Source organism: Halomonas sp. IOP_14 (assembly GCF_021021315.1).
In the GTDB taxonomy this organism is placed as follows: Bacteria; Pseudomonadota; Gammaproteobacteria; order Pseudomonadales; family Halomonadaceae; genus Vreelandella; species Vreelandella titanicae.
In genome coordinates, this window is the sequence record NZ_JAINWD010000006.1 from 230,259 (window position 1) to 272,179 (window position 41,921).

General features: G+C 57.2%; 41 protein-coding genes and 1 tRNA gene. 18 read left to right on the forward strand and 24 right to left on the reverse strand.

All coding sequences use genetic code 11. The annotated features are described in order from the left end of the window. Nucleotides 1-100 precede the first annotated feature (100 nt). Nucleotides 101-529: a MerR family transcriptional regulator gene (locus tag K7H09_RS06845; RefSeq protein WP_009288270.1), complete on the forward strand. Its 429-nt coding sequence runs from the start codon at nt 101-103 to the stop codon at nt 527-529. After that, nucleotides 526-3,111 carry a heavy metal translocating P-type ATPase gene (locus K7H09_RS06850; protein ID WP_161463734.1) on the forward strand — a complete coding sequence of 862 codons (2,586 nt, stop codon included), beginning with the start codon at nt 526-528 and terminating at the stop codon, nt 3,109-3,111. The genes K7H09_RS06845 and K7H09_RS06850 overlap by 4 nt, the downstream gene beginning before the upstream one ends. Before the next feature lie 74 nt (nt 3,112-3,185). Here K7H09_RS06850 and K7H09_RS06855 read toward each other — a convergent pair whose 3' ends face one another. The 11 genes from K7H09_RS06855 to ffh all read right to left on the reverse strand — a co-directional run bounded on the left by K7H09_RS06855 (nt 3,186) and on the right by ffh (nt 14,239). Further along, complete coding sequence (locus tag K7H09_RS06855; protein ID WP_027957742.1) at nt 3,186-3,815, reverse strand: YitT family protein; 630 nt, start codon at nt 3,813-3,815, stop codon at nt 3,186-3,188. Nucleotides 3,816-3,860: 45 nt separating this feature from the next. Beyond that, the gene (locus K7H09_RS06860) at nt 3,861-5,672 is read right to left on the reverse strand and encodes a single-stranded-DNA-specific exonuclease RecJ (protein WP_027957741.1); all 1,812 of its coding nucleotides are present in this window, start codon (nt 5,670-5,672) and stop codon (nt 3,861-3,863) included. 7 nt (nt 5,673-5,679) lie between these two features. Then, nucleotides 5,680-7,068, reverse strand: a complete 1,389-nt coding sequence (thrC, locus tag K7H09_RS06865) for a threonine synthase (protein WP_039860377.1) — start codon at nt 7,066-7,068, stop codon at nt 5,680-5,682. Between the two features lie 6 nt (nt 7,069-7,074). Further along, complete coding sequence (locus tag K7H09_RS06870; RefSeq protein ID WP_009288268.1) at nt 7,075-8,391, reverse strand: homoserine dehydrogenase; 1,317 nt, start codon at nt 8,389-8,391, stop codon at nt 7,075-7,077. Between the two features lie 110 nt (nt 8,392-8,501). After that, nucleotides 8,502-9,305 carry a DsbC family protein gene (locus K7H09_RS06875; protein ID WP_161463735.1) on the reverse strand — a complete coding sequence of 268 codons (804 nt, stop codon included), beginning with the start codon at nt 9,303-9,305 and terminating at the stop codon, nt 8,502-8,504. Next, on the reverse strand, nt 9,280-10,161 hold the full coding sequence (xerD, locus tag K7H09_RS06880) for a site-specific tyrosine recombinase XerD (protein WP_009288267.1): 882 nt from the start codon (nt 10,159-10,161) through the stop codon (nt 9,280-9,282). Before xerD ends, K7H09_RS06875 begins: the two co-directional genes overlap by 26 nt. A gap of 130 nt (nt 10,162-10,291) precedes the next feature. Then, the gene (rplS, locus tag K7H09_RS06885; RefSeq protein WP_027957738.1) at nt 10,292-10,648 is read right to left on the reverse strand and encodes a 50S ribosomal protein L19; all 357 of its coding nucleotides are present in this window, start codon (nt 10,646-10,648) and stop codon (nt 10,292-10,294) included. Between the two features lie 140 nt (nt 10,649-10,788). After that, nucleotides 10,789-11,556 (reverse strand): tRNA (guanosine(37)-N1)-methyltransferase TrmD, encoded by a 768-nt coding sequence (gene trmD, locus K7H09_RS06890; RefSeq protein ID WP_027957737.1) that lies wholly within the window; start codon nt 11,554-11,556, stop codon nt 10,789-10,791. A gap of 101 nt (nt 11,557-11,657) precedes the next feature. Then, on the reverse strand, nt 11,658-12,203 hold the full coding sequence (gene rimM / locus K7H09_RS06895; RefSeq protein ID WP_230804193.1) for a ribosome maturation factor RimM: 546 nt from the start codon (nt 12,201-12,203) through the stop codon (nt 11,658-11,660). A 75-nt stretch (nt 12,204-12,278) separates the two neighbouring features. After that, nucleotides 12,279-12,527 (reverse strand): 30S ribosomal protein S16, encoded by a 249-nt coding sequence (gene rpsP / locus K7H09_RS06900; RefSeq protein ID WP_007111767.1) that lies wholly within the window; start codon nt 12,525-12,527, stop codon nt 12,279-12,281. A gap of 311 nt (nt 12,528-12,838) precedes the next feature. After that, nucleotides 12,839-14,239, reverse strand: a complete 1,401-nt coding sequence (gene ffh, locus K7H09_RS06905) for a signal recognition particle protein (RefSeq protein ID WP_230804194.1) — start codon at nt 14,237-14,239, stop codon at nt 12,839-12,841. A gap of 369 nt (nt 14,240-14,608) precedes the next feature. Here ffh and K7H09_RS06910 point away from each other — a divergent pair, with 369 nt between their 5' ends. Both K7H09_RS06910 and K7H09_RS06915 read left to right on the forward strand, forming a co-directional pair. Then, nucleotides 14,609-15,406: a cytochrome C assembly family protein gene (locus tag K7H09_RS06910; protein WP_230804204.1), complete on the forward strand. Its 798-nt coding sequence runs from the start codon at nt 14,609-14,611 to the stop codon at nt 15,404-15,406. 89 nt (nt 15,407-15,495) lie between these two features. After that, entirely contained in the window at nt 15,496-16,770 is a 1,275-nt protein-coding gene (locus K7H09_RS06915; protein ID WP_230804206.1) for an HlyC/CorC family transporter, read from the forward strand. An 8-nt stretch (nt 16,771-16,778) separates the two neighbouring features. Here the strand turns inward: K7H09_RS06915 and K7H09_RS06920 are convergent, their stop codons facing one another. Together K7H09_RS06920 and K7H09_RS06925 are read right to left on the reverse strand one after the other, a co-directional pair. After that, on the reverse strand, nt 16,779-17,444 hold the full coding sequence (locus K7H09_RS06920; protein ID WP_230804208.1) for a 1-acyl-sn-glycerol-3-phosphate acyltransferase: 666 nt from the start codon (nt 17,442-17,444) through the stop codon (nt 16,779-16,781). Beyond that, a complete protein-coding gene (locus K7H09_RS06925) occupies nt 17,441-18,055 on the reverse strand; it encodes a TetR/AcrR family transcriptional regulator (protein WP_230804210.1) in 615 nt (204 codons plus the stop codon). Before K7H09_RS06925 ends, K7H09_RS06920 begins: the two co-directional genes overlap by 4 nt. A 192-nt stretch (nt 18,056-18,247) precedes the next feature. Between K7H09_RS06925 and K7H09_RS06930 the strand changes: the two genes are divergently transcribed. Further along, nucleotides 18,248-18,934 carry an SOS response-associated peptidase gene (locus K7H09_RS06930; RefSeq protein ID WP_230804212.1) on the forward strand — a complete coding sequence of 229 codons (687 nt, stop codon included), beginning with the start codon at nt 18,248-18,250 and terminating at the stop codon, nt 18,932-18,934. Beyond that, nucleotides 18,934-21,792: an insulinase family protein gene (locus tag K7H09_RS06935; RefSeq protein ID WP_230804214.1), complete on the forward strand. Its 2,859-nt coding sequence runs from the start codon at nt 18,934-18,936 to the stop codon at nt 21,790-21,792. The genes K7H09_RS06930 and K7H09_RS06935 overlap by 1 nt, the downstream gene beginning before the upstream one ends. A 28-nt stretch (nt 21,793-21,820) precedes the next feature. Here the strand turns inward: K7H09_RS06935 and sbcB are convergent, their stop codons facing one another. The 4 genes from sbcB to minC all read right to left on the reverse strand — a co-directional run bounded on the left by sbcB (nt 21,821) and on the right by minC (nt 25,379). Continuing rightward, complete coding sequence (sbcB, locus tag K7H09_RS06940; RefSeq protein ID WP_230804216.1) at nt 21,821-23,314, reverse strand: exodeoxyribonuclease I; 1,494 nt, start codon at nt 23,312-23,314, stop codon at nt 21,821-21,823. A 94-nt stretch (nt 23,315-23,408) separates the two neighbouring features. Then, nucleotides 23,409-23,660: a cell division topological specificity factor MinE gene (minE, locus tag K7H09_RS06945; RefSeq protein WP_230804218.1), complete on the reverse strand. Its 252-nt coding sequence runs from the start codon at nt 23,658-23,660 to the stop codon at nt 23,409-23,411. Then, nucleotides 23,657-24,475: a septum site-determining protein MinD gene (gene minD, locus K7H09_RS06950; protein WP_230804220.1), complete on the reverse strand. Its 819-nt coding sequence runs from the start codon at nt 24,473-24,475 to the stop codon at nt 23,657-23,659. Before minD ends, minE begins: the two co-directional genes overlap by 4 nt. A 157-nt stretch (nt 24,476-24,632) precedes the next feature. After that, nucleotides 24,633-25,379: a septum site-determining protein MinC gene (gene minC, locus K7H09_RS06955; RefSeq protein ID WP_230804222.1), complete on the reverse strand. Its 747-nt coding sequence runs from the start codon at nt 25,377-25,379 to the stop codon at nt 24,633-24,635. Between the two features lie 246 nt (nt 25,380-25,625). On the opposite strand from minC, the gene K7H09_RS06960 reads away from it, so the two are divergent. Next, a complete protein-coding gene (locus tag K7H09_RS06960; RefSeq protein ID WP_230804224.1) occupies nt 25,626-28,442 on the forward strand; it encodes a DUF349 domain-containing protein in 2,817 nt (938 codons plus the stop codon). Nucleotides 28,443-28,503: 61 nt separating this feature from the next. Here the strand turns inward: K7H09_RS06960 and phbB are convergent, their stop codons facing one another. Further along, nucleotides 28,504-29,250 (reverse strand): acetoacetyl-CoA reductase, encoded by a 747-nt coding sequence (phbB, locus tag K7H09_RS06965; RefSeq protein ID WP_230804226.1) that lies wholly within the window; start codon nt 29,248-29,250, stop codon nt 28,504-28,506. Nucleotides 29,251-29,521: 271 nt separating this feature from the next. On the opposite strand from phbB, the gene K7H09_RS06970 reads away from it, so the two are divergent. After that, nucleotides 29,522-29,598 (forward strand) — tRNA-Met (locus K7H09_RS06970). Nucleotides 29,599-29,815: 217 nt separating this feature from the next. Here the strand turns inward: K7H09_RS06970 and K7H09_RS06975 are convergent. After that, entirely contained in the window at nt 29,816-30,754 is a 939-nt protein-coding gene (locus K7H09_RS06975; protein ID WP_009288551.1) for a LysR family transcriptional regulator, read from the reverse strand. Between the two features lie 140 nt (nt 30,755-30,894). On the opposite strand from K7H09_RS06975, the gene K7H09_RS06980 reads away from it, so the two are divergent. Together K7H09_RS06980 and K7H09_RS06985 are read left to right on the forward strand one after the other, a co-directional pair. Beyond that, complete coding sequence (locus K7H09_RS06980; RefSeq protein ID WP_022520364.1) at nt 30,895-31,953, forward strand: SDR family oxidoreductase; 1,059 nt, start codon at nt 30,895-30,897, stop codon at nt 31,951-31,953. A gap of 207 nt (nt 31,954-32,160) precedes the next feature. After that, nucleotides 32,161-33,105, forward strand: coding sequence for a co-chaperone YbbN (locus K7H09_RS06985; RefSeq protein ID WP_022520365.1), 945 nt, complete (start codon nt 32,161-32,163; stop codon nt 33,103-33,105). 16 nt (nt 33,106-33,121) lie between these two features. Here K7H09_RS06985 and K7H09_RS06990 read toward each other — a convergent pair whose 3' ends face one another. After that, nucleotides 33,122-34,288: a MalY/PatB family protein gene (locus tag K7H09_RS06990; RefSeq protein ID WP_022520366.1), complete on the reverse strand. Its 1,167-nt coding sequence runs from the start codon at nt 34,286-34,288 to the stop codon at nt 33,122-33,124. A 37-nt stretch (nt 34,289-34,325) separates the two neighbouring features. Here K7H09_RS06990 and K7H09_RS06995 point away from each other — a divergent pair, with 37 nt between their 5' ends. The 6 genes from K7H09_RS06995 (at nt 34,326) to K7H09_RS07020 (ending at nt 37,621) form a co-directional block, all read left to right on the forward strand. Beyond that, nucleotides 34,326-34,757, forward strand: coding sequence for a hypothetical protein (locus K7H09_RS06995; protein ID WP_022520367.1), 432 nt, complete (start codon nt 34,326-34,328; stop codon nt 34,755-34,757). Between the two features lie 52 nt (nt 34,758-34,809). Beyond that, entirely contained in the window at nt 34,810-35,616 is an 807-nt protein-coding gene (locus tag K7H09_RS07000; protein ID WP_009288548.1) for a hypothetical protein, read from the forward strand. Between the two features lie 85 nt (nt 35,617-35,701). Next, a complete protein-coding gene (locus K7H09_RS07005; protein ID WP_022520368.1) occupies nt 35,702-36,109 on the forward strand; it encodes an acyl-CoA thioesterase in 408 nt (135 codons plus the stop codon). Nucleotides 36,110-36,150: 41 nt separating this feature from the next. Further along, nucleotides 36,151-36,453 carry a hypothetical protein gene (locus K7H09_RS07010; RefSeq protein ID WP_007111787.1) on the forward strand — a complete coding sequence of 101 codons (303 nt, stop codon included), beginning with the start codon at nt 36,151-36,153 and terminating at the stop codon, nt 36,451-36,453. 12 nt (nt 36,454-36,465) lie between these two features. Then, on the forward strand, nt 36,466-36,987 hold the full coding sequence (locus K7H09_RS07015; protein ID WP_009288547.1) for a DUF501 domain-containing protein: 522 nt from the start codon (nt 36,466-36,468) through the stop codon (nt 36,985-36,987). A 91-nt stretch (nt 36,988-37,078) separates the two neighbouring features. Further along, on the forward strand, nt 37,079-37,621 hold the full coding sequence (locus tag K7H09_RS07020; RefSeq protein ID WP_009288546.1) for a TIGR00730 family Rossman fold protein: 543 nt from the start codon (nt 37,079-37,081) through the stop codon (nt 37,619-37,621). Between the two features lie 20 nt (nt 37,622-37,641). Here the strand turns inward: K7H09_RS07020 and K7H09_RS07025 are convergent, their stop codons facing one another. Both K7H09_RS07025 and K7H09_RS07030 read right to left on the reverse strand, forming a co-directional pair. Next, nucleotides 37,642-38,154 (reverse strand): hypothetical protein, encoded by a 513-nt coding sequence (locus K7H09_RS07025; protein ID WP_230804228.1) that lies wholly within the window; start codon nt 38,152-38,154, stop codon nt 37,642-37,644. 34 nt (nt 38,155-38,188) lie between these two features. Continuing rightward, nucleotides 38,189-38,683 (reverse strand): tetratricopeptide repeat protein, encoded by a 495-nt coding sequence (locus K7H09_RS07030; protein WP_009288545.1) that lies wholly within the window; start codon nt 38,681-38,683, stop codon nt 38,189-38,191. Between the two features lie 249 nt (nt 38,684-38,932). Between K7H09_RS07030 and K7H09_RS07035 the strand changes: the two genes are divergently transcribed. Both K7H09_RS07035 and yaaA read left to right on the forward strand, forming a co-directional pair. Continuing rightward, nucleotides 38,933-39,964, forward strand: coding sequence for an NADP(H)-dependent aldo-keto reductase (locus K7H09_RS07035; protein WP_230804230.1), 1,032 nt, complete (start codon nt 38,933-38,935; stop codon nt 39,962-39,964). A 131-nt stretch (nt 39,965-40,095) separates the two neighbouring features. Further along, nucleotides 40,096-40,875, forward strand: coding sequence for a peroxide stress protein YaaA (gene yaaA, locus K7H09_RS07040; RefSeq protein ID WP_230804232.1), 780 nt, complete (start codon nt 40,096-40,098; stop codon nt 40,873-40,875). Nucleotides 40,876-40,885: 10 nt separating this feature from the next. Here the strand turns inward: yaaA and K7H09_RS07045 are convergent, their stop codons facing one another. Then, complete coding sequence (locus K7H09_RS07045; protein WP_230804234.1) at nt 40,886-41,461, reverse strand: isochorismatase family protein; 576 nt, start codon at nt 41,459-41,461, stop codon at nt 40,886-40,888. A gap of 114 nt (nt 41,462-41,575) precedes the next feature. Then, nucleotides 41,576-41,764 carry a hypothetical protein gene (locus tag K7H09_RS07050; RefSeq protein WP_022520373.1) on the reverse strand — a complete coding sequence of 63 codons (189 nt, stop codon included), beginning with the start codon at nt 41,762-41,764 and terminating at the stop codon, nt 41,576-41,578. Between the last annotated feature and the right edge of the window lie 157 nt (nt 41,765-41,921).

Sequence of the window (41,921 nt, forward strand, 5' to 3'; positions counted from 1 at the left end):
TTAGTCATTTCAGCTTACTGAGCCAAGAGGCCTTGACCTATGGGTTACCCATAGGTTCTACACTAAATAACCACTATTTAACCGGTCGGGAGAACAGGCCATGAAAGTTAACGAGCTTGCCAAACGGGGCGGCGTTACCGCTGAGACCGTGCGCCACTACGCTCGTGAGCAGCTACTTGCCCCCCAGCGCCATCCAGATAACGGCTATCAGCTATTTTCAGATACCGACCTAGAACGTCTGCGGTTTATTCAGCGGGCGCGCAAATTAGGTTTTAGCGTGGCTGAGATTCGCGACATTCTGACCCACGCCGACCAAGGCGACTCTCCCTGCCCCTTGGTACGCGACTTACTCGCCAGCCGCTTGCCGCAAATTCGAGCACGTATTGCCGAGTTGGAAGCGCTAGCCGAACGAATGGAACAGGCCATGGAGAGCTGGCAGCAAATGCCCGACGGCTCCCCCGACGGCCACAGCGTGTGTCGCCTGATTGAGAGCTTTCCTGACGCCCCGTCTATTAAGGAGACCCCATGAGCGACGCCTCTACCGAAGCCGCCTCAAGCGTAAGCCCTGCCAATGGAGCCACCACGCGAACCATCCCCGGCATGAATTGCCAGGGCTGCGTCAAGCGTATGCGCGAGGCGATTCAAAGTGGTGACCCTGAAGCAGACGTCACCGGCATTCCTAGCGAAAAACGCCTCGAGGTTGTTTCGACTCTAACCGACGCCGAGCTTGATCAACGCTTGACCGCGGCGGGCTACCCGCCAGGCGAAGCAGCTCTGGAGGAAGCAGCCCCAGACGATGTTGATAATCAGCCAGAAACCGCGGCACCCGCTGATGCCGAAGCTGAAAAAACCGCAAGTGCTCACTCCCAGTCTCAAGGGCAAGGCAAGAAACAGCGCTTGGCGATTAGTGGGATGACCTGCGCCAGCTGCGTCAACAGCGTGCAGAAAGCACTAGAGCGAACTGAGGGAGTCGACACCGCCAGCGTCAATTTTGGCACCCACTCCGCCCAGGTGTTTGGCAGTGCCGAGACCCAAGCGTTAATCGCCGCCGTTGAGTCAGCCGGCTATGGCGCCGAACCGATTGTGGATATGCGGGAAGCAGAACGCACTCGTGCAGAGCAGGATGCCAAGACTTACCAAAAACGGCTGCGCGGCAGCGCGATCTCGCTGGCACTGGCGATTCCGCTGATGCTCAGCATGCTTTTTTTCCATCCCCACCCGATGGGCATGGGGCGTCTCTACTGGCTGGTGATCGGCTTGTTAACCTTGGGTATTTTGGCCTTCCCAGGACGCCACTTTTTCGTCAACGCCTGGAAGCAGTTTAAGCATCGCCAAGCCAATATGGATACCCTGGTGGCCATGGGCACCGGCACCGCCTGGCTCTACTCCATGGCCGTGGTGCTGTTTGCGCCATGGCTGCCAGAAGTCGCTCAGGGGATCTATTTTGAAGCCTCAGCCATGGTGATCGGGCTGATTCTACTCGGCAATGCCATGGAGCTACGTGCCCGGGGCCGCACCAGCAATGCGCTAAAGCGCCTGCTTGACCTACAGAGCCGAACAGCGCGGGTGATTCGCGACGGTCACGAGCAGGAGATTGATATTGATGCGGTGCGCGCTGGCGACCACGTACGAGTACGCCCCGGCGAGCGTTTACCGGTGGATGGAGACGTCGTTGAAGGCCAAAGCCATATCGATGAGTCGATGCTTACCGGCGAGCCACTCCCCATCACCAAAAGCGCGGGGGATGAAGTCAGCGCTGGCACGGTGAATGGCAAAGGTGGCTTGATCTATCGCGCCACGCGGGTGGGCACCGACACGCGCCTGGGGCAGATTACCGAACAGGTAGCGAGCGCCCAAAACTCGCGCCCACCGATTGGCGAGCTAGCCGACCAAGTCTCCAGCGTTTTTGTACCTGCGGTAATGATCATTGCCGTATTGACGACCCTGGTGTGGTTCAACCTAGGGCCCGCTCCCCAGGTGATCCATATGTTGGTGACGGCGACTACCGTACTGATTATTGCCTGCCCCTGCGCGCTGGGTCTGGCGACGCCAATCTCGACCATGATCGGCGTCGGTAAAGCGGCAGAGCATGGGGTGCTGGTACGCAGCGGCGAGGCGCTGCAAACCGCTAGCAAGCTGACCACGCTAGTCGTCGATAAAACCGGCACGCTCACCCAGGGCAAGCCCAGCGTCACCGATGCGCAGATGTTTGGCGTAGAGCAATCCACCGCGCTGGCGTTGGTGCACGCGCTGGAACGCAGCTCCGAGCACCCATTGGCGGCGGCGTTAATGACCTACGCGGATGAACACGAGGCTAACCCTGCCGAGATTAATGGTTTCGACAGCGTGACTGGTGGCGGGGTAAAAGCCCAAACCGCCGACGGCAAAGCGCTGCTGCTGGGCAATGCGCGTCTGTTAAGTGAAGCCGGTGTGGATCTCAAGGCAGGTGAAGAGCAAGCCCGCGCTCTGGAGGAGCAGGCCCGCACGCTGGTGTACTTGGCGGTAGATGGCAAATTGGCCGCCCTGTTTGGCATCAGCGACCCGCTTCGCCACGACACCGTGGCCGCAATCAAGCGCCTGCAAAAAGACGGCTTAACCATCGTTATGTTAACCGGCGATAACGAGCACACCGCCAGGGCCATTGCCCAGGAAGTAGGCATTGATGAGTTTCGGGCAGGGCTGTTACCCGAGGACAAGCACGCCGAGATAGAGCGTCGTCAGAAGGCGGGAGAAATCGTTGGCATGGTGGGCGATGGCATCAATGATGCCCCGGCGCTGGCCCGAGCGAACGTGGGCTTTGCCATTGGCCAAGGCACCGATGTGGCGATTGAGAGCGCGGGCATCACGCTCATGCGCGGCTCGCTGCACGGGGTAGCGTCAGCAATTGAGATCAGCCGCGCCACGCTGCGCAATATCAAACAGAACCTGGTGGGTGCCTTTGGCTACAACCTGCTGTGTATTCCCATCGCGGCGGGGGTGCTCTACCCACTCACCGGCATGCTGCTCTCACCGATGATAGCGGGCGCTGCCATGTCACTCTCTTCCATCACCGTGGTGAGTAACGCCAATCGCTTGCGGCTATGGAAAGCCAGTCAGGAGGACGCCTCATGAGCTTATTGATCAACTTGGCAGGCCTGGGGCTTATCGCACTGATAGTGTGGTGGTTCTGGCTTGGCTAAACGTTTTTAGCTCACCCCAATATAGCGCCCTGGCTTATGGTTCAGGGCGATAATCAGGTTTAGCGTCAATGCTCCCAGCACTGAATAACCCACACGATCCAGCGGTAGCTGCGTTAACGCAATCAACAGAATAACGCCATCGATGGCGAGTTGAACGTAGCCTGCGCGCAGGCCGTGTTTATCCTGTAAGTAGAGCGCAAGGATATTGATACCGCCCAGGCTGGTACGGTGGCGAAACAGCATCAGCATACCAATGCCCATCAGCGCGCCGCCCATCAAGGCGGCGTAGATCGAGGGCACGTTGGCAAATTGCACCCAGCCTTGGGTTAACTCAGAAAACAGCGATACTAAGCCGATGGCGGCAAAGGTGCGTAGGGTAAAACTCCACCCCATCCGCTTCACCGCCAAGTAGTAAAACGGCAGGTTAATGGCAAAAAAGTACACTCCAAAACCCCAGCCGGTAATGCTGCTGGTGATGTAGCTCAACAGCAGCGCCAAGCCTGCCGTACTACCGGTCAATAGCACCGCATGGGTGTAAAAGGTTACCCCCAGCGCAACAAAGAACGTGCCCAGCAGCATCGCCATCATATCTTCATAGGGGCGATGCTGATCCTTGGGTAAATCTTCCACGCGCATGGGGCGTCCTTACTTAAGTTGCCAGTAGATGATGCGATGTACAGCTTAAATTGGGCTGGCGTGCTCGACCATCAACTGCAGCGTCTCGCGGCCGCGCCAGCGGTTACGGTTAAGCTTATAAGCACAGTGCAGTGTATCCCCCACGTTAAACCCAGGCAGTTCCCCTGGCGTTAAGGCACGAAACCAGATGGCTTTGCAGGTCACCGGGCCAGAGGAGAGTTCCAGCATCAGGTGCGCGCCGTCAGCACCCACCGGGCGCAGCGCCTCGACAATAAAGCGGCCTTCAAACAGCGGCGGATCAAACTCCCGCCCGTAGGGCCCAAGGGTTTCTATCTCTTGCAAGGTGGTCAGCGAAAGCTGTGCCGTGGAGAGCTCGCCATCCGTCCATAGGCGCGGATAGAGCGTTCGTCCCTCCAGCTGTTCGCCTACGGCCCTCAAGAAAGCCGCTTTAAAGACGTCAAGCTGATCCCGTGGCACGCCCACCCCTGCCGCACCACTATGACCGCCAAAGCGTGGCAGCGCCTGGGGAGCAAGCTCAAAGGTACGCTGTAGGGCATCGCGCAGGTGCAGTCCATCAATCGAGCGGCCGGAGCCGGTTAGCATGCCAGGTGCCGAGGCTTGTGTTAGCACCAGCGCCGGGCGCCCGTAGGCCTGCACCAATCGCGAGGCGACGATACCCTGTACGCCGGGGTGCCCGTCTTCAAGCAGCACCACCACGGCGGGCTCATCGGCGTCCAGAGCTGCTGTGGCAAGAGTGCGCGCCTCGGCGGCCATATCGGCCTCAATCGCTTTGCGGGACTGGTTATCCTGATCCAGCACGTCGAGCTGGCGATTGGCGACCCCATCGTTCTCGGCCAGCATAAAGTGCAGCGCCGCGTAGGGGTCGTCCAGCCGCGAGCGGGCATTGATACGCGGCCCCATCTGAAACGCTAACGTCTCGGCGTTAAACGGCACACTGTCAGCGCCTAAGCGCGTGGCCATAGCGCGCCAGCACGCCGCATCCATACGATTGATCAGTTTTAACCCTTGATTGACCACCGCGCGGTTGGCGGGGCTACCGCCTAGGGAGACACAGTCAGCCACGGTGCCCAAAGCTACGTAGGAGAGCCAGGGCGACAGCTTGGGCGTCGACTCTGATAGCGCCCCCCACTCAATCAGCACGCCGCGGGCGAGTGACATCAACAGCCACGCCACCATACAGCCAGCGATGGTTTTGTCGGGATACTCACAGTCATCACGGGTAGGGTTAACACAGGCGAATGCCGAGCTTGGCGGCCCCTCACTGGGCAGGGCGTGGTGGTCGCTGACTACCACGTCGATACCTGCCGCTTTTAATCGCGCGATACGCGGCTCATCAGAGCTACCACAATCGGCGGTAATCACCAGGGTGGGAAACGGCTTTTGAGCCAAGGTGCGCTCTACCAGCGGTAGGCTAATCCCATAGCCGTCGTGAATACGGTGGCCAATCAGGCTATGTAGCTTGCCCTCTGGCACCCCAAACAGCTCCACCAGCGTGCGCCTAATCACCACGTGGGAGGTAATGCCATCCACGTCGTAGTCGGTGAGAATGCCGATGGCCTCACCCTCTGCCACCGCCTGAGCGATACGTTCGGCGGCGCGGCGACCGTCGGCCAGTTTCTCCGGGTGGGCCAAATAACGCAGGCTAGGTGCTATTAACGGTAGCAACTCACCGCTGTAGCCCGGCAAGCGCGAGGCCAGCAAACGCGCCTGCAGTTCGCTTAGGCCTTCCGCCTGAGCGCGGGCATAAAGCGCCTCATCCACTGGACGAGGCTCTAAGCGCGGCCCGGCCTTGCTAGACGACAGCGTGCGATGGGGTAAATCAGTCACTGAGGCCATTAATACGTCAACGCCGGTTTTCCGCAACGTACTGCTGCACGGCGGCAAGTTCCGCAGGGAGCACTGTGTAGCGCTCTTCGCGCTCAATCAGGTCTTCCATATGCGGCGGCAGTGGCACGCCCAGGAAGCCCGCCTTCACAACGGCCTCGGCGAATTTAGCCGGGTGCGCAGTGGCGAGGGTAATCATTGGCGTTGACTGATCTGCCCGGGCACGCTCGGCAGCACGATAGCCGGTGGCGGTGTGCGGGTCGAGCATTTCACCAGTGCGTTTATGGGCGTCGCGGATCACTTCCAGAATCGTCGCATCGTCCACGCTGTAGCTGGAGAACTTCTCGCGCAGCTTGGCCAGCGGCGCATCGGCCAGCGCCGTGGGTTCCTGCTGGAAGCGCTCAAGCAGCGCCGCCACGGCCAAGCCATCGCGGTCGTAGGCGTCAAACAACAGGCGCTCAAAGTTAGATGACACAACGATATCCATGGAGGGCGCTAAAGTAGCCGCTAGCTCTTTTTTGGAGAAGTCGTTGGCGGCCAGCGTGCGGTGCAGAATGTCGTTGGCGTTGGTGGCGATGATGAACTGCTTCACCGGCAGGCCCATTTTGTAGGCCATATAACCGGCAAACACGTTGCCGAAGTTAGCCGACGGCACGCAGAAGCTCACTTCACGGTGCGGCGCACCCAGCGCAACGCCGGAGGCGATGTAGTAAACGATCTGCGCCATAATGCGCGCCCAGTTGATCGAGTTCACCGCGACCAAGCGAGTACCGTTGAGGAACGACTGATCGGCAAAGCTGGCCTTGACCATCGCCTGGGCGTCATCGAAATTGCCTTCGATGGCAATATTGAAGACGTTATTGGCCAGCACCGAGGTCATTTGTCGGCGCTGTACTTCCGAGACCCGGTTGTGCGGGTGCAGGATAAAGATATCCAGGTTGTCGCAGTGGCGACAGCCTTCAATCGCCGCCGAGCCGGTATCGCCAGAGGTCGCACCCATGATCACCGCACGCTCGCCACGCTTTTTCAGGAAGTGGTCGAGCAGGCGGCCGAGCAGCTGTAGCGCTACGTCTTTAAATGCCAGGGTCGGGCCGTGGAACTGCTCAAGCAGGAAGTGATTGGCATCCAGCTGTTTGAGCGGCAGCACGGCGTCGTGATTAAAGGTCGCGTAGGCCTCGGTCACGATGTTGCGGAAGGTCTCGTCGTCGATCTCACCGTTCACAAACGGCTTCATCACCCTAAAGGCGATTTCCGCATAGGAGAGCCCGGCCATGTCGGCCAGCTCTCCCCGGGAGAACTCAGGCATTGTTTCCGGCACATAGAGGCCGCCGTCGCTGGCCATACCGGTGAGCACCACTTCTTCAAAGGAGAGCGCGGGCGCCTGCCCGCGCGTGCTGATATAGCGCATCTAGGCTTACTCCCCTTCACTCAAGCTTTCCACGCGAATACGCGTGACGGGGCCCGCAATATCGGCCATGGATTCGATTTCGCGAATCGCTGCGTTCATCTGCTTCTCTTTAGTACGGTGTGTGAGCAGAATGATCGGCACCAGCTCGCCTTCGGTCGCCTCTTTCTGAATCAGTGCCTCGATCGAGATGCCCTGCTCAGATAGAATCGTGGCCACCCGCGCCAACACGCCGGGGCGATCCACCGCCAGCAGGCGCAGGTAGTAGGCCGTGATGATATCTTCCATCGGCATGATGGGCAGTTGGCTGACATCTTCGTCGATGCCGCTAAACGCCAGGTACGGCACCCGGTAGCGGTGCTCGGTGGAGATATCCCGCGCCACGTCGAGTAAATCGGCCACCACCGCTGATGCAGTCGGCTCGGCGCCGGCGCCAGCGCCGTAGTAGAGCGTCGGCCCTACCGCGTCGCCCATTACTGCAATAGCATTTTTTACGCCATGAACATTGGCCAGCAGGCGCTCTTTAGGAATCAGCGTGGGGTGAACCCGCAGTTCCAGGCCTTGATCGGTACGCTTGGAGATACCCAGGTGCTTGATCACGTAGCCAAGGTTGTCGGCTTGCTCGACGTCTTCCGCAGTAATCCGTGAAATGCCTTCGGTGAAGGCTTTCTCGAACTGCAGCGGCACGCCGTAGGCAATCGAGGCCAAAATCGTCAGTTTGTGTGCCGCATCGATACCTTCCACGTCAAAGGTGGGGTCAGATTCGGCGTAGCCTAGCGCTTGAGCTTCCGCGAGCACGTCCTCAAAGGCGCGGCCTTCATCGCGCATATGGGTAAGAATATAGTTGCCGGTGCCGTTGATAATCCCCGCTACCCATTCAATGCGGTTGGCACCCAAGCCTTCGCGCAGCGATTTGATCACCGGGATGCCGCCTGCGACTGCAGCTTCGAATGCTACGATGACGCCCTTTTCGTGAGCGGCTTTGAAGATTTCGTTGCCGTGCACCGCAATCAGCGCCTTGTTGGCGGTGACCACGTGCTTGCCGTTTTCAATGGCGGTGAGCACCAGCTCGCGGGCGATATCGTAACCGCCAACGAGCTCCACCAGGACATCCACATTGGGGTTGGTCGCGACTTCAAACACATCGGAGGTGGCATTGATGCCGGTAATATCGCAGTCAGGATGAATACTGCGGTGAGCAACCTGCTCAATCACAATAGGGCGGCCAGCACGACGCGCAATATCATCAGCGTTGCGAGTCAATACGTTAAAGGTGCCGCCACCGACAGTACCTAGACCACAAATACCTACTCTTACCGGTTTCAAAATACTTCCCCTTTCGTGTTGTGCACCTGGTGGTGCTGGCCTTAATTACGGTTTTGAATTCGATCTTAAAGACCGTGCCTCAGCGCTTTGTATTATCTTTCAATGTGACGTCATTCGTCATCTAAGCCTAACATGGCAAAGAGCCGCTCGGGGGGCACAAAGCCCGGCACCAGTTGCCCATTGGGCAAAATAATTGCTGGCGTGCCTTGTACGCCCAGTGCCTTACCCAGATCATACTGCCCCGCCACAGGATTGTCGCAGTCTGCTGCACTGGAAATAGTCTCGCCTTCTTTGGCTTGAGTCATCGCTTCGCTGCGATTATCCGAGCACCACACCTGCTGCAGCATGGTGGCAGCCTGGCTGCCCATGCCCGCACGGGGAAAGGCCATATAGTGAACGGCGATACCACGCTCATTCAACTCCGGAATGGTGTCGTGTAACCGCGCGCAATAGGGGCAAGTAGGATCGGTAAATACCGTCACTGTTGCTTTCGGTTCATCGGCACCGCGGAAGATCACTAGCTCACTCTCAGGCACTGCCGCCAGCGCATCTGCACGCTCTTGGTTCTGCTCTTGCTCGGTCAAGTTGACCAACCCGTCGGGTGCGTTTTCATATAGGTCGCCGACCAGGAAGTGGCTGCCGTCTGCATTGGAGTAGAAAGATTCGCCGTTCTCCAACCGCACGTGATAAACGCCATCCATAGGCGTTTCGGTGACCGCTTCCACGGGCATCGACTGGCCATTGACGCTAAGTGTTTCAGCCAAACGATCTGCCACGTCGTCAGCCTGTGCAGCGGAAGGTAGCAGGCTGGCAGTTAGCAAACACGCCAGCATCGAGGAAGGTGTCAGTAAAGGTAGTGTTACAAAACGGCGTTGACGCATCATCAATTCAACCTCGTGGGTGATGTTCAGCATGTAGGCTTTCCAAGCGCGCCTGGGCTACATGGGTATAAATTTGGGTCGTCGACAGATCGCTATGACCCAGCAGCAGCTGTACGACCCGCAAATTGGCCCCATGATTCAATAAATGGGTGGCAAATGCATGGCGAAGCGTATGGGGCGACAGTGGCCGGGTAATCCCTGCCGTTATGGCATGCACCTTAATCCGGTGCCAAAACGTTTGCCGGGTCATCGCTTTGTCACCCCGCCCAGGAAACAGCGCGGGGCGTGTTGGGTCGCTCATCAGCGCCAACCGTGCAGTCTGCATATAGTGCGCCAGCCAATCTGCGGCCTCTTCGCCCATGGGAACCAAGCGGTCTTTATCGCCTTTACCACGCACCCTAACCACGTTTTGGCGCAGATTGACCGCATCACCAGTGAGCCCTACCAGCTCTGATACCCGTAAGCCACAGGCGTACAGCAGCTCCAGCATGGCACGGTCACGAACCCCCAAAGGAGTCTCCGTATCCGGCGCCAAGAGTAGGCGCTCAACCTCGTCCTCTTCCAAGGTATTAGGCAAGCCGGGTATGACCCGCGGTAGTTTGATATCAGTCAGTGGGTCACTTTCCACTTGGTTGTTTAAACGCCCCCAACGGTAGAAGCTGCGCAGCGTCGACAGCAGCCGGGCATTACTGCGCAGTTGATACCCCTCCTCCCGGCGACTGGCCAGCCACTCACTGAGGCGCTCCGGCGGCGGCGCCAGAAGGGCTTCACCGTGGCTCTCCAGGTGGCTCTGCCAGGCGGTTAAATCACGCCGATAGGCGGCTAACGTATGATCGCTGGCGCCCTGCTCAAGCCAGAGAGCATCTAAAAATGCATCGATAACGCTCATACGTTAGTCACCTCAAGCCGCTTTTGTTGAGCGGATAAACAAAACCCCGCCCCGCAAAGCGGTGACGGGGTCTTGGTATCCGGGCGCGACGCCTGTTCGAGAACAGCGTGCGCCCGAGGAACAGTGGCGTTTAAGCCAGCTTTTCCTTGATACGTGCAGAACGACCACTGCGCTCGCGCAGGTAGTAAAGCTTGGCTTGACGCACGTCACCGCGACGCTTGACTTCGATAGAGTCAACCAGCGGGCTGTAGGTCTGGAAGGTACGCTCAACGCCAACGCCGTGAGAAATTTTACGCACGGTGAAAGCGGAGTTCAGGCCACGGTTACGCTTACCGATGACTACACCTTCAAACGCCTGCAGACGCTCCCGAGTACCTTCTTTTACTTTTACCTGAACGACAATGGTGTCGCCGGGGGCAAAGGGAGGAATTTCTTTGCCCATTTGCTCAGATTCGATCGCCTGGATCACTTTGCTTTTACTGCTCATCATCATACTCCTGAATAACGTGTTGGCTTGACCGCTCAATCATGGGTGGCGGAAGCCGTGATCCCGGCGCTCGAAACGAGCTACGCGGGAGTCGTTATGGGTGACACAGGTGCGCATACGCCCTGCACCGCCGCTCTGGCCTACTCAGTTTTAGCTGACAGAGCGTGTTCTTCGATAAACTCGTTCAACAGCTTACGCTGTTCGGCATCTAACGGCCGCCCTTCCAACAGGTCTGGACGACGCTGCCATGTACGCCCGAGTGACTGCTTTAACCGCCAGCGCTTGATGGCTGCATGATTACCGCTTAACAGCACATCCGGCACTTGGCGCCCGTCGATGACTTCTGGACGGGTATAGTGCGGGCAGTCTAAAAGACCGTCATTAAACGAGTCTTCGATAGCGGAATCCTGATGACCCAGTACACCGGGAATCAGCCTTGCCGCTGCATCAATCAGCACCATCGCTGGCAGCTCACCGCCGCTCAACACATAGTCGCCAATCGACCACTCTTCATCGATGTCACTCTCCACCACGCGTTCATCAATGCCTTCATAGCGCCCTGCCACGACCACTAAAGGCCCGGCGGAAGCCAGTGCTTGAACGCCCTGCTGATCCAGCTTACGCCCCTGGGGCGAGAGGTAGATCACCGTCGGCACCAAGCCGGTGGCTTTCTGCGCCCGTTCCCGGGCGGCAAAGATCGCTGCGCGCAGGGTGTCGACTTTCATCAACATGCCTGGACCACCACCATAGGGGCGGTCATCGACGCTGCGGTGGCGGTCAGTGGCATAATCCCGCGGGTTCCAAAACTCCAGTGCAATACGCTGTTTTTCTACCGCTCTGCCGACCACACCCTGTTGCGTGAGCGCGTCAAACATCTCGGGAAACAACGACACTACACCAATCCACATTGCAGGCACTGCTGCTTCGCTCGCCGTTTCCGGCGCGTTGCCACTATCCAACTCGGTTGAGTCGGTAGATGCATCATTGCTCAAACTGTTCATAAGTTTGGTCAAAACTCAGGATCCCAATCGACGACCATACGGCCCTCTTGGGAACTGATTTCGATAATGACGTCGTCTGGCAAAAATGGCAGCAGTCGCTCGCGCTTGTCGATTGACTCTGAATCGCCGCGAACCACCATGACATCGTTGGCGCCGGTTTCAAACAGGTAGCTTACCCGTCCTAGCCGTTCGCCGGCCTGAGTGAAGACCGCCATGCCTTCAAGCTCATGCCAATAATACTCATCGTCGGAAAGCTCAGGCAGCGACTCTTTGGGCATCAAAATATCCGTTTGGGCTAATGCTTCCGCCGCACTACGGTCATCGACCCCTTCAAGCTGCACCACTAGTCCTTTGCCCTGCCGACGTCCCTGAACAATGCTAATGCGCTTCAGGGTTTCACCTTGGCGCACCCACCATTCCGGGTACTCAAGAATGCTGTCCATTGGGCTAGTGTAGGAGTACACCTTGAGCCAACCTTTCACCCCATAAGGGCTAGTCAGCTTGCCTAGCACCACATGCGTGTCGTCAGTTTGGCTTATTTCAAAACGCGTCATCGACGACCTCAGCTACCCAGCACTCACATTCTTTCTCACGCAAAAAGTCCCAGACATCAAGACTCAAAAGCAGGCTTAGGCCTGTTTGCGTGCTTCTTTTACCAGCTCAGCAACACGACCAGACAGCTGGGCGCCTTGGCTCTGCCAGTGAACAACGCGGTCTAGGTCAACGCGCAGACGCTCTTCCTGACCACGGGCAACCGGGTTGAAGAAGCCGATACGCTCGATGAAACGACCGTCGCGAGCGTTACGCGAGTCGGTAACGGTCAGGTGGTAAAAGGGACGCTTCTTGGCGCCACCACGGGCCAAACGAATGGTAACCATACGATAACTATCCTTCGGTTGAGGTTACGAGAGTGTGTTTATAGCGCTAACCGCTATCGGAACACTCGTCGTGCTGTTTTCTTGGCGCTAAACTGGCACACGACCACATAAAGCGGCTTGCATGACCTTTTTTAACACCATTAAGGCCTTCATTGAGCGCTGCTACTGCTACGTTTTGACGTATTTGGGCAGCACCCACGCATGAAGAGGCCGCATTCTACGCAAATGCGCCCGGCTTGGAAAGCCTGACAGCCAGAAAACTGATAGGTCGTCAACCTCACCAAGCGCATCAGTACGTTACTATTGGCGTCTTAGCGCCGCGGCAATCCACCGGGGCCGCCCATTCCACCGGGCCCACCTGGGCCGCCGCCACCCATCATGCCGGACATGCCACGCATCATTTTCTGCATGCCGCCCTTCTGGCCTGCTTTCTTCATCATTTTCTGCATCTGCTTATGCTGCTTAAGCAGGCGATTGAGGTCAGGCACTTGCAGACCGGCCCCCGAGGCAATGCGGCGCTTGCGCGAGCCATTGATAATGTCGGGCTTGCGGCGCTCTTTAGGCGTCATGGAATTAATTAGTGCTTCCAACTTGCCCAGCTCTTTCTCGGGACCAGGGCCTTGAGCCATCTCAGCCATCTGCCCCATACCCGGCAACTTGCCCATTAGGCCACCCATACCGCCCATCTTCTTGAGCTGCTGGAGCTGATCGCGAAAATCTTCCAGGTCAAAGCCATCACCCTTCTTGACCTTTTTGGCCAACTTCTCGGCTTTGGACTTATCGACGGTGCGCTCGGCTTCCTCGATCAGCGACAGCATGTCGCCCATGCCCAAGATGCGCGAGGCGACCCGGTCTGGGTGGAAGGGCTCCAGGGCATCGACTTTCTCGCCGACACCCATGAACTTGATTGGCTTACCGGTAATGTGACGTACTGAAAGCGCCGCACCGCCGCGGGCATCACCGTCCGCTTTGGTCAGGATCACACCGGTTAGCGGCAGCGCTTCGCTGAACGCCTTGGCGGTATTGGCAGCATCCTGGCCGGTCATGGCATCGACGACAAACAGCGTTTCCTGAGGCGAGACCGCTTTATGCAGCGCCTGGATCTCTGCCATCATGGCTTCGTCAATCGCCAGACGACCGGCGGTATCAATCAACACCACATCGTGAAACTGGATCTTGGCGTGCTTGATGGCCGCTTCGGCAATCGCCACCGGCTGCTGGTCAGAGCGCGAAGAAAAAAAGTCCACTTCGACTTCTTTAGCCAGGGTTTCGAGCTGGTCGATGGCTGCCGGACGATAAACGTCGGCGGACACTACCAAGACTTTCTTCTTCTCGCGCTCGCGTAGGTAGCGGGCCAGCTTGGCCACCGAGGTGGTTTTACCCGCACCCTGTAAGCCGGCCATCAATACAACGGCAGGGGAGCCTTTAAGCACAAAGCCGTCGTTGGCTTCGCCCATGATCGCTTCCAGCTCTTGCTGGACGATTTTGACGAACTGCTGGCCTGGTGACAGGCTTTTGGATACTTCCTGGCCTACCGCCCGCTCGCGTACACGCTCGATAAACGCCTTGATGACCGGGAGTGCTACGTCGGCCTCAAGCAGTGCGCGGCGTACTTCGCGCAGGGTATCTTTAATGTTGTCGTCGGTCAGGCGAGCCTGACCCTTAATCGACTTCAACGTCTGGGAAAGACGCTCACTTAGATTCTGGAACATGGGGCCTCTCTGCCTCCGTCACTGCCGTCGGCGCGCACGCCCTGGACTAATTAGTAAAAAGATTATACGCGCTCACGCTTTGAGTCTCCATGGGCGAGTGCCAGGATCCTGCCAGGGCAAGCTGACGCAAGGGCGCTGTGAACCCATCCATGGGCGCTACTTTCGCCATCCATGGCGAAAGACCCTTGCTAACAGCTTTCCCTGGCGTTCATACATACTGACTCCGAATCTTTAGCTATTTTCATGCGTTTGCCCCGCTGGGCGACGCCGCTTGGATTCGTTATAGTAGCTGGATAGATTCTCGTCGTAATCACACTTAATTCGTTTATTTATTCACAGCAACGCGCTGCAAGGCGCACGGATAGCATCATGCAGGCGCTCCCTTTCGCCACGATTGCTTTTGTTCTTTATGTTGCCGCTGCCATTTGGCAGGGCATGACGCTGTTCCGGCGCGTGCCGCCTCGCCAGGGCATGGTACGCCTGCTCGCCGTACTGGGCTTACTGCTGCACATCCCTGTGGTGGTCAAACTAGTCGGCCAATCGCCTGGCCTGCTGCCTGGCTTTACCACTAGCGCCACGCTGCTGATGGCGGTGGCAGTCAATGTTGTGCTGGTAGCCAGCCTGTTTAAACCGGTACTGAACGCGGGCATTGCGCTGTTTCCACTGGCGGGTATTGCGCTACTCGCTGCCACTTGGCTACCCAATCAAGGCGGCCACACCGGACTGACACCGGGCATTTTATTGCATGCGATAAGTTCAGCGTTGGCGTTTGCCGTGCTGGCGATCGCCGCCGTTCAAGCAGTGCTGGTCGGCCTACAGAACCAGGCACTGCGCCACCACCACATCCGTGGCATTGTGCAGTCGCTCCCACCGCTCACCACCATGGAACGAGTGCTGTTTGAACTGGTGTGGGCTGGCATCATTTTGCTGACGCTCTCCATCGCCAGCGGACTTATTTTCTTAGACAACTTCTTTGCCCAGCATTTGGCGCATAAAACCGTGCTGTCACTGCTCGCTTGGATAATCTTTACAACGCTTCTGATTGGCCGTTATCGCTTTGGCTGGCGCGGCATGCGTGCCGTACGCTGGACACTGGGCGGCTGCGGCCTGCTGGTACTGGCCTACTTTGGCAGCAAGTTCGTGCTTGAGGTGTTACTCAACCGCTGACGGGGTGTGTTCACGCCTTTGGTTGTCTTGACACACCACTCGCTACCTTCTACAAATCGAGCCTAATCCGCCACAAAGGACTTTTCGACTTGAGCGACGACTTCCCCCTGGGGTTACTGTTCGGCCTGCTAGCCTTACTGATACTGCTTTCTGCGTTTTTCTCCAGCTCTGAAACCGGCATGATGTCGATTAACCGCTACCGCTTGAGCCATCAAGCCAACAGCGGTGACCGCAGAGCCAAACGGGTCATGCGCCTGCTCACCCGCCCAGACCGCCTTATCGGCGTTATCCTGATCGGCAACAACTTCGTTAACAACCTGGCGGCATCCATTGCCACTATTATCGCCATTCACTTCTTCGGCGACGTATCTGGGCCGGCCATCTCTACCGCCCTTCTGACCATCACGATTCTTATTTTTGCCGAAGTAACGCCAAAAACCTACGCCGCGATTAAACCTGAGCGGATCGCTTACCCGACCTCCTTCGCCCTTGAGCCGTTGCTGAAGCTACTTTACCCGCTGGTATGGCTAGTTAACGTGATGTCTAACGGCTTGCTCCGACTGGTGGGCGTTAAAAGCGTTGATAATGGCGGGGATAGCCTGACTCGCGATGAGCTGCGCACGGTGGTTCACGAGGCGGGCACGCTGATCCCCTACCGCCACCGAGCGATGCTGCTATCGATCCTCGACCTTGAGAATGTCACTGTGAACGACATCATGGTGCCGCGACACGAGGTGCTGGGTATCGATCTGGATGATTCGCTCGAGGAGATCTTGACCCAGATTCGCACCAGCCAGCATACCCGGCTACCGGTTTATAAGGGCGACATTAATAATATTATCGGCATGCTGCATCTACGCAACGCGGCTCGTTTTCTCTCCCGAGACGAAGTCACCAAAGCGTCGATTGTGCAGGAGGCTCGCGAACCCTACTTCATTCCTGAATCCACACCGCTCCATACCCAGCTGCTCAACTTTCAGAAGCAGAAGCGGCGTATCGGCATTGTGGTGGATGAGTATGGCGACGTAGAAGGTCTCGTCACTCTGGAAGATATTCTGGAAGAGATCGTGGGTGAATTCACCACCGATGTCTCTGAGGATGAAGAGATTCATCAACAGGACGATGGCAGTCATGTGATTGAAGGCACTGCCAACATCCGCGAGATTAACAAGATGCTCGGCTGGCAGTTGCCGACCGATGGCCCCAAGACGCTCAACGGACTAATCCTTGAGCATCTGGAAGCCTTTCCGGAAGGGCCTGCGTGTCTGCAAATTGGCAATATGCGCATGGAGATTTTGGAGATTCGAGACAACCTCATCACCTCTGCGCGCTGCTGGCAAAAGCAGCGGGCGGCTCGCCGCTAGCAAGCGAGCTAACGGCGGCGGGATAGCTCCTGATCAGCCGCCGCTTTTAAGGCCCTGACCCGCGCCTCTAAAAACCGCCGCAGCGCTATATCATCGGCGTCCAGGCGGTTGAGTGGAGGCCCAAAGTGTAGGCTCACCGGCGCCCGAAAGCGCCTTGGGCACTTTTTGAGTGCTTTGCCGTTATGGTGGGATGTCCACGACCCCCATAAGCCTGCCAGCCCAGCGGGTATCACCGGCACATCATCCCGAGCGAGAATGGCTTCCAAACCGCGCCGAAAGGCGTGAATTTCGCCATCCGGAGTCAGTCGCCCTTCAGGAAATACCATCACGACCTGTCCCTGGCGCAGCGCTGTGCTCACGTCATCCAGGGCACGCCTGAGGGCGCCGGGGCTGCGCCGCTCAGACTCAATGGGAATGGCACCGACCAACTGAAACCACCACTTAAGCCAGGGTGAGTCGAAGATCGGCTGATCCATCACAAAACGCAGCGGCCGGGGGCTAGCGCCACCGAGCACCAGGGCATCCATAAAACTGACGTGATTACACACCACCAACGCAGCGCCCTGCTTGGGGATATGCTCACGCCCATGCACCTGTAGCCGATAGCAGAGGCGCATCGAGACAAAAATCAGCCAGCGTAGTACCTGGCGAGCCGCATTGACCCACCAAGTCACGTCGACGCCTCACGGTGACGTAAGCCAGCCAGAATGGTGCTCATCAGTTGATCCAACAATTCATCCACTTTCAACTGCTGGCCCTGCCAGTAGCCCAATCGTTCATTAAGCCCTAGCTGAACCAAGCCGTGAACGCTACCCCACAGCGTGCGCCCCAAACGGCGGGCTTCGAGATCATCCAGCGCGGGCTGGTAGGCTTTAAGCGAGGCCTCCACTTGGGTAAATAGCGCTTCGATCAAATCGCTTTGGCGCTGATCAAGCTCACCCTCCTGGGCCAGCGGGTAATCGAACAGCAACTGCCAGCGGTAACAATCCTGCTCGGCGAACCGCCAATAGGCACGCGCCAGGGAGCGCAGCCATGGCTCAGGGTCATCATCGACCAAGCTGGTAATGGTGTGCTGTAAACGTGCCAATGTTTCCACATTGACGTGCTGCAATAAGTTATTGAAGCTGCCATATAGCTTCAATAGGGTGCTGGGGGCACAGCCGACCTCTCTGGCCAGGGCACGCAGTGAGAGACCATGGACTGGCTGCTCAGCCAACCACTCATCACAAGCGTGCATGACCTGCGCATGGAGGGCATCGGGCGCATGCTGTCTAGGACGGGCCATGGCAATCTCTTAAGGTCAACGGCAAACAAGAAGGAAGCCTCACTGCGCTTTAGCGGGAGCAAGGGATAAGATAGGATACCTTACATCGAACACTGTTTTCGACACTAAAACGCTACATTTCGTGCTTTATTGCGCGCAGTCCCCCGCCATCCAGGTACACTTCCACGACGATTCTGCTTAAGGAGATAGCTAATGACGGGGCGATTGCATGTGCAAAATTTACCGCTGACCCGCTTATTGCCAACGCTAGCCACTCCTGAACCGTTGATTGAGTCGCCTAACCTAGCGCCTCGTAGGCCAATTTCCGCTATTCGCATAGAGCAGGGGCAGTACCGGCTCTCGTCGCTTTTCTGGGGCCTGACGCCGCCCTGGCTGGAGGTGCTGGATCACGCCCCCCACTGCGCACGGGCAGAAACCCTTGAATCACGGGCGATGTTTCGCGATGCCTTTAGCGCGCGCCGCTGCGTTATCCCGGTGAGCGGTTTCTATGTATGGAAAACCCAGCCCCGCAGCAAGCAACCCTATTTAGTGACCCAGGTATCCCGGGCGCCGTTGCTATTGGGCGCACTATGGTGCCGCTACCACACCACGTTAACGGCGTTTACCGACTCTGCCGCACTGATCACCGTGCCCGCCAACCTGTTGTTATCGCCGTTAACCGACCGCCTGCCGGTCACTATACCCAGCCATGCGTTATCCGCCTGGCTCAACCCAGACACCGATACCGAAACGCTTAATTCACTGCTAGCACCCGCACCATTGGAACTGTTGGGCGCTTTTCCGGTATCTAAACATGTCAATAATCCCGCCTACCAGTCATCGGCCTGCGCCCATCCCAACGGGTCGATGCTACGTTGGACTGTGTCACAGGAGCTGTAATGTTGCGATCCTCTAGCTTAATCCGCTGGCCACTTTTCCCCCAGTGCGCACTGTTTGGCATCATTGCCAGCCTCGCGGTGTCCCCCACCGCTTTGGCTGATAACGGTGATGACGTTGCCGACGCCATTGCCGAAACTGTCACCCCAATCATTAGCCCTTATGACAGCCGCGACTACCGCGTACTGACCCTTGAAAATGGCCTCAATGTGTTACTTGTCAGCGACCCGGAAGCTGACAAGGCAGCAGCCTCGATGAATGTGCGTGTCGGCAGCGCCCAAGATCCCGACGACCTCCAGGGGTTAGCGCATTTTCTGGAGCATATGCTGTTTTTAGGCACCGAACCCTACCCGGAATCGGATGCCTACCAACGCTATATTTCCAATAATGCGGGTTCCCATAACGCCTTTACGGCGCAGCAGGATACCAACTACTTCTTCGATATTGAGCCGTCAGCGCTGCCAGGCGCCCTTGACCGTTTCAGCGAATTTTTCCTCTCACCGCTGTTTAACGCCGACCACCTGGAGAGTGAGCGCAATATCGTTCACTCGGAGTACATGGCGCGTATTCGTGATGAGTCCCGGCGCGAAAACGATGTACTCAACCAACTGCTCAACCCTGACAACCCCACCACCGGGTTTGCCGTGGGTAGCCGGGAAACCTTAGCCAGCCCACCTGAAGGCGAAGCAACGCTACGCGAGCGGGTGATCGACTTCTATCATCAGCACTACGATGCCAATGTGATGAACTTGGCAATTGTAGCGCCTCAGCCGCTCGATACGCTGGAGGAGTGGGTCGCCGAACGCTTTGCCGATATTCCCGACAACGACGTAAGCGTGCCAACGATTGACGCACCGCTGGTTGATTCAGACACACTCCCCCGCTATATCGAGCGCCAGTCCCTGCAGGATCGTCGTCAATTACGCTTCTACTTCCCAGTGCCTGACCCCACTGACGACTACCGTACCAAACCGACCCAGGTAATCGCCCACCTGCTTGGCGATGAAGGTGAAGGCAGCCTGTTAGCGGTACTGCGCGATGCTGGACTGGCCGATGGGCTTTCCGCCGGTGTGGGTCGCGGCGATGGCAACGAAGCGCTATTCACTATCTCCATCAGCCTGACGCCCGCAGGCGCCGAACGCCTGGACGATATTGAAGCCACCCTGTTTGCCGCCATTGAGCAACTACGCAACGATGGCCTATCTGAGTGGCGCTACCAGGAACAGGCAGACCTCAATGAGCAGGCCTTCCGCTTCCAGCAGCATGGCGCACCGCAGCAGGAAGCCACACGGCTCTCGATGAGCCTTTCGCGCTACCCGGTAGAGGACGTGCAGTACGCAGCCTACCGTATGGATGGCCCCGATGTAGAGCGCCAGCAGGTTTATCTTGACGCGCTAACGCCGGATAATATGCTGCGCTTCTACTCAGCGCCGGATATCGAAAGCGACACTGTCTCGCCTTGGTTCAATACCCAATGGGACGAGCAAGTGCCCGAAGCGTCGGGCCAGCCCCTGAGCGGTTTGGCACTCCCGGGCCCCAACCCCTTTATCGCCAGCGACCTAACGCTGCTGGAAGGACAGGATGAGCGCCCTAGCCTGCTGGTCGATACGCCATCGTTTAGCGCCTGGCATATGCAGGATGAGCGCTTTAACACTCCTAAAGTTGAGTGGCGGGTCAGCCTACAAAGCCCCACCGCCAGCTACTCCGCCCATGAAGCAGTGCTCACTCGGCTGCTCGCCAGTTGGCTCAACGACAGTTTGAATGAGTCCCTCTACCCAGCGTGGCTGGCAGGGCAATCATTTAGCGCCTACCCCCACGCCAGGGGCATGACACTATCGTTCTCGGGCTGGCGTGATGGCCAAACCCCACTGATTGAACAAGCCCTTGAGCAGTTAGCGCACGCAGAAATCACCGACAGTGCTTTCGAGCGCGTGCGTTATCAGCTACAGCGGGAGTGGCGTAACGCGCCCCAAGCGTCGCTCTACGGTCAGGCTAGCCGCACGCTGGGCGAAGCTTTGCTCACACCACAATGGTCTACCGCTGAACTGCTCGCTGCCAGCGAGCGCTTTGACCGTGGCCACCTGGAAGATTTTCGCCAACGCTTTCTAGATGACCTGTACGTCGATGCTATGGCAGTGGGCAACCTGGATGCTGACCTGGCCCGTGAGCAAACTCAGCTGATGCGCGCCAAGCTCAAGCCACGACTAACCCGCGACGCCATTGCTAACTTAACGCCCCTTGCGGCCAGTGATGAGCACCGCGTACTACACCCTCACAGCACGCGGGATGAGTCCTTGGTACTGCGCTATTTGCAAGGTCGCGACCAGACCCCAGAGGAGCAAGCCACCACTGCTGTGATCGCCCAGTGGCTGGAAACACCGTTCTACCAGCAGCTGCGCACCGAGCAGCAGCTCGGCTACATCGTCAACGCAGGTTATTCACCGCTGCTCGAAGCACCAGGCATTGCCCTTATGGTGCAATCCCCCGACGTAGACAGCGGCACCATTGCCGAGCGTATGGATGCGTTTCTTGACGAGGCGAACCAACGTCTTGAGCAACTTAGCGACGATGACTTAGTGCCTTATCGCCAGGCGGTTCACGACCAATTACGCCAGCGCGATACCAGCCTTTCAGGCATGGCTAACCGCTATTGGCAAGCCACGGCGCTTGAAGACGTTCGCTTTGACCGCCGTGATAAGTTGGCCGAGCTAGTGCTGAACGTTAGCCTTGAGGATATTAAGGCTCTCTGGCCATCGCTGCGCGAGCACACGCTGGACATACGCTTTAACCCAGGCGACGAACCCAGCGATGTCAGTACTTATCGGGAAGCACGCTCAGCGCTGCCTAAAGTGCGTGAATAAACAGCGCTATTAGACCATCGGCACCGGCTCAGGCATCAAACGCCTGGGCCGGCATCATCGCCTCCACGAACATCACCAGCTCTTCCAGAATCTGCCGCTCGCGATCAGTGAGGGTTTGCTGATTGTACTGCTCGATTTCCCGCGCAAACGCCTTAAGCGTAAAGCCCGCCAAGGCCGGGTCATTGATCCGCATCCAGCGAAACGCCTCCCACTGCTCGCGCTCTTCGCCCTCCAACGTATCGGGGTAACTGCGCGCACGAAAGCGAAACAGCATATCTTCCAAACGCGGATCCTGAAACGCAAAGCGCTGCCCTACTAGATCCCAGGGATCCATCTCTCGCACCCGCTCCATCTGCTGACGGTCAGCAGCGGAGAAGAAGCTGCCTGAATAGAGCATTAGGTCAGGATCCTGAGGCGCCTCGTCATAACCCGCACTAAACACCTCTGCGACCTTAGCGGCGACACCGCGGGTATCGCGCAGGGCTTTCCAGTGCTGCCGACAGGCCGCCACGTCCAGGCCTAAACGCGCAACGATGGTGCCATATTCGCCCTTTTGAGGGCCCTCAATGTCTTTCAAAGCAGTGGCGGGGAACACCACTGGGCAACGGTTGATATGAATGACCTTCAGCGGGATACGCGCCTCGCCTTCAGACAAATCCTGCTGACTGACAAACACGCGCTCACGAATCTGCTCCGCTGGCATGCTCAACATATCGCTAGGGTCAACGCTCAAATCGTAAACAATCACCCCATTAGGGTTTGTCGGGTGCTCGGCCAACGGCATCACCAGGGCACTGCAGCCCCGGCTGGCAGGATAGCGGCGGGAGATATGCAGCAGCGGCTTGGCGTTGGGCAAGTCAAGCTGTTTAGCCACCGCACGCTTACCACGCAGACCAAGCAGATAGTCGAACAGCTTGGCATTGCGCGTTTTAAGTAAGCGGGCCAAGGCGATCGTGGCGCGCACATCGGCTACCGCATCATGGGCACCCTCATGGGCAATACCGTTTGCTGCGGTTAAGTGCTCTAGCTTGAAGCTGGGCGCGCCGTCTTCGCGCTGCGGCCACTCAATGCCATCCGGGCGCAGCGCATAAAAGGCGCGCACAATGTCGATCAAATCCCAGCGGGAATTGCCGTTTTGCCACTCGCGGGCATAAGGATCGAGTAAATTGCGGTAAAACAGATGGCGGGAGACTTCATCATCAAAACGCAGGCTGTTGTAACCCACCACGCAGGTACCCGGCTCACTCATATGGCGCTGAATCTCGCCCGCGAACTCTGCTTCGGGAAGACCATGGCGCTGAGCTTTTTGAGGGGTAATACCGGTGATCAAACAGGCTGCAGGATGAGGCAAGTAATCATCGGCGGGCTTGCAGTAGAGTTCGATCGGTTCGCCAATCTCGTTCAGATCGGCATCCGTGCGCAGGGCTGCGAATTGGGCAGGCCGATCACGACGCGGATCCGCCCCGAAGGTTTCATAGTCGTGCCATAGAAAACTGGAAGGGGCAGCATTGGGTGGCGCCATGAACAATCACTCCGCTGGGCAGTTAAAAGCCCAAGCCTAGCACACCCGCCGCCCCTTTCGCCCCGTCTTCAGTTCCTGAACTCAGCTAAAGAGCTCAGCTCTTTGGAAGCGTAACGTTCAGCTCCAACACAGAGCAGTTGTCTTCGCTGTCCATAGAAATTTGAATGGCGTCGTCATCCACGTGCACGTAGCGGCGGATCACCTCAAGCAGTTCGCGCTCAAGCATCGGCATATAGTCGGGCTGACCGCGTTGGCTACGCTGATGCGCGACAATAATTTGCAAACGTTCTTTGGCGACCGAGGCGGATTTCCTGCGCTCACGCTTCAAGAACTCAAGTAATTTCATCGGCGCGCCCCCCCAAACATACGACTGAGCAGGCCTTTGCGTTGCATTTCATGGAAACGCAAAGGCATGTCTTCTCCGAGCAGGCGCGATACCGTATCGCTATAAGCTTGGCCTGCGTCGCTGGAGATATCGTGGGTAACGGGCACGCCCTGGTTGGAAGCACGCAGCACGGCCTCAGACTCAGGAATCAAGCCCAATAAGTTAATCGCCAAAATTTCACGAATATCGTCGAGTGTCAGCATATCGCCGGAGGTCACGCGCTCGGGGTTATAGCGGGTCACCAGCAGGTGCTCTTTGATAGGGTCATTGCCCTGCTCTGCACGCCGGGTTTTCGAGGCCAACAGCCCCAAAATACGGTCAGAGTCACGCACCGATGAAACTTCAGGATTGGTAACCACAATCGCCTCGTCGGCGAAGTACATGGCCAACTGCGCACCGCGTTCGATACCGGCGGGTGAATCACAAAGAATGAAGTCGAAATCCTCTTTCAGCTTCTCCAAAATCTCTGCAACGCCCTCTTGGGTCAGGGCATCTTTATCGCGGGTCTGGGAAGCTGGCAGAATGAACAAATTCTCAACCCGCTTGTCGCGAATCAGCGCCTGATTCAGCCCCGCTTCGCCTTGAATCACGTTGACTAAGTCATACACCACGCGTCGTTCGCAGCCCATGATCAGGTCGAGATTACGCAGGCCCACATCAAAATCAATGACGACTGTTTTTTTACCGCGCAGCGCAAGCCCTGTGGAGATGGCTGCCGCGCTAGTGGTTTTACCGACCCCCCCTTTACCGGAGGTCACTACAATTATCTTGGCCAAGAGTCACTTCCTTCTTGAAGTCGTTCGTCGCGAGCGCGAGTCAGTTGGCGCTCAGCGCATAACGGGAACGTCAATGTCATCAACATGCCATACTGTAACGGATAGCGTCTTCGGCGTCGCTAGGCATGAAGCACCAACGCAGCCTCATACAAATACCTTAGCCCAGTGGCTTAATTTCAAGCTGTTCTTTTGTAAAGTGAACTTCTGCGGGACACCCCAGAAGCTGTGCGTCGATATCTTCCGAACGTTTATAATTGCCGGCCACTGAAAGCAGCTCAGCCTCCAGTTCGCGGCAATAAATACCCGCCTGGGTATTACCATGAATACCTGCCAGTGCCCGGCCTCGTAGTGCACCGTAGACATGAATACTGCCGGCAGCCAGCACTTCCGCCCCGGCATTCACCGCCCCGATGACCACTAAATCACCATCAGAGGCGCTCACTTGCTGGCCAGAGCGAACGGTACCGCGATAGAGCCGCGTGGCCAGCGTTGGCGCTTCGGACTCGCTCACTGGCTCCTCACGGGCGACCTCTTGCACCGGCGAGCTACCGACACTTTCGAGCACCCGTGCACGCCCTTCAGCCACCGGCGGAAACCAACCCAACCCCAGCGCCCAAGCCGATTGGCGAACCGGCTCAGTACCACCGCGCACGGCGACCGGCAACAGCTTATGGTCACGGCACACGGCACAAATGCGCTCAAGGGCTAAGTGGGGTTCATCGAGTTTTTCCACGCTGAGCACAACCGGTGTATGCTGAAAGAAAGCAGGGGACTGGGAAAACTTACCAGCCAACTGCTGCCGGATTTGCTCCGGGTCAGCACTACTTAGCTCCATGACGGTCATCGGCAGCATGCCGCCTTTGAAGGTAAAGGCCACTACGGCACTATCCACGTTAAGGCTCATGGCCGAACTCCCCGTCATGTTCATATAAGATTAAGGTAGCGTACTATCACGCATTTCGTCGTCTAGAAACACTGTAGTCTAAAAACAGTGTGATCTAGAAGCAGTGTGGCCTAGAAAATAGACGTTTATCACACCATGCTTATTACAAGACAGCAATAGCAACGCCAAGCTAAGCGACAGCGCCGGTGACTGCAACCACCGAGCCGTTTTTTTCATGCTACGCATTTCATAATCGCAGGATGATCCATGCACGGACTGTTAAGACGCCTGTTCGCACCTCGGTGGCAACACCCTGACCCCGAGGTGCGCCGTCAGGCCCTCCAACGACTGAACCCCGAGCAAGCGGAGCAGCGTCAAGCGCTGCAGTCGCTCACTCAAGATAGCGATAGCCAGATTCGCCTTGCCGCTCTGTTGGCTCTGGATGACTGCGTAGGCTTGGTAAACGCATACCCCCACCATCAGCAGGAGGAAACCTGGTTCAATGCGGTTTGCCAACGGCTTAGTGGGCGTGAAGGCCATACCGACCTGAACCAGCGCCAGACACTGGTTGAACAGATAGATGAGCCGCGGGTACTGAGTGCGGTAGCCCTGCAGGGGGACAATCTTAATCTACGTTTGGCCGCACTGAGTAAGCTGAGCGACGAGGATGAGCTGATTCGTCAAGCTTGTCACAATGGGGTGGCCGCCGTTCGCCATCAGGCGGCTGAGCGCATAGAAGATGAAGAGGGACTAAAACGGTTGCTGAAAGAGGCACGCCGAGACCGGCAGGTGGTTCGCCTGGCCCGGGAACGCCTCAACCGCTTGCGCAGCGACGCCCAGTGGCTGGAAGCGGAAGAGCAGCAGCGCGAAACACTTTTGAATCAGCTAGAGCAGCATGCCCGTGCGCCCTGGGAGCCCCTTTACGGTGGCCGTTTTCGCCACCTTGAACGGCAGTGGGAGCAGTTGACCCAGCCGCCCAGCGTGGAACAGGAGCAGCGCTTTCATCAAGCCGTACTCAATTGCCGCAAAACGCTTCACGACCACGAGACCCAGGAGCAGGCTCGCCAGCAGAGCGACGAGCGCCGTGAAGAAGCTGAAAACACCCGAGAGCAGCTGCTTGAAGGCATAGAAGAGACCCTTGACGGCTTGCGCCACGCTTCCGCCATGACCGTACAGGATATCGACAGTCTGCGCGCCCAGCGTCAGCTACTCGGCCAACGCTGGCAGGCACTTTCCGATATCCACCCGCCCAGCGAGGCTATGCGCCAGCGCTACACGCTGGCGATTCAGCACTACGACCAGTGCTTAGAGGCATGGCAGCGCTGGTGCGCGGTAAGCGCGCCCATCGAAACCGCCCTGGCCAGTGGCGACCATGCGACCCTGTCCACCTTGATTAGCGACTGCCAGTGGCCAGACACCTTAACCCCCCCGGCGCTGCTCGGCCGCGCTCTGGCTGCGTGTAATGCTGACAGCACCGCCCCCTCGCAACCTACAGAGGACAGCACCACCCTGGAGGCCCATGGCGCGGAACTCGATACCTTTGAGCACTTGCTAGAGCGCGGCGCCTTTAAAAGCGCCAGCCGCCTGCATCAGCGCCTAAAACCGCGCATTGAAGCCCTGGAGAGCTCAGCCGCTCAACCGCTCAAAACGCGCTTAAAGCACTTAGCCGCCCGGCTCGCGGAATTACGCGACTGGCGGGGGTTTGTCGCCGGGCCAAAGCGCGAGCAGCTATGCGCGAGCATCGAAGCATTGGCTAACGATCTCTACATGGCGGAAGAAGCGCTTGACCGCCACCATCGCCAGTTGGTCAAAGAGTGGAAATCACTGGGCGATGCGGCGGCCAACCGCGAACAGTCTGCTCGTTTCCGCAGCGCTTCGGATCGTATCCATGAACGTCTTGCCCCTTGGCGGGACCAGCTCAGTAAAGAGCGCGAGAACAACCTGAAAGCCCGGGAAGCGCTATGCGACCAGCTAGAGAGTCTGCTGGCTCAGCCAGCAGAAGATGCCGACCCCGATGTACTTCGGCAAATTCGCGATAAAGCGCGCCACCAGTGGCGGCACTACAGCCCCGTTCCTCGCGAGGGCTCAGAGGCCGTTGGGCGGCGCTTTGGCACTATTCGCCATCAGCTACAGGCGTTGATTGATCAGCGCGCAGAAGCGATCGCCTCAAAAAAGCGCGGACTGATCAGTCAAGTAAGTGCACTGCGTAGCGACGACAGCCAGCCGCTGGCCCAGCGCATCCACCTCACCAAACAGTTACAGCAGCAGTGGCGCGCGCTAGGCCGAGCCCCAAAAGGCGAAGAGCAAACGCTGTGGAAAACCTTCCGCCACGAATGTGATCAACTCTTTGCCCAGCGCGATGCGCATAAAACTGAGCAGGCAGCGCGCCAGCAACAGCAGCTTGATGAGATGCAAGCCCTCATCGACGAAATGGATAGCTGGCAGCCGATTGAGGCGAGTGAGTCGGCCACGTTGGAGCGCTTTATCGAACAAGCCAATCAACTTGAGCCGTTGCCACGCAATCGGCGCAGCGAAGGCATGCAGCGGCGGATGAGTGGCATCGTGCGTGCGCGCCGAGAACGCTTAAACCGTCTGGCGGTTGCCGATACAGTTCAACAGTGGCATGCGATCATGCCATTAGTGAGCGCTCACTTGACTGCCGACCAGCGCTACCTCGACGAAGGGATCCCAAGCAACGTGGACGCACAAGCGGCTCTCGGCACTTCACTGCCTACCGCCTTTAATGAGGCGCATAACGCACGCAATCAACAGCGCCATAGCGTAGCGGTACCGCTATCAGACGCTGATCACACTCGCATCGCCGACTCCCTCGCCAGACTGAGAGTGCACCTCTCGATGCTGGCCGTGGGTAGCGTGCGGCAGAGCGATGAGCCGCTGCGCTTGGCGATTCAGGTAGAGCGTTTGAATGAAGGCTTCAATCAAGAGCGCAGCCGTGATCAAGAAGTGATCAACATCTTGGTCGCGCTATTGGCGCTAGGGCCAATGCCAGCCACGCTATGGGATGCTGAAGTAGAAGAGTTGGATAACCTGCTCAGCCGACTGGCACGAGTACCACTGCCATAGCGTTAGCAAGAAAACGGGAGGCTTATAGCCTCCCGTTTACGCTCTCCTATTGGGCTAACGACTAACCCATGAACTGACCACCGTTGATGTCGATGTTTGCACCGGTGATAAAACCTGACTCCTTATCGGCTAAGAAGGTGACCAATCGGCCAATCTCCTCTGGCGTGCCATAGCGCTTCACGGGAATGGTTTCCCGGATTGCCTCGCGTACTTTTTCGGGGATATTCATGATCATATCGGTGGCGATATAGCCAGGTGATACGGTATTGACGGTAATTCCTTTGGTCGCTGTTTCCTGTGCCAACGACATGGTCAAACCATGCATACCGGCTTTCGCCGCCGCGTAGTTAACCTGACCAAACTGGCCTTTACGGCCATTAATGGATGAAATATTGATAATCCGGCCATAGCCACTCTCAAGCATCATCTCAATGACACTTCGGCAGGTGTTAAAAACGCTGTTGAGATTGGTATCGAGCACTTCGTACCACTGCTCGTAAGACATTTTTTTCATGGTGCCATCACGGGTGATCCCCGCACAGTTCACCAACACACTAATAGGGCCATACTTGTCGTGGATTTGGCGGGCTCCTTCCAGGCAGGCGTTGTGGTCAGAAAGGTCGATACCCGACAATTCGATATTGCGATAGCCGTCGGCGTGCTGCGTTTCTAGCCAGGTCTTAGCCTTGTCGGGGTTGCGATAACCCGCCACGACCAGATATCCCGCATCTGCCAACGAACGACAAATTGCCGTACCGATACCACCAGTTCCACCAGTTACCCAGGCGACGGGGGCTTGATTGGCCATTGACTACCTCCCTGAAATGACAAATGGCTTGGATCTCAAAGCACGCACATCGCGCCGCAAGCCATTGTGAATAAGCGCGACTGCGCCTGTATTACCCTAGTGCATAATTTTCTTGAACAATGCACCAACGTAAGCTTTTTGTTATGGCTATATAAAGCATAGCTGCACTTACCCCATGTTGCCGCAGGTCATAATCAACGGCTATAAGCCAAACGTGTTAATCACTCTATTGACTTCACCTAAAACTTCTGTAGAATACGCCACACGTTGATGCGGGGTGGAGCAGTCTGGTAGCTCGTCGGGCTCATAACCCGAAGGTCATCGGTTCAAATCCGGTCCCCGCTACCAATATTTTTAAAGGCAGATCAGTTACTTACTGGTCTGCCTTTTTTTATTGCCTAGAGTTCGGTGAGAGTAGTCAGAAAAGCTCTCAGGTTCAGCGTCTCATCCCCCCTGAAGGCCATCGGTTCGCTTTTATTCTAAAGCCAAAGCCAGCGAATCTCGCTATCCAATACAACAGAGAAAGCCGTTATCGAAAGGCAGCGGCTTTTTTGTGCCTGAACCCTTACACCGCCAGCTGCTCACGCCAGCGATCCCATTCTGGTGTAGATCCAACCATCTCAAACAGATGATCCAAAAAAGCGCTTACCTTGCGGGTGTGCAGCCGACGCTGGGCGTAGAGCACGTGGATATCGCGCCTGCCTGGCACGACTTCACATCGCCACGCTTCGAGCAGAGGCAGCAGTTTGCCCGAGGCCAGCTCATCAGCGATCAGCCAGGTGGGAAACATCACCAGTCCCTGCCCCATTAGCGCGGCACGCACCAAGCTCTCGGCATCGTTGCTATACAGGCTGCCGTCGACTTTGTAAGCAAAGGCTTGCGGCTGCTCGGCATGATGGAAGTACCAGCGCTGACGACCCATTTCACCTTGGTAGAGCAGGCAGTCGTGGTGTTCAAGGTCATCTGGGGTATTGGGCCTACCGCAGCGCTGTATATAGGTGGGGGCAGCAACCACAACGTAGTTCATTGACGCTAGGCGGCGTGCCACCAGCGTTGAATCGGCCAATTCGCCGACACGAAAGGTAATATCGATGCCCTCGCGCACCGGGTCGGTCAGTTGATCGGTTAACATCAGTTCGGCTTTGATCGCCGGGTAGCGGCGTTGAAAGTGATGCAGAATCGGCACGATTTGGCGCTGGCCGAAAGCCACGGGAGCATTGAGGCGCAGCACGCCGCTAGGCGCTGTATTGGGGGCCGTTAGCGCTTCCGTCGCCAGGTCGAGTCGTTCAAGTATCTCGCGAACTTCCTGATAGTAGCGCAAACCTGCCTCGGTCAGCGTCACGGCACGGGTGTGGCGATAGAACAGTTGCTGACCAAGCGCCTCCTCTAAAGAGGCAATCTGACGCGAAACCGACGACACGGCGCGATGAAAGTGGCGTGCGGTGGCGGTAAAACTTCCTGTCGCGGCGACGCGCTCAAAGATGCGTAGCGCATTGAGATCCATCGAGTTGCTCCTAGCGCAATAAAGATTTGCGATTTTTCCAATTGTAGCAATGATTCTTGGCGACCAGACTGCTTTTCATCGGACACAAAGCACATTTCCACTGCCCGTTCCGAAAATTTTGTCTACAAAAGGAGTTAACGATGCGCAAAGGCACCGCATTAGTCGTCGGCGCGACCGGCATCACTGGTGGCAACTTAGCCAGCTACCTCACCGCTAGCGGGTGGAGTGTCTATGGATTATCTCGTCGCCCCTCTGATCAAGCAGGGGTAATTCCCGTCGCTGCCGATCTGTTAGATCGCGAGGCTACGGCGGAAGCACTGGCGGGGCTACCCATCACCCACGTGTTTTATTGCACTTGGGTGCGGCGCGAAAATGAAAAGGCTAACGTCGAGGCCAACGGCGCAATGATGCACAACTTGCTCGACGCTCTGCAGGGCGCAAGCTTAGCGCATGTCTCGCTGGTGACCGGCACCAAGCAGTACCTGGGTGCCTTCGAGAACTACGGTAGCGGTAAAACCGAGACGCCGTTTCGTGAATCAGCGCCCCGCGTACCTGGCGAGAACTTTTACTACACCCTCGAAGACATCATGTTCGCGAAGGCGGGTCGGGACGGCTTTAGCTGGAACGTGCACCGTCCGCACACGGTCATCGGCTATGCCCGCGGTAACGCCATGAACATGGGCGTGACGCTGGCGGTTTACGCCTCTATCTGCAAAGCAACGGGCAAGCCGTTCACATTCCCTGGCTCGCAGGTGCAGTGGAACGCCTTGACCGATCTAACCGATTCGCTGGTGTTGGCGCGGCAGATGGAGTGGGCGGCGACCACGCCCGGTGCCCACAATGAGGCCTTTAACACGGTCAATGGCGATGTGTTCCGCTGGCGTCGACTGTGGCATGAAATTGGCGAATTCTTCGAGCTTGAAGTAGCCGACTGCCCGGAAACGCCACAGCCGCTCGAAACCCAGATGGCCGACATTGCGCCTACCTGGGCCGAGATTGCCGAAAACAACGAGCTAGTCGAAGCCGATGTCAGCAAGTTAGCCTCCTGGTGGCACACCGATGCCGACCTGGGGCGCGAGCTTGAGTGCGTCAACGATGTCACCAAGTCGCGAGATTTCGGCTTTGATCACTTCCGTGAAACACGCGCGGCGTTGTTCGATCTGTTTACCCGCCTACGCGCGGAGCGCATCATTCCTTAAGTAATTTCAGAAGCAATTTCAGAAACAATGCCAAAAATAGTAGCTCATCCAGGGCGCCTAACCGCGCCCTGTTTCTGCTTTATCAGGTTCATGTAGCTTGATACCCACTAGCAGTGAGTTTTATTTCCCTCCTCTTCCTTGAATCCACCGGCAAATGCCTGCATATCATGGGGAACTATTGTTCATTTTTTGATGCCGAGTCTACCCATGCAAATTATCGATCCCCGCTCAGGTAAGCCGCTTACGGCGGATACCGGAAGTGCTGACGCTACCGCGCCTAACGCTGAACAAGCGGCGGTGCGCCCTGAAGATGTCATTATCGAGCTCAATGCTGGCAATATTCAGCAAGTGCTTGAAGCGTCCATGCAGGTGCCGGTGCTAATGGGCTGCTACTCGCCGTCCAACGCAAGCAGCAGCACCCTGCTCGCGGTGCTGGAGAAGCTGGTGGTTGAGTACGCGGGCGCCTTCCTGCTCGGCAAGCTCGATATTGAAGCAAACCCCGAAATCGGCGGCCAACTGGGCGTGCGTTCTGTGCCCGATGTGAAGCTGATTAGCCAGGGCGGCTTGGTGGATGGCTTCCAGGGCGCTCTGCCGGAGAAAGAAGTGCGCGAGTGGCTCAATCGCTACTTCCCCGCCCCCGGCGAAGCGCCGCCTACCCCTGAAGAGCAGGCGGAAGAAGCGCTTAAAGCCGGTGACACCGCCGCTGCCCGCGAGATTTATCAAACCCTAGTGGGCCAGTACCCAGAGCACTATGCCTACCAGGTAGCCTTCGCACGGGTATTGGTGGCCGAAGGGCGCGGCAGTGAGGCCCGTGAAGTACTCGATAACCTGCCCCCGGAAGAGCGCGACGCGGCACCTGCGCGTGGCGTACGCGCCAGCATCGAGTTTAGCGAGCAGGCACTCTCAGCCGAGGAGATTGCGGCCCTGGGCAATCGCACCGATAGCGAAGCGCAGTACCAGCGCGCCCTGCGCCAAGTGGCCGACGGTCATTATGATGAAGGGCTGGAGGCGCTGCTGGCGCTGATGAAGCAGGATCGCGCCTATAACGATGACGCGGCGCGTAAAACGCTACTGCAGGTATTCGACGCCCTGGGCGCCGACCACCCGCTGACCGTTGCTTACCGCCGTAAGCTTTTTGCGATGCTGTACTAAGGTCTTCTGAAGGCTTTCAATCCCGCTTCAGCAGGGAATCCATACGAGACAGCGCCGCTTCCAGCTGGGAAGCGGTGGTACCAAAGTTAAGCCGCACAAAGCCGGGGCAGCCAAAGGCCGCCCCGTCCGAAAGCGCTACTCCCGCCTCTTTCAGCAACGTCTTGTAGGGCGCCTCACCTAACCCTGCCTCGCGCATATCCAGCCAAGCTAGATAGGTCGACTCCGGCGCACTCCAGCGCACGCCCGGCCAAGCCGCTACGCGTGCCTGCAGCGTCCCACGATGCTCACGTAACACGCTTAACAGCTCCTGGCGCCACGGCTCGCCATGTCGATACGCTGCTTCCGCCGCGACCAAGCCGAGCACGTTGCCATCGGGAAGTAACCCCTTGGTAGCCGTCGCAAAGCGCTCACGCAGTGCGGGGTCGGGAATCACCGCGCAGGCGCTGGTTAAGCCCGCTAGGTTAAAGGTTTTCGACGGTGCCCATAGCGTAATGGTGCGCTTCGCTAATTCAGGAAATGCCGCGGCTAACGGGCGGTGCTGGGCGCCTTCGTCCAATAACAGGTCGCAGTGCAGCTCATCGGAGACCACCCAAAGGTCGTGGCGCTCCACTAGCTCAGCCAGCGCTGCAAGCTCCTCATGGCGCCACACTCGCCCCGTAGGGTTGTGGGGCTGGCACCACAGCAGCAAGCGCGTACGTGGCGTAATAGCGGCCTCCAAGGCATCAATATCGAGCTGCCAAGGCTCATTGGGTGCTGAAGGCGCTGCCAGCATCGCCTGCTGGGGTAGTCGCCCGGTGCGCTTTGCAACCTCTAAAAATGGCGGGTAGATCGGCGCTACCGTCAATACACCGTCGCCTAGCTCGGTCAGCGTTAACGCGGCCAGGTGCAAAGCTGGCACGACGCCCGGCAGCCACTGCTGCCACTCCGGCTGAATGGGCCAGTCGTAGTGGTGGGCGCTCCACTGGCACAGGGTTTCTGTTAACGTAGCAGGCACTTCGCCATAGCCATATACACCGTGGGCCACGCGCGCCTGCAGTGCATCAATCACCTCAGGCGGGGAGCGAAAATCCATATCGGCGACCCAAAGGGGCAGTACGTCGTCGCCGTAGCGGTGCCATTTTTGCGATGCCCAGCCACCTTCAGGGTGGCGTCGCTCCACAGGCGTGGCAAAATCGTAGGCCATGAAAAATCTCACTCATTCAATAGGGGTTGTGCCAAGCATGCCGCAAGATGACTTTTATACCAAGATGCGGGCGGGGCTATCGGCGCTGTTGCGGCAATGGCGCTCGCTTGGGCAAGCGAATACGGATCAGCTAGCGCTCATTTTGGCTGAAACAGCACGGGTAGCTAAATTAGGTACACCCGACGCCACGCCCAGCGGCGCCACCCTGGAGCAGTGGAGCCAGGATGAGCTAGGTGAAATGCCGCTATGGGCGCCGCGCACTGCGGTCTTTCTGCTCAATCAAATGCCCGCTCGCCCGACCCCCGATAGCGACGCCGAAGCCTGCGCCTGGGCTTACTGCTGGCTGCGCAACCGTTCGTTTGATTCACTCCAAGCGGCGCAGGAGGCGCTCCCCGCGCACTTGAAAGCGCCCCTAAAAGATGCCCTTGAGGCCGCATGGCGCGACCAGCAAGGCCTGCGCTTGGTTTAATTAAAAGCGCGCGCTGACAGCACCCAAACAAAAACAGCAAGGATGACGCCGCATGATTGAAGTCCCTCTCACTTGGCAGCTAGCGAAATTAGGGCTCTCGATCAGCATGGTGCTGGGGCTAGGCGCGATTGCTGTGCGTGCTAGCCCGCGCATGGCGGGCCTGCTGGCGGGCTATCCGTTAGGCACGGCCTTGGCGCTATTTTTTATCGGCTTGGAAATTTCCCCTCAGTTTGCGACCCAAAGTGCGGTGCATACCCTGGCGGGCTTTACGGCCACAATGGCGCTAGGGGCCGGTTATTGGATGGCAGGACGACAGCCGGGCGTTAAAGGTGTCATTGGCGGCGTGGCGGGCGGCTTGGTTGCCTGGCTCGCCGTTAGCACGCTGCTCGCTCAGTTTAACTTCACGCGTTTGAGCGGCACGCTGGTGACGCTATGCGCCATTGCTCTGTTCAGCGGCTTATTTCGCAGCATTACTGATGTCAGGATACCCGCCAGCAGAACGTTTTCGTTACCGGCGCTTGCCGCGCGGGCGGCACTTGCCACGGTGATCATATTTACCATTACCAGCCTGGCCCACTGGCTGCCGCCCGCCTGGGCGGGAACGTTGGCCGCCTTTCCCGTCACGATGCTGCCTTTTTTGCTGATCCTACACCTGAACCATGGGGCAGCGCCGGTGGCGACGGTGATCAAGCACTACCCGATGGGACTTGGCTCGCTACTGAGTTACACGCTATGTGTTTCCTATACTTACAGCACACTAGGGTTGCTATGGGGCACATTGGTCGGCTTCGCTGCTGCCACGCTATGGCTGTTGGGGTGGATGCAACTCATTGCGTGGTATCAACGCCGCACCGCTTGACCAAGCGCTTGCTTGGGCTAATCCTAAACGTTGCCGTTGCGATTACCCCTACTAATAACCTTTTTTTTAATAACAAGGACAAGCCATGTTTACCCGAACCATTGAGCCCGCCTTTTACGATACTGACGCCTTAGGGCACATTAACAACACCCGCCTGCCAGCGTGGTTTGAGCTTGCCCGAAATGACTTGTTCAAACTCTTTACCCCTGATTTAAACCCCAAGCAGTGGCGCTTGATTATGGCGCGCATGGAAGTCGACTACCGGGCTGAACTGTTTTACGGTCACGATATCGAAATACGTACTTACTTAACGCGATTAGGCAATAGCTCGTTTACAGTCACCCAAGAGGCGCGGCAGCACGGCAAGCTCACTAACCTGGGCCATGCGGTTATGGTGCAGTATGACCACCAGGCCAAGTGCGCCATGCCTATTGAGGGTGACCTGCGCGAGGCGCTAATGTCGCACCTTCAAGACGCGCCTGAGCCCGCCTGATCGACGCTGCCCTGCACTACCGGGGCAACAGGAGCCTTATAATGGCAATCCGCTACAACCTCTGGATAGACCCTGACAACGTCGCCCAGCATCGCGCCGTGGAGGCAGACCTTGAGCGCTATTTTATTGAGCGCTTTGCCGACTATCCGCATATCCGCTTGTTTGGTGCCGATCCCTACGATTATGATGCCCCCTTCAATCGCCTTTATGACGTGCTAATGGCACGAGCCGCTGAATACTGTGAGCGGACGTGGTGCTATGTCGCGTCGCCTGAACAGCTCAATCGCTGCTTTTTCCGTGCCGTTGGCCGCTCGACTAAATTTGTTCAAGACGACCGTTCGTGAGAGACCAACCCAATGGTGATACGCACCAACCAAGCGCCTGACGAACGTCAGCTCGCCATTATTGCCCAGCAGCTTGGCCGCGCACCGCGTGGTATCGAAGCGGTAGCCGCCACCGACGGTGAAGGTACACCGCTAGTACTGCGTATGGCGCCTATTGTCGATGGCAAACCCTTCCCCACCCTGTATTGGCTCTGTTCCGATGTTCTGAAAGTTGAGATTTCCCGCATCGAAGCCGTTGGGGTTATCAAAGCGCTCGAACAACGCCTACAGGAAGAGCCTGAATTTCTTGAGGCTTACCAACAGAGCCATCGCGACTATGTGACCGCTCGCTGGGACTATATGAGTAATGCTCAGCGTGAAGAAGTCGCTAAGCTGGGTTACACCAACGTGATGACCGAACGCGGCATTGGCGGCATTAGCAACTGGCATCAGATACGCTGCCTGCACACCCAGTACGCCCACCACCTGTGCGGTGATAATGTGATTGGGCAGTGGATGGATGAGCATCATCAGGTAGACCGCTGTTTACCCTAAGCCCCTTTTAACCTAAGCCTCGTAGTAATCTCGTTTTCTTTTTGGCTACGGTTTTAGTCACGTTCATTTTTTAACGACAGGAAATAGACGAATGGCTCGAATTTGCGTTTATCTTGGCTCCCGTGAAGGTAACAGCCCTGCCTTCCGCCAGGCCACCAATCAACTGGGGCGCACCCTCGCTGAACGCGGCCACACGTTGGTTTATGGTGGGGCACGCGTTGGCCTGATGGGCGAGCTGGCTAACGCAGCACTTGAGGCCGGTGGTGAAGTCATTGGTGTGATGCCCGACCACCTGGTGGAGCGCGAACAGGCCCACTTTGGCTTGAGCGAGCTGATTCGGGTGCGCAACATGCACGAACGCAAAGCCACCATGGCGGCCAACGCCGATGCTTTTATTGCCTTACCCGGCGGGATTGGCACCTTGGAAGAGCTGTTTGAAATATGGACGTGGGGCTATCTAGGCCTGCATGAAAAACCGATGGGGTTGCTGAACATCGACGAGTTCTATTCGCCGCTACTGACCTTTTTAGACAGCACGGTTAGTCATGGCTTTTTGGCGTCTCCCACCCGCGAGATGCTGCTCGATGCACCGTCCCCCAATGAGTTGCTCGAGGCGCTGGAGGCCCAGCTATAAAACTGGTGAGGGAAGAGTTACTAACGTCCCGGGTGCTCGGTGAGCTTGCGGGTATGCTGATAGGTAAGCTGCAGTAAACGGGCATCTTCACCTGCCCGGTGGCGGTGAATACCCTGTTCGGCGATCAGCGCTTCTTTGGTGTCGCTCCACACTGCCTGCTGCTTTTCGCTAAGCAGAATTCTTAGCGCCTCAAGGCGAAAACGCGGCAGCATACCCGCATGATGGAAGAGCAGCGACAGCCAGGTATTGTCGTACCCCCAACTATCGCTGTACGCCTTACCCAGCTCGCGTAGTTCATCGTTCAGCCAGTGGGCGACCTGGCGTACCGGGTAGCCCTCCTGAATAAGGCGATCACGGGAGATGCCATGCAGCAGTTCAGCCTTGGGATCCCAGTGCGTCCACTCTTCCAGCGGTTGAATGAGAAAAGCACAGCAGCTTCCATCGGCACGGGCGATGCCTACTTCAATGGGGTAGCTGCCGCGCCCAAATCCGGACGCTTCAATATCTAGCACTGTGGGTAGCGTCTCGGACACAACCTTCCTCACTCAATCAAAACGCGGTAACGCTTCATGCGGCGGCCACGCTATTTAGTGCCAGCTGATCCGCCTGTCGCTGCCAGTAAGCCGCACGCTCACCATCTACCGCCAAGCCTAATTCACCCAGGCGATAAGCGCGAGCAAGCCGCTCTGCGGCGAGATAGTGCCCAGACTGGGCGGCGCGTGCGTACCAGGTCACCGCGTAATCTTCACGGCGCGGGTACTGGGCACAGCCATGTTCGTGGATTTGTGCCACCTGGTACTGTGACTTTACATCCCCGGCATGCGCAGCTTCCAGAACGTACCGCGCTCCGCGCGCTTTGTCCTGGGGCGTCTGACTGCGATGAAACAGCATATGGCCGTATACGGAGAGCGCGTCTGGGTGACCCGCTTCCGCACAGCGCTTAAACAAGCGCATCGTTAAACGCTGGGTCCGCGGTGAACGCGGCAACAGCCAGTGATTATGAAACAGCCGTTCAGCTAGGCGAAATTCTAGCCGAGTAAACAACGTTGATGCCTGCAGCATGGCAAACCACCCTGCCTGTCGTCTGTTGGAACCTTGGGCTAGCAGTCACAAAAATAGCTGCCAACCACACGAGAAACCGGCCTTTAGCCGGTCGATGGGCTGGCAAGCATACGCCTGCCTTTGCGACGACTCAACCCCATTAATTTGCTGCTTGCAATGAGCCTCGCTAACATGCCATTCATACGCCGTTTACCAGCCTGGTAATGGCGGCTTATCTTGTGGCAATTCCGCCTTAGTAAGGAGATAAAAATGCAAACGCGCCCACTTGGCAGAACCGGCATGGAGGTAAGTCGACTCTGTTTAGGCACGATGACGTTTGGCGAGCAAAACAGCGAAGCTGAAGCCCACGAACAGCTTGATAGAGCCGTGGCGTTTGGCATCAATTTTATTGATACCGCAGAAATGTACCCCGTCCCGCCCATGGCCAAGACCCAGGGCTTAACTGAGCGCTATATCGGCAGTTGGCTAAAGCAGCGTGGCGCCAGGGATGATCTGATCATAGCCACTAAGGCAGCAGGCCCAGGGCTTGACCATATACGGGGTGGCCCGCGTTTAACCCGTGAGCATATTCATCAGGCCATCGACACAAGCCTGGAGCGTTTGAACACCGATTACGTTGACCTTTACCAACTACACTGGCCCGACCGTCAAACCAATTTCTTTGGCAAGCTAGGCTACGTTCATAGCGAAGACGAAGATGCGACGCCGTTGGAAGAGACGCTTGATGCACTGAAAGAGCTGGTTGATGCAGGCAAGGTGCGGGCTATTGGGCTCTCTAATGACACGCCCTGGGGGGTGATGCGCTCATTGCAGCTTGCCGATAAGCTGGATTTACCGCGCGTGGCGTCTATTCAAAACCCCTACAACCTTCTTAACCGCTCTTTTGAAGTCGGCTTGGCGGAAATTGCCCACCGTGAAGATGTCGGTCTACTTGCTTATTCACCGCTAGGTTTTGGGGTACTCTCAGGTAAATACCTGAATGGCGCGCAGCCACCCAAAGGTCGCTTGACGCTGTATGAGCGCTTCAAGCGTTACACCTCGCCCGAAGCCGAAGCGGCCACCCAGGCTTACGTTGCGCTTGCTGAAAAGCACGAGCTGGATCCTGCGCAAATGGCGCTGGCGTTTGTTAACTCGCGCAGCTTCTTGACCAGCAATATCATTGGTGCGACCACCATGGAGCAGTTGGAAAGCAATCTTGCCAGCGAGAGCCTCAAGCTGGACAACGAAGTGCTAGAGGCAATCGAAGATATTCACCGCCGTATGCCAAATCCCTGCCCTTAACAACAGCCCGTAAAAAACAGCCGACTCTCATAAGGCTATCACCGCTATAGCCTCGGCCTTTGCCGAGGCTTGGTATACTGAGCCCACTTATATCAGGCTTTTATTTATCAGGGCACGACCAGGAGCATGCGATGCTGAGCGTTATCTCTCCCGCCAAAACGCTGGACTTTGAAACCCCACCGACCACAGAGCAAGTGTCACAACCCGACTTTCTGAAACACAGCCAAGCGCTTATCACTATTTTGCGTGATTACTCGCCGCAGCAAATCAGCGAACTCATGGGTATCAGCGATAAATTGGCGGGCCTGAATGCGGCGCGTTTTGAGGAATGGCGCCCTCCTTTCACTCTGAGCAATGCCAAACCTGCTGCACAGGCTTTTCAGGGCGACGTTTATACCGGCCTGCAAGCAGAAAACTTCAGCGAAGCGGAGAATCGTTACGCTCAGTCGCATCTACGCATACTTTCTGGCCTATACGGCCTGCTACGGCCGCTGGATTTGATCCAGGCCTACCGCCTGGAAATGGGCACCAAGCTGCCTAACAGTGCCGGTAAGGATCTGTATGCCTATTGGAAGCCCATTCTGGCGCCTGCACTCAATGAAGCCATTGCAGAAAGCGGCTCCAACGTGTTGGTTAACCTCGCCTCGAATGAGTACTTCAAAGCGGTAGATACCAAGCAGCTTAATGCCCGGATCATTACGCCGGTGTTTAAAGATGAGAAAAATGGCACCTTTAAAATCATCAGCTTCTACGCCAAAAAAGCACGTGGGCTGATGAGCGCATGGATGATTCAGCAGCAGGTCAACGATCCAGATGAACTCAAGGCGTTCGATGTGGCAGGCTATCGTTTCGATGCATCGGCATCCCAGGGGGATACCTTCGTTTTCACTCGTAAAGAAGCCGATCGTTAAAGCAAATGGCCTAGAAGAAACGTACGGGGCGTGGCGCGCGCGGCTTTAAAAAGCGTTGGTGCGCCTCTTTAAACAGCGTTGTATCACAGCGGTTCAGCCACTCATAAGCCACCATGTCTGCCGTCACCGCTATAGCACCGCTCGCGCAAGCGCGCTCACGGGCAAGCGCAGCCTCTTGCGGGCGTCGACTGGCAGAGGCGTCGCTCAGCCAGTACAGCTCGTAGCCTGCGTCTAATAGCCCTAGTCCCGTTTGCAGCACGCAGATATGCGCTTCTGTTCCACACAGTACAATCTGTGTTTTACCCGTTGCGTTTAGCGCTTCACGAAATTCAGTTTCCGCCATGGCCCCAAAATGCTGTTTCTGCCAGAGCCGATAGTCATTCAGGCAGGCGAGCAGTGATGCCGAGGATCCTCCCAGTTTTTCTGGCGACTGTTCGGTTAACCATACCGGCACCTCAAGCAAGCACGCCATTTCGCCTAACCAAGCCGCTTCATTAATGGCTTCTTGACCGCCATCGATTACAGGCAGCAGACCCGCCTGGAAATCGACCATTAACAACAGGCTTTTATCGCGTTGTAGTAGCACGTTGCCACCTCATTTTTATCGTTATTCAGGCTAACCATAATAGACGCGATACAAACAATAAAGCAGCCGCTTTTCAGCGACTGCTTCGGTTAACTCATCAAACAAATGCTCGGCCTAGTTCTCGGCCGCTTCTTCCATATCTTCGCCGAGCTCTTCCATGCTCTCCCCGGCATCTTCTGCGGCGTCATCAATGCTTTCACCCGCTTCTTCAGCAGGCCCTTGATCGTCACAAGCGATCAGTCCGCCCGCCATCAAAGCCATAAATAGAGCGATTGCTAACTTCTTGGCTACTTGCGTCGTCATACCGTTTCTCCTCCTGAGATTTTACTTCTGGGTACGTGCAACATAATACTAGATGCTGCGTGGCAACAATACCATGTTAAATACACAAGCTATTGTTATATCTGGAATAAAATGCCTGGAAATCGCGCTGAGGCGTGAGGCGTGAGGCGTGAGGCGT

Coding starts and splice junctions, on each gene's coding strand:
- K7H09_RS06845 (WP_009288270.1), top strand. CDS start 101: ATGAAAGTTAACGAGCTTGCCAAACGGGGCGGCGTTACCGCTGAGACC.
- K7H09_RS06850 (WP_161463734.1), top strand. CDS start 526: ATGAGCGACGCCTCTACCGAAGCCGCCTCAAGCGTAAGCCCTGCCAAT.
- K7H09_RS06855 (WP_027957742.1), bottom strand. CDS start 3,815: ATGCGCGTGGAAGATTTACCCAAGGATCAGCATCGCCCCTATGAAGAT.
- K7H09_RS06860 (WP_027957741.1), bottom strand. CDS start 5,672: ATGGCCTCAGTGACTGATTTACCCCATCGCACGCTGTCGTCTAGCAAG.
- thrC (WP_039860377.1), bottom strand. CDS start 7,068: ATGCGCTATATCAGCACGCGCGGGCAGGCGCCCGCGCTCTCCTTTGAA.
- K7H09_RS06875 (WP_161463735.1), bottom strand. CDS start 9,305: ATGCTGAACATCACCCACGAGGTTGAATTGATGATGCGTCAACGCCGT.
- xerD (WP_009288267.1), bottom strand. CDS start 10,161: ATGAGCGTTATCGATGCATTTTTAGATGCTCTCTGGCTTGAGCAGGGC.
- rplS (WP_027957738.1), bottom strand. CDS start 10,648: ATGAGCAGTAAAAGCAAAGTGATCCAGGCGATCGAATCTGAGCAAATG.
- trmD (WP_027957737.1), bottom strand. CDS start 11,556: ATGTGGATTGGTGTAGTGTCGTTGTTTCCCGAGATGTTTGACGCGCTC.
- rimM (WP_230804193.1), bottom strand. CDS start 12,203: ATGACGCGTTTTGAAATAAGCCAAACTGACGACACGCATGTGGTGCTA.
- rpsP (WP_007111767.1), bottom strand. CDS start 12,527: ATGGTTACCATTCGTTTGGCCCGTGGTGGCGCCAAGAAGCGTCCCTTT.
- ffh (WP_230804194.1), bottom strand. CDS start 14,239: ATGTTCCAGAATCTAAGTGAGCGTCTTTCCCAGACGTTGAAGTCGATT.
- K7H09_RS06910 (WP_230804204.1), top strand. CDS start 14,609: ATGCAGGCGCTCCCTTTCGCCACGATTGCTTTTGTTCTTTATGTTGCC.
- K7H09_RS06925 (WP_230804210.1), bottom strand. CDS start 18,055: ATGGCCCGTCCTAGACAGCATGCGCCCGATGCCCTCCATGCGCAGGTC.
- K7H09_RS06930 (WP_230804212.1), top strand. CDS start 18,248: ATGACGGGGCGATTGCATGTGCAAAATTTACCGCTGACCCGCTTATTG.
- K7H09_RS06935 (WP_230804214.1), top strand. CDS start 18,934: ATGTTGCGATCCTCTAGCTTAATCCGCTGGCCACTTTTCCCCCAGTGC.
- sbcB (WP_230804216.1), bottom strand. CDS start 23,314: ATGGCGCCACCCAATGCTGCCCCTTCCAGTTTTCTATGGCACGACTAT.
- minE (WP_230804218.1), bottom strand. CDS start 23,660: ATGAAATTACTTGAGTTCTTGAAGCGTGAGCGCAGGAAATCCGCCTCG.
- minC (WP_230804222.1), bottom strand. CDS start 25,379: ATGAGCCTTAACGTGGATAGTGCCGTAGTGGCCTTTACCTTCAAAGGC.
- K7H09_RS06960 (WP_230804224.1), top strand. CDS start 25,626: ATGCACGGACTGTTAAGACGCCTGTTCGCACCTCGGTGGCAACACCCT.
- phbB (WP_230804226.1), bottom strand. CDS start 29,250: ATGGCCAATCAAGCCCCCGTCGCCTGGGTAACTGGTGGAACTGGTGGT.
- K7H09_RS06975 (WP_009288551.1), bottom strand. CDS start 30,754: ATGGATCTCAATGCGCTACGCATCTTTGAGCGCGTCGCCGCGACAGGA.
- K7H09_RS06980 (WP_022520364.1), top strand. CDS start 30,895: ATGCGCAAAGGCACCGCATTAGTCGTCGGCGCGACCGGCATCACTGGT.
- K7H09_RS06985 (WP_022520365.1), top strand. CDS start 32,161: ATGCAAATTATCGATCCCCGCTCAGGTAAGCCGCTTACGGCGGATACC.
- K7H09_RS06990 (WP_022520366.1), bottom strand. CDS start 34,288: ATGGCCTACGATTTTGCCACGCCTGTGGAGCGACGCCACCCTGAAGGT.
- K7H09_RS06995 (WP_022520367.1), top strand. CDS start 34,326: ATGCCGCAAGATGACTTTTATACCAAGATGCGGGCGGGGCTATCGGCG.
- K7H09_RS07000 (WP_009288548.1), top strand. CDS start 34,810: ATGATTGAAGTCCCTCTCACTTGGCAGCTAGCGAAATTAGGGCTCTCG.
- K7H09_RS07005 (WP_022520368.1), top strand. CDS start 35,702: ATGTTTACCCGAACCATTGAGCCCGCCTTTTACGATACTGACGCCTTA.
- K7H09_RS07010 (WP_007111787.1), top strand. CDS start 36,151: ATGGCAATCCGCTACAACCTCTGGATAGACCCTGACAACGTCGCCCAG.
- K7H09_RS07015 (WP_009288547.1), top strand. CDS start 36,466: ATGGTGATACGCACCAACCAAGCGCCTGACGAACGTCAGCTCGCCATT.
- K7H09_RS07020 (WP_009288546.1), top strand. CDS start 37,079: ATGGCTCGAATTTGCGTTTATCTTGGCTCCCGTGAAGGTAACAGCCCT.
- K7H09_RS07030 (WP_009288545.1), bottom strand. CDS start 38,683: ATGCTGCAGGCATCAACGTTGTTTACTCGGCTAGAATTTCGCCTAGCT.
- K7H09_RS07035 (WP_230804230.1), top strand. CDS start 38,933: ATGCAAACGCGCCCACTTGGCAGAACCGGCATGGAGGTAAGTCGACTC.
- yaaA (WP_230804232.1), top strand. CDS start 40,096: ATGCTGAGCGTTATCTCTCCCGCCAAAACGCTGGACTTTGAAACCCCA.
- K7H09_RS07050 (WP_022520373.1), bottom strand. CDS start 41,764: ATGACGACGCAAGTAGCCAAGAAGTTAGCAATCGCTCTATTTATGGCT.